Raw genomic sequence first — 57,671 nt, 5'->3', positions numbered from 1 at the left:
GACGTGCGTACGCGCCGTGGAACGGCCGCAACCTCTGCGTGGGCATCGAGCCGGTCGCGAGCGCATTCGAGCTTGGCCGTGCGGCATCGCTCGCGCCCAATCCGATCAATTCCCGCGGGGTCCGGACGGCACTTGCATTGAATCCTGACACGCCAACTGAAATCGCCTATCGATTCGAGGTGCTCGCCGCACGTTAGGCGTGCATCGTGGATCGGACCGATCGCGCTGCAGATCGTCGGCAAGGGGCGCCGGGCCAAGCCCGGCTCCATGAGCGTCAGACGGTCCGGCATTTCATATATGAATAGTTGTACTACGTGACTCGCCCGTAGTTTCGTCCCACATCAATACCGACCAAGGAGACCTTTTCGTCCAGTTTGCCCGGCTGGACATGCCGCAAGCAAAGAACATCTCACTTTCCCTGTTGATACGCGATCCGTTTTTCACGACAGATAATTTCGTTTTCCTTACTTTATTCAATAAAAAACTGACCGGGTCTGTTGTGCCGCAGTCACACGTTTTCTTTCTGACAGGTTTGGAGCCAATTATGAAAAAAGCAATACTCGCCGCCACGTTGATGTCCGCAGGCATCGTCGCCCACGCACAAAGCAGTGTCACGCTCTACGGCCGCCTCGACGCGGGCATCGAGTACCTGAGCGGCATTGCCAACGGCAACGGCGGCACGACGAGCCGCTGGCGTGCCGAGAGCGGCGACTGGGGCACCAGCCTGTGGGGCTTGAAGGGCTCCGAGGATCTCGGCGGTGGAAACAAGGCGGTCTTCCACCTCGAAGGCTCGTTCAATGCGATGAACGGCAGCCTCGGCGGCACCGGGTCCATCTGGGATCGCTGGGCAACGGTCGGTTTTTCCAACGACGCTTACGGCACGCTGCTGCTCGGCCGCGAGCTCTCGATTTCGAACGGGTTGTGGGACTTCGATCCGCTCGGCCAGACGTCCTGGTCGTCCGGTTCGCTCGTACGCGGGCGCAACTGGAACAAGACGAGCAACAACATTTCGTACCAGTCGCCGAGCTTCTACGGTTTCGACGTGTACGGCCAGTATTCGCTGTCGAACGCCACCAGTTGGAATGGTAACGGCACGACCGCACAAGGTCGTGCCGACGGCCTGCAACTGACCTACACGAATCCGTACTTCCAGGTGCGCGGCATCTACGACGAGGCGCGCGACGTCAACGGCAAGTTCTCGGACGTGTTCAACTATTCCCGGGAGTACTTCGCGGGCGTGAACGTATTCCTCGGCCAGTTCAAGCTGCAGGCGGCCTATCAGGCCTCGCACGCGAACGGCGCGCCGACCGCCAACAACGGGATTACGTCGACGCAGCAGGTCTGGGGCGGCATCACGTGGCAGGCGACGCCGGCTGCGGCCTTGACCGGTGCCGTCTATCACGTCAACGCAAACCACGGCGGCGGCAACGCCAACATCTATACGGTTGGCGGCACGTACAACATCTCGAAGCGCACGCTCTTCGACATGCAGATTGCTACCGTTCGCAACAGCAAGAACGCGAACTTCGGCCTGGAGTCGAACGCGGCGGGTGCCGGCGGTCCGATCGCCGGCGGCGGCTACAACGACAATCCGACACCCGGGCATAGCCAGACGGGCGTCTATGCAGGCATCCAGCATTTGTTCTGATTCGATCTCGCTCACGGGCTAGAAGCGGCATGCCATGCCATGCCGCTTCTGGCACCGTGTCCGGGTGCGATGCGCCGTCAGGCCATCGCACCGCACGCATCGACAGAATGCCAGGCCTGGAATCGATCCGAATGCGCGCCGGGCCAGCCGCCCGGACGGATGACGACACCCGCCGTGGCGACGCGGCAATCAGCCAGGCAAGCGAAACGGAATTCACGGGCAGGCCGGGAATGGCATGACGAGGGAAAGCACGTTCACGACGACGTGGTCGGCAGATCGCCCGGCTTGCCGCACACGCGGCTCAGCGAGCACGCATGGCCGAGCCAGAGCACGAGCGAGCCCGTCGACACAGCGTCCGGCACGACGAATGCGGTCGAATAACCGAAGTGCTGCGCGAGCACTTGCACCGGCCAGACGCCCGCCTCGCTCATCAGCATCGCGGCAAGCGCGCCGCGCACCGGCAACACCAGGTAGGAGAGCAGCAGCACGCGCCAGTAACCCTGCGCGCGAATCAGCCGAGGCGCGCGCGAGCAAGCCCGGTCAACTGTTCTGATCGGGCCGGTCGCGAGCCGTGAAGGCGGGTTAATTACCGCGGCCGTCCTCGAAATACAGGTTCTTTTAGGAAATGCCGGCCTCGCGCAAATGCACTTCTACCTAGTGCCGCAATCACCTCCACAGGTCAGTGCCCTGATCCGCGCAAGTCGTGATCTCGATGCATGCATTCGCCGCATCCGCGCACTCCTGCGCCTACCCTTCTTCGTCGTATGTGCAAATCGCTTCGACGGACATCAAGTCCTTTCCGTCGTATTGCGTAACAATCACAAGATCTTCGTACGCAGTGGTCTCCTTTTGTGCTGACGGTGCGAGGCGGCGAATTTACCATGGACCGGCACTGCGACTACCTTTACGAAAGAGCGACGCACCGTGCAATTCTCTATACTGGTGTCGCCGTTTCCGAAGCAAAGATGTCACTCCGCAGGTCGACGTGCACCGAATGATGCGGACTTCTCTGGAATTCATGAGGTTGCACATTGCGAATTAAAGTTTTCACTGACTGCAACCAGGCGAAGACCAGTGCCAACTCCCGTAGTGATAAGGTTCCCTATCCTGCTTGCGCATTCAGCCCAACGTCAGGAGCTGTACGAGACAGCGAATGGCCATTCTGGCGCGCCGCGAACGACTCTGAACGACCCGTTACAGACGGTTGAGGCGTTTATGTGGACGGCAGCTTGCGATGCAATATCGGTCTTTCAACCGTAGAAAGTCAGTCGCCTGTCCTATCGATTTTGCCGTTCATCAGGTGTGTGACGCCCGTCGACAGTCTATCGACTGAGGCGAATGCACTGGCGCGCGCGTCGAATAGAATCTCGTGACTCTGACTAGGATACGCGATCAGCCAGAAGCCACGGCTGGCATTCGGCTTGGCGTGGGCGACCTACAGGCATCGCCGAAGTCCACCGGATGAAGGCGCATTCGCAGATCCAGTTAAATTGGAATGCCTCGCGCGGTTCGAAGGCGAGCGTCACGTAGGCCTTCCCGGGGCTTCAACCGGCTCCTCGTGCCAGCGCTGCATGAACGCGCTGACGAGGCCGGAGCAGCCCCCGTGGCCCTGATCGGGGGATTGCCCCGGTGAACCGCACTGTGTGCCAGTCACGCCCCGGGCGATGGCTCTCCGCGCGCAACCAAACTGTCAGTTGCGCACTCCACTCGTCAATGACGCTCGGGTTGACCCATTCGGGGTACTTGGGTTCGACGGCGTCCGTCTACCAAAGCCAGCTTCGTGACGTGTCTGGGAACACGCCCGCACGCACCGCAATCTCGCGCAGCGGGACTTTCTCGCGGATATACATCTGCGCGACGTCGATTTTCCCACGCCGTTCACCCGCCCGTCCGCGCGGCGACCTCGCCACGGTAGATCGACCGCGAAGCGAAGATACGCGCGGACGGCGTCCCTACTTTTCGCATTCGGGGAACAGCATCAGTCCCGCAAAACTCACGAATCCGCAAGCCAGCACATACCATGCAGGTGCATAGAAACTGCCGCTCATCTTCCAAAGCGCGCTGACGATCAACTGTGCGAAGCCGCCGAATACGGTCACGCCGAGTGCGTAGATGATGCCGAGCGACGTTGCGCGGCCTTCGGGGCGCAATGCTTCGAGCATCAACACGAAACCGGCCGGGCTCGACAGCGACATTATTCCGGTCAGCACGGCGACGACCGCCAGCACGGTACCGATCGAGGGCCACGCGCGAATCACGTAAAACGCCGGCAGCAGCAACAGCAGCGAGACGATCGACAGCGTATAAAGGAAGTTCTTGCGACTGCGCACGCGATCCGCGATCCGCCCGCCAATCGGCGAACCGATCAGTAGCACGGCACCCGCCATGCCGGCGGCGAGCGAAGAAATGGCCGACGGCATCCCGAGCGTCAACGTCAAAAACGACGGCATGAAGAACGCGATCGTGTACATCGACGATGTGCCGCCGACCACCATCATCGTCCCGGCGACGATCTGCCTGACCGGCAGACGCGGGCGTTGCTGCGGCGACGCGGACGGCGCGTGCGCTGCCGTTGCCTGTGCGGCCGGCAACGTATCGTCGAGATGACTGCGCAAATAAAAGCCCAGCGGCCCGATCAGCAACCCGATCAGAAACGGCACACGCCATCCCCACGACAGCAGCGCGTCATGCGACAGCGTCCGCGACAACGTCGTGGCGACGAGTGCCCCCGCGAGCAACGCCCCGCCCTGGCTCGCGATCTGCCAGCTAACGAGCGAGTTGCGCTGCCCCTTCGATGCCGATTCCATCAGCAGCGTCGTCGCGGCGCCGACTTCACCGCCAGCCGAGAAGCCCTGCAGCAAGCGTCCACAGACGATCAGCGCGGGCGCCGCATAGCCGATGCTTGCGTACGTCGGTGCAAGGCCGATCACGCCGGTGCCGAGCGCCATCATCAGGACGGTCAGCACGAGCGCCGGTTTGCGGCCCGCGCGATCGGCATAGGCGCCGATCACGATCCCGCCGAGCGGGCGCACGACGAATCCCACGCCGAACGTGGCGAGCGACAGCATCAACGAGCCGAACTCGCTATCGGTCGGAAAAAACAGTTTTCCGATCAGTGCGGCGAAGAAGCTATAGACGGTGAAGTCGAAGAACTCGAGTCCGTTGCCGAGCGCCGCCGCGACAATGATCGAACGGTCCGTGCGGCTCGATAGCGCGGCAGGTGCGACGGTCCCTGTTTGATTGGTTGCATTCATGATGGAAAGTTGTCAGGTAGTAAGTAGTCAGCCGCAGTTATTCGGTGCCTTTTATGCCGGCCACCACGCGCAGCTTCAGTTTGTTGACGACCGAGGTCACGCCCGGCACGCCTTGTACGATGCTGGTCGAGAGCGCGATTTGGCTGTCGTCCGCGACGACGCCGGTCAGCGTCACCACGCCGCCTTTCGCGCGCACACGGATGTAGCTGGACCGCAGGCCACGGCGACGAGCGCCATGCAGCGCACTGCGCACGGACGCGGCCAGTTGCCGATCTGAAACGACGCCGCTTGCCGTTTGCACAGCGGCACTGGCGGTCGTCGCGACTGCCACGAACGCCGGATTCCCCGTACCGGTGCTTTGCGCGTATCCGTCGATACAGACCACCGTCAGCAGCACTGCGCTCGCCGTCGTGATCGTTTTCGTGATTGTCTTCATGCTGGTTATCCGTATGTTGCGGCAATGTCCGATGCGTGGCGCAGTTCAGAACTTGTGGTACATGCCGACGAGGACAACATGCGGCGACGCGTAGTTTTCAAGCTCGCCATTTGTACCGGTGTAAGAGGTGCTGATGTTGTCAACGGTCGGCTGCACGCTCGGATAGCGGCCGTAGCTTGGGGCCTTTCCAGTGTTCGTGATCAGCGATCCGCGCACATACAGCGCGGTGCGCTGGGACAGGTTGTAGTCGTAGCCGAGCGTCACGCCATACGACCGGTCGTTGACGCCGCACACCGCGCGAAACGCGAGCTCGGCGCGAAAGTCGCTGCGTTGGTATCGGTAAATTCCGCCCAGCGTGTACAGCGAAGCCACTCGGTCCCCCGCGAGACGCGGCGCCAGAAAGCTGTAACCGCCCGACAGCACGTAACGGCCGCCGTCATACACCGCGCCCGCGGCGAAGTTGTCGGTACGCACGTACGACGACGTGGTCAGCGCATTGAGCGCGTAGCTGCCCACATAGCTAAGCGCGCCGAACAGGTGTCCGTCGTAATAGTTCAGTGACATCGCGCGCGTCGTCACTGTCGGCGCGGTGCTGCCCTGGCTTGCAAGCGAGACGGCCAGTTGCGCATTGAACGGACCGAACCACGGTGTCGAGTAACTGATCGCATTCGGCAGGCGCGCCGGCTCGTAGCTCGCCCCGGGCCCGAGGTCATAGACCCACGGCGTCAGAAACGCGACGCCCGACACCGTGCTGACCTGCCCGAAGACATCCACGAACAACGGCACGCCGACATCGTCCTGCAAACCAAACTTCAGTTCTCCAGTCCGGCGCGAACCGATCGCCACCCACGCCTCGCGATTAAACAGCGTAGTGGCCGTGCCAAGTTGACCGTTCGCGGCGTTAAAGCCGTTTTCGAGCGTGAAGCGCAAGCGGAAACCATTGCCGAGATCTTCGACGCCGTACAAGCCGAACTTCGACGTCCACTGACCGCCGCTTTGCTGAACGAATGCAGTTTGCGCGCCTTTGGTGAAGCCCACTGCCTGATCGATGGCGCCATACAACTTAATACCCGGCGTGTAGGCACTGAGACCGACATACGGAATACCGACGAAATAATCGTTGTAGAACGAGTCGGACGCCCACGCCCCCTGAGCGGTTACACCGAGCGCGGCGAGCAGGGTCGTGCGCAATGCAGTTCGTGCGGCGCGGCGGCCGGAACGTTTCGACGATGCAGCGGAACCCCTTAAGAACACGGTCGGCGAGCACGTCTGATTGAATAACGAAAGACTTCTCGTGGCCATTGATTGACTCTTTGCGGATTGGGTCAGAAGAACGCACGGCCCGGATGGGACGCGAGATGTTGTGGGTGTTGCGTCGGCCGGCAGGTGGTTTGGTCTGAATGGGCTTCGTTCAGGCCGCGTGCAGATAGCGCTCAACGAGCGCGACGAAATACGCGGCGCCCCAGATCAGCGCGTCGTCGTTGAAGTCATACGACGGGTTGTGGACCATGCATCCTCCGGTCGAGCCAACACCGTTACCAAGCAGCACATAGCAGCCAGGAAGATGCTCGGTCATCCACGAGAAGTCCTCGCTGCCCATCACGGTATCGGGCATCATCGTCAGCGATTCCTTGCCGGCCAGCGCTTCGATCGTCTCAATGGCGAGGTCGGCGGCTTGCCGGTCGTTGACGAGCGCGCGAGAGATCATCTTGTAATCGATCTCGGCGCTTGCCCCATAGGCCTGCGCCTGCAGCCGGGCAATCTCGCGAATGCGCTGTTCGAGCGTCGTGCGGGTATCGCTGTCGAGCGCGCGAACCGACATTTTCAGCGTGGCCGTCTGCGGGATCACGTTGCCTGCCGAGCCGGCATTGAAGGCGCCGACGGTCACCACGGCCGCTCGGGTCGGATCGATGTTGCGCGAGACGATCGATTGCAGCGCGAGCACGATGCCCGACGCGGCGACGATCGGATCGCAGCCGCGATGCGGCGCCGCGCCGTGCGAGCCCTTTCCGGTGACGGTGATCGTCACCGTGTCGGACGAGGCCATCATGCAGCCGTGGCGCAACGCAAAATGGCCGACCGGCAGGCCGGGCGCGTTATGCAGCGCGAAGACCATGTCGCAAGGAAAGCGTGTGAACAGACCGTCTTCGATCATGCGTAGGGCGCCCCCGAGGCCTTCCTCGGCCGGCTGGAAAATCACGTTCAGCGTGCCTTCGAATGTGGCGCGCGTCGCGAGGTGGTGCGCGGCGGCCAGCAGGATGGCCGTGTGTCCGTCGTGGCCGCACGCGTGCATCGTGCGTTCGACCGTGCTCGCATACGGCAAGCCGGTCTCTTCCTGAATCGGCAATGCGTCCATGTCGGCGCGCAGGCCGATCTTTCGTTCGGACGACCCGCGGCGGATCTGGCCGACCAGGCCAGTGCCGCCGATTCCGGTCGTCACTTCGTAGCCCCAGTCGCGCAGCTGGCGCGCGACGAGGTTGGCGGTCCGCGTTTCCGCGAATCCGAGTTCGGGGTGCGCATGGATGTCGCGTCGGACGGAGATAAATTGTTCTTCCGACTCACGAAGATCCGCGAATAGCCCGGTATATTCCTGCATCATTGATGAACTCCCTGACTCACTGTCATTAACCGTCGGGAGAGAGCGTAGAGATTCCGGCCGGAAAGAAAAACGCACAAATTGTGATCCGTATAACCACGTTGAAAGACGCACCACATTATGAAAATTCACCATCTGCGGGCAATGGTTGCCGTTTCCGCCACTGGGAGCATCAAGGGCGCGTCCGTCTCGTTGCACGTCAGTCAGCCCGCCATCACCAAGGCGATCCGGGAACTGGAAAGTGAGTTCGGCGTGCAATTACTCGAACGCAACCAGTGGGGCGTCGTGCCGACGGCGGAAGGCGCCGCGCTGCTGAACCGGGCACAGACCGTGGTGCGCGAGATCGAACGAGCCGAAGAAGACATGGCGCATTTAAAGGGACGTCGCGACGGCAACCTCGTGATCGGAGTGACGCCGATTACGGGCACCACCGGGCTGACGGCGGCATTCGTTGAGTTCCGCAAGCGCTGGCCTAAAGTCGCGGTGGAGTTTCGCGAGCTGGGTTTCAATCAACTTAGCGAACAACTGCAAAACCGCACGGTCGACCTCGCGTTTAGCGCTTTCGCCGCGCCGCTTCCCGCGTCAGGCGATGCGAAGGAACTGTTCGCGTTCGATACGGTTTTTGTTACCCGGGCAAAGAGCAAATATGCGGGAGCCGATTCGTTGGAGACGTTGCGCGAAGCCGAATGGATCCACACCGATGTGACCGAAAATCAACCCGATTACATTCGCGCCATGTTTCGGCGCGTCAACATAATGCCGCCGGACTGCATTACACGCTGTACCTCGTATGCGCTTTTCTACGGCCTGACCGCGAACACGGACTCGGTGTTCGCATGGACCCAGCATTCGCTTGAAGGAACCGAGCTAGGCCGGACGTTCGTGAAGTTGCCGTTGGCCGAAACGCCGCCGCCATTGCGCCTATTTCTGCTGACGCCATCGGGCTTGCAACTGACGCGACCTGCCGAGTATTTCGTCGATTGCATTTTGCGTGGCGGCGTTTCGCGCGCGACGGACAATGGACGACGAACGGAACCCGAATGGATAAGTTCGACGTGCGCTGACGGCACCCGCCCGCCCGCCGAGGCACAGAATCGATAACATTGTCCGGCTTTCGCGATGGCGGAGGATTCCACCGCCTTTCGATATCGCTGGCGAAACGGCGGTTTTCGCAAACGATAAGGATCCACGGCTGTACCGTCGGCGTATCGATCGGACGATCTGCCCGTTGAACTCATACCCGCCGCCGCGGCTACGGAGATTTGCGCGCGGCACGGTGCCCGCCATCGAGGAGGACGGCGAAACGCATCGCCTCGTGCCCATTGCGTGGCGTGAGCCTGGCGATTGGCGTTTCCACTCGGTTTTTTCTTTACGTGGCTCGCGAACAAGCCCAACGACGAACTCAATGAATGACCGAAACGCGTCGAATTTGAGGCGTACGTCTCGATCGGCCGAGCGACTCTTCGTGGCCGAACGCGTCCGGCCGCCGCCCTGTGACGCACGACCGGCGCAGATCGACCCACTCCGGCCAATCACCTCTGTGCACCCGCAAGGACCGCCGCCGAAGTACAACGGTCGTTTGCGTGTTCGCACGGGGCGCAACCCTCAATCGCTCCCGGCACTTTTTTCGGCCTTGGTTGCAACAGGCCGGAGCATTGCCCGCATGGCCGGTGTCGTCAGCAACTTTTTGTATGCCGCTGAAGACATCGCATTGATCATCAGGCGACCGCTGACGTCGGCCTTGATGTACTCGACGGCCAGCAGTGCGATGACCGGATTCGTGGTTACTGTGGCCTGGTCGGGAGTTTCGTCGCCGAACTCGGCCACCACCGCATCGTCCTCGTCTGCCACCACCACTGCAAGGCGACGGCCAGAAAGACGCAGTCTCGCGCTGGCCCCGCATTCGGCCATGTCATATGTGTGAGGGCCATTCACCGTCTTATTGCCATAGATGGCGACATGGGTGTCGATCCCCCGCCTGCTGGCCGCTTCAAGCAGCGGACCCAATTCGTCAAGCTCCTCGTCCCAGATACCGGCGAACAAACATGTTTGCGCGTTCGAAATCACGCGTGCAAAAGCCTGGACGATCGGCTCCGCGCCGCTAAGCGACCAGACCAACCCGGGTTCCTGTTGAACGGGCAGGCGATCCAGTGCGGAAGCCGCGGATTCAAGGTCGGCATTGAAGCGTGAGCGGAGCTCGGCCAACAGCGACGTGTGGGGAACCGCCGCGTAACGCACAGGTTCGGATCGGTTAACGAGCACGGCGCCCCTCGCTTCGAGACGGGCCAGCGTCTCATATACCTTCGAAGGGGGCATCGATGCTCTGCGGCTCACTTCCGCTCCTGTCAGCGCGGCCTGACCCACCAGGGCCGCGTATGCCTGCGCTTCGTACTGGGTGAATCCCAGCCGCGTCATTGACGCGATCAATTCGGTGTCTGCCGTCATGCGTGACTCGTTTCTGTTTGAAGGTAGTTGACTAACTACTTCAGTAGTATACGATCACACTTAACTACTACCCAAGTAGTTGTTCGTAAACCACGCCCTCAAAGGACGGTCCCCATGCGTCAACTCATCAGCACAGGCTCCTCGTGGGAGCCCAAAGTCGGTTACTCACGGGCAGTGATCGTGAACGATACGATCTACATTTCAGGTACGGCCGGCAAAGGTCCGGATGTCTACACGCAGACCCGGGATGCACTTGCCACTGTCGAGAAAGTGCTCATCGACAATGGTTTTCAGTTGCAGGATGTGGTCCAGAGCCGTTTGGTCGTCGCGGACTTCGAACACTGGGAAGACGCTGCACGCGCGCACGGCGAGGTCTATGGCGACATTCGGCCGGCTTTTTCGCTCGTGCATGCGCTGCCGTTCGTTGATGACGCGATCCTCGCAGAGGTCGAGGCCATTGCCGTCAGGGCCGACAAGTGAAGGCCGGGGCTGAGCAGAACGCGCGGCTGTCGGGCCGCGCGGTAGCGGTGCTTTCGATCGCGGCTGGCGGTGCCATCGCGAACAACTACGCCATACAACCGGCGCTGTCTTTCATCGCCGCCGATTTTGGGGTGCCCGTCGCACCGATTACGGCCGTGGCGTCCGGCGCAATGATCGGCTATCTGCTCGGCCTGGTACTGCTGGTTCCGCTAGTGGACAAGCTGAGTCCGCGCACCTTGATTCCGGCGCAGATGTTCGCGCTTGCATGTGCCTTGGTGCTTGCGGCCTGGGCGCCATGCCCGAACGCGCTCATTGCTTGCTTCGTTCTCGTCGGCGCCACCACGACGGTTGCTGCGCAAAGCAGTGCCGTGGTTGGCAAATGCGCCGATCCACAAAGTCGAGCACGGCGCATGGGGACGATCTCTGCTGGCATATCCGCGGGGATACTGCTGAGTCGATTCGTGGGTGGGGTGCTGGCGCAGAGGTATGGATGGCGAGGCGCACTGTTGGCGTTCGCCGCCTTCGTGACCGTTTCAGCCCTTTGCGTTATTCCGTTACTGCCTGCGGAACGTCCACTCGGGCGCATCGGATACTTTTCAACGTTGCGTTCCATGCCGCCCTTGATACGGGCATCGCGACCGTTACGTTTGCGCATCTACGCCGGGATGTTGTGGTTTTTTGCTTTCAATTTGATCTGGGTCGGCCTTGCGGTGCGCCTCGCCGCGCCGCCGTATAACCTAGATGCGGCGACCATCGGACTTTACAGCCTCGCTGGACTCCTAGGTCTCGTCGTGACGCGTGTCGCGGGACGTTTGGCCGACCGGTTCGGCAGCCGCGCCGTGATAGTTTGCGGCCTCACTCTCGCGGCGTTTTCCGCGTGTGCGCTGACTTTCGCACTCGGCCACCCAGCCGCGACTGCGGCCGCGCTGGCCGTATTCGATGCCGGTTGTTTCGCCGCACAAGTCGCCAATCAGGCCAGCGTCGTTGCTATCCAACCAACGCGCGCAGGCGCATTGAACTCGGCTTATCTGACTTCCTACTACGGCGCAGGCGCGATTGGTACGGCCGTGGCAGGTATGGTCGCAATCAGAGCTGGCTGGGAAGTGCTCGCGCTGTTGGCGACGATCACAACGGCGACCGCGGGCGTTATTTGCGCCCTCGACATTACCCGCGAGCCGGTCGGAACTCGCAGAGGCCTTCAACTCCATAACACGGATACTGAGCAGATTTGATGATGAGGCATTGAACGGCGGCTTCTTGTTCATGAACCGCCTCTTGACCGTCCGTACAAACGATCTGATGGATGTCGCTTAATGGCCGAGAGTCGACGGATGCAGTCGGCCCCGGATACCCGACAACACTGCCCCGACGCTTTCGCGACATCCTGCCTGCGCTACGCAAACCCATACACCTTCGCGGGGTTGGCAACGAATATCAGCCGCTGCCAGTCCGGACGCCCGATCCAGCCGGCGATCACATCCAGCATGCTTGCGTCATCCGGCTTGTCCGTCTTCTGCGTCGGGTGCGGCCAGTCGGTGCCCCACAGCATGCGCTCCGGCGCCATGTCGATCAGCGCCTTCGCGACCGGTGCGACGTCGTCGTAGGCAGGCGCCCCCGTCTTGCTGTCGACGTACGGGCCCGACAACGTGATCCACGTATTGCCCTTTTCAACCAGGCGTTGCGCGCTACGAAACGCGGCCGACGACAGCCCGCCGGGCTGCGGCACATGCGCGATATGGTCGATGACGAGCGGACAAGGCAGCACCGCAAGATGACGCTCCAGCTCCGGCAGCCGCGCGCCCTGCACCACCAGCTCGATATGCCATCCGAGGTTCGCGATACGCGCCGCGAGCGGCGCCAGCATGTCGAGCGTCGTCGCGCCCGGATAGCTCAGGTTGAACCGGATCGCACGGATGCCGCCTTGATCGAGCGCCCGAAGTTCGTCGTCGCTCACGGTGCTGTCGACGACGGCCACGCCGCGCGCGGCGTCGCCGAACTGCGCGAGCGCCATCAGCGTGCAGCGGTTGTCCGTCCCGTACGTCGACGGCGTCACGACCACGTTGCGCTTCACACCGACGCGCATCTGCACGCTCCGGTATTGCGCGACGGTCGCATTCGGCGGTTGCAGCGTCGTGCCCGGCGCGACCGGGAACCGGTCGTCGTAGACGTGCATGTGACAATCGATCGCCCCTTCGGGCAGCCGGAACGCCGGGCGCGCGATGCCGCTCGACCAGGTTTCGTCGGCAGCGGCCGGCCTCGGCAATGCAGCCGAAGCCAGCGTCGCACCGGCGATCCGGAGGAACCCGCGTCTTGCCATCCGCGCCATGATCAGATGGTCCCCGCCTTGCCGACCAGCTTGCCGGACGCATGATTGCGCGTGAGCAGCAGCAGCGTCGCGACGCTCACGAGCGTGAGGATCGCGAGCGGCATCAATGCGAGCGCATAGCTGCCCGTCGCCGCCTTCACCCACCCATACACGTTCACCATCAGCCCGCCGCCGAGCAGGTTCGCGATCGCATTGACCGTCGCGAGCCCGGCCGCCACGGTGCTGTTGGACAGCATGTCGGTCGCGAGCGCCCAGAACGGGCCCTTGAACGAATACGCGCCCACGAGCACCGCGCAGAGCATGCAGATCGTCGGCAGCAGCGATCCGCTGAGCGACGTCGCGAACAGGCCCACGCCGATCAGCAGCATCGGCACGACCGTGTGCCAGCGCCGTTCGCCGACGCGGTCCGAGCGCCGGCCCCAGTAGACCATCAGGACGGAGGCCACCGCGTACGGCACCGAATTCAGCAGGCCGGTCTCCATGACGGTCAAGCCGAACGACTTCAGCAACTGCGGCTGCCACACGGACAGCGTGCTGCCTGCCGCGGACGCACACGTGTCGACGAGCGCGAGGCACAGCACGTAGCGATTGCGGAACAGTTGCGTGAGCGGCAACGACGGCACCTTCTTGTGGGTCTTGTGGCCGGCGGCAAGCGCGCTCGTGAGCCACGCACGCTCATCGTCATCGAGCCACTTCGCGTTTTCCGGCTTATTCGTCAGCATGAACAGGCACGCAATGCCGAGCAGCACGGTCGGAACGCCTTCGAGAATGAACAGCCAGTGCCATCCGCGCAGGCCCCAGAAGCCGTCCATCTGCAACAGCAGCGCGGAGAGCGGCGAGCCGATGAAGCTCGCGGCCGGAATCGCGACCATGAACGTCGCGACGATGCGCCCGCGATACTGCGCGGGAATCCAGTACGACAAATAAAGCAGCACGCCGGGGAAGAAGCCGGCCTCGGCCGCGCCCAGCAGGAAGCGCAGCACGTAGAACGTCGTCGCATTGTGCACGAGCGCGGTCGCCGCCGACACGATGCCCCACGTGATCATGATCCGGGCGATCCAGATCCGCGCGCCGTATTTCTGCAGCGCGAGGTTGCTCGGCACTTCGCAAAAGAAGTATGAAATGAAGAACAGGCTGCTGCCGAAGCCGAAGACCTTCGCGGACATCCCGAGATCCTCGTTCATCTGCAGCGACGCCATCCCCACGTTGCCCCGGTCGATGAAGGCCAGCAGGTAGCAGATCATCAAAAAGGGAATGAGTCGCCAAACGACCTTTCGTATGGTCCGGCGCTCGATCGCGGACGCTTCCATGAAACCCGTTTGCATGTTGTCTCCGTTTATTGTGCGCCTGAGCGCGAACTTGTGAACCGTTGCCACGCGGTGACTGCAATGACGCCGCACGCGAGCACGGCGGCCATGGCGGCGAAGGTGTGTCGCACGCCGAGCGCTTCGGATGCGCTGCCGACGAGCAGGTAACCGAACGGCATCGTGCCGTTGTAGGCCATGCCGTACATCCCGACGAGCCCGCCGCGCACGTGTTCGGGGCACTGGCGCTGAATGGTCGCGTTCGTCGACGTGGCCGCGAACGTGAGGCTGAAGCCGAGTGCATAGAACGCGGGGATCGATCCCGCCGCATCGGTCGTCGCGGCCAGCACGGCCAGCGCGCCGACGGCCGTCCACGGCGCATACGCGATGAAGCGGCGCGATGCGCGCGGCCCGAACGCCGACGACAGCAGCACCGCCGCGCTCAACGAGCCGGCGCCGGCGCACGCGAAGAACACGCCGGTAAAGCGAGCCGCGTCGTGAAAGCCGTGGTCCGCGAGCAGCGGCACGAGCGTCTGGTAGCTGCCGGCGAACAGGCCGATGCACGCGAGAATCGGCAGATAGCGGGCCGAGAACGCATCGGACAGCACATAGCCGACCGCGTCGCGCAGGCCGCTCTCCGCGCGCGACGGTCGCTCCACCGACGCGGTCCGGATCGACCGCACGCACGTCGCCATGAAGCAGAGCGCGAGCGCATAGATCGCAAACGACGTCCTGGGCCCGAGCGTCGGATAGACGAATCCGGCGATGGTCGGGCCGACCATGCGCCCGACGTTGTAGACCATCGTGTTCATCGCGACCGCGTTGGACGTGTGCGTCGCATCCTGCAGGCTCGTCAGCAGCAGCACCTGCCGCGCCGGCGTTTCCACCGCGCTCGACACGCCGATCGCCAGCGCATGCGCGAGGATCAGCTTCACGCCGAGCAGGCCGAGCAGCGACAGCGTGAAGAGGCTGCTGGTCAGCAGCAGCGACGTCGTCAGCACGCAGAGCGTCACGCGGCGCGCATTGGCCGAGCCGATGCGGGAGCCTGCCACCGGCGCGACGATCAGCTGCGGCCCGTACAGCAGGAAGTTGAGCAGCGCGAGGATCGCCGCCGAGCCGGACAGGTGATAGATCAGCAGATTCAGCGTGACGTTCTGCGTCCAGCTGCCGAGCACCGACGCGACCTGCCCGCTCAGATAGCGCCGCAGCGATGCCTCCGACAGCGCGGGAAACAGCCTGCTCACCCACCCCGCTTGCGTCGCCACGTTCATGACAGCGCCTTCCCGCGCGTTTCGGGCGCGAACAGCACGACCACGGCCGCGGCGATGAACGCGACGATCGTCGTCGCGAGTCCGAGCACGAAGCCGCCCGACGTCGACGCCAGCGCACCGATGACCAACGGCGCGATGAAGCCGCCGAGCCGGCCGCCGTTGTACGCGAGGCCCATGAAGAACCCGCGCGATGCCGTGTTGCCGATGACCTCGGCGAGGAACGGGCCGGCACCCGCGAAGATGCCGTTCACGCTGAAGCCGGTCAGAAAGATAGCGCTCATCAGCAGCAACGGATTCGCCGACACGATGTACACGCCGACGGCCATCGCCCCGACCAGCAGGTACGCCAGGAACATCGGCCGCCGGCCGATCCGGTCGACCCATGCGGAGAACAGCAGAAACCCGGTGATCGCGCCGAACTGCAGTGCGAGCACGAACTTCAGGCTATGCACGAAGTCGAGGTGCTTCACCGTGACGAGGAACGTCGGCGTCCACGTGAATACGCCCCAGTACAGGTACTGGAGAAAGAAGATGAAGCAGAAGGCGGTGAGCAGGCCGCGCACGTTCAGCTTCTCGTGCCCTGCCGTGCCGGGCTTGCGGGCTTGCGACTTCGCGTGCCGGCGTTCGAGCCAGATCGGCGATTCCGGCGTCTTGCGCGCGACCCAGAACAGAATGAAGAACGGCGATGCACCGATCAGGAACAGCAGACGCCAGCTGTCGCCGCCCAATCCGCCATGCGCGGCACTGACGACACCCGAGATCGCGATCGCGAGAATCGCGCCGATCGGCAAGCCCATCTGCATCAGCGCGCCGCCCTTGCCGCGCCGGCTCGGGTGCCAGGTTTCCGCAATGAGCGCCGCGCCGGCGGTCCAGGTCCCGCCCATGCCGAGCGCGCCGCAAAAGCGCAACGCGGCAAACCCGTGCGCGTCGGGCGCAAATGCGATCAGGCCGGAGAACAGCGAGTAGATGCCGACGCAGAGCAGCGCGGTGCGCACGCGCCCGATCCGGTCCGACACGAAGCCGAACAGAATGCCGCCGATGATCTGTCCGGCCGCCGTGACGCTCGTGAAAATGCCGAGCTGCGCCTTGCTCAGCCCGAACTGCAGCGCGAGCGTCGGCAGCAGCAGCGAAAGCAGGAACGAGTCGTAGCTCTCGAACGTCCAGCCGAGCCCTGCGAGCGACAGCGAACGCCACTCGATACCGGTCATCCGCGTGGACCCTTTTTTCGCGGCTGCGGACTCCAGGTCCTGCGTCGCCACGGTTGCACTCGTCTTCATGGGTTGTCTCCGGGAATCGCGACGCGGTACGTCGATGCGGCCGTCCGGCTGAACAGCGCGGCCTTTTCGTCGGCCGACATCGCGGACGCGAGTCGTTTGAAGGCGTTCCACAGCACGCGATAGCTGAACATCCCCTTGTCGACGGGGAAATTGCTTTCGAACATGCAGCGATCGACGCCAAAGCATTCGACGCAGGTGTCGAAATACGGCTGCCACGCCGCCGCCAGTTCCTGCGACGACGGCGGCAGGTCGCGCGCGGTGAAGTCGAAGCCGAATACGGTCATGCCCGCGCCGCCGAGCTTCATGCGCGTGTTAGGCAGCGCGGCGAGACGCGCAAGTTGCCGTTTCCATTGCGCATGCACTTCCGAGCGTCGACCGGCATGCGGGCCCACGCCGAGCGGACCGCCGAAATGGTCGATGACGATGGTGACGCCCTCGCATGCGCGCGCGAGTTCGTACAGGTCGTCGAGCTGCGTGTGATAGACCCACGCATCGAGCGACAGCCCGTAGCGGCCGAGCGCCGCCACGCCCTGCCGGAAAGCCGGATCCGACATCCGGTCGCGCGGCGGCGTCACCGGGCTCGATCGCACGTCGGGGCTCGCATGCCACGCGAGCGGATTGCGGATCCCGCGCAATCGCCCGCCGGACACCTGCAGCATCGTGTCGAGCACCGCATCGAGCTCCGCGCCGAGCGACAGATCGGCGCCGCCGACGATGGCCTCGCAGCACCGCGCGGAACCGTATGCGCCGCTGTCGAACATCGCGGCGACGCCGCTCGCGAATTCCACTTCGCCAACCGGCCTGAACGCGTCCGGCCCGCTTGCACGCAACATCGAGCGGCACTGCACGTAGACCGTCGACACGACCCGATGCCCGCTGCGCACGTCCGCGCCGAACTCGTCCGCGAGATAGCGCCCGGTCTGGCGGTCCCACAGGTGGTGATGGGCGTCGACGATCGCAAGCTCGGGTTCGAGCACCGGCTCGTCGCGCAATGCGAGCCACTCGGGCCTGACGGGCAGATGGGGTGCGTGAACGGTCTGCATCGCACTCGCCTTAGAACTTCTGGCGCATGCCGATCACCACGCCCGTCTGGTTGTGATCGGGTGCGACCGTGCCATAGCCGTTCACGCCAAGCGCGGAGCCGCCCTTGTTGCGCGCGAAACCCGCCGTCGCGTAGATATCGGTGCGCTTCGACAGCAGATAGTCCGCACAGAGCACGGCGAGCCACGGGTCCGCACTCGTCGAATGCACGTCCTGGTAATAGGCCGTTGCCGTGACCACGAACGCCGGCGACACCGCGTATTGCGCGCCGGCCCAGTACAGGTTCGCCGCGCTGGCTTCGGAGCCGTTCGCGATACGGATCGGGTTTGCCGGCAGAAACGCGTTAGACGCGTGAAGATAGCGATAACCGGCGAACCCCTTCACCGGTCCGATCGCATACGACGCGGCGGCCGTGGCGCGCCGCTCGGTGCCCGTGTTGGTCGCGACGGTGTTGCTGTTGCGCTGCTCGTACGACACGCTCGCGGCGAACGGTCCTTGCGCGAAAGTCAGCGCCCCGCTGAAGAAGCGGCCGGTGAGTTGCGCGCCCGGCACCTCGGCGCCGTACCCGGTGTCGTAGCGGGTGCTATACATCGCCTGCGCCGTCAGCGGACCGAACACGCCGGTGTACTTCGCGGAATTGTCGATACGCGCGGCCGCCGCGTAGTCGAGCGACAGCACCGAGTATCGCGACGACGCGCCCATCGGGTCGAACGCCACGGCCTGTTCGTAGAAGAGCGAGTTCTGGCGGCCGAAGGTCAGCTGCTGACCTCGGTACGACAGCCCGACCCACGCCTGCCGGCCGAAAATTCGCGACGTCGTGGCGGCGTTCGAGCCGAGGCCCTTCGTCGACTGCGCAGTCGTGCCGTCATTGATGTTGAAGCCGCTTTCCAGCTGGAAAATGGCCTTCATGCCGCCGCCGAGATCCTCGACGCCCTTCAGTCCCCAGCGCGAACCGGACAGATTGCCCGACGCTTCGCGCGTCTGCCCGCCGCCGGTACTCGTATTGTTGATGTGTTCGATGCCGACGTCGGCAATGCCGTACAGCGTGACGCTGCTTTGCGCATGCGCGGCACCGCACCCCAAGGTCGCGCTCGCGACGGTGACGGCGCCGAGCACGAGGCGGGATTTCGGGCGGGCATTCTGGCTGGCCTGATTCAACAACATGGAGTCTCCAAACTGTTTTTTGTGGGTTGACCTGAGGAAGGAAAATTCACGGCTGGCGGGCTGCGCGCGCTTCGCCGGCGCCCGAGCCCGGATCGCCGAGCCATGCGATGGTCAGCGCGCCGAGCAGCAGCACACCCGACACGGCGATGAGCGGCGCGGTGAAGCCGCCGGAAAATTGCTTGAGCGCGCCGATCATCGACGGCCCGACGAAGCCGCCGAGATTGCCGACCGACACGATCAGCGCGAGGCCGCCGGCGGCGGCGCGTCCGGTGAGGAATCCTGACGGGATGGCCCAGTAAGTCGCCTGGAACGCGAGGATCCCGCTCACCGTGACGCACAGTGCGATCAGCTTGAAAACCGGCGCATGAATGAAGGCGCTCGCGCACAACGCGACGGCCGCGACGGCAAGCGCACCGGCAACATACGGAATGCGGTTGGCCGCACGATTGGCGAGACGCGCCCACCAGAGCATCACGCCGGCGCCGATTGCATACGGAATGGCGGTCAGCCAGCCGACCACCGCGTGTTCGACGCCGAACTGCTTGATGATCTGCGGCATCCACAAGCCGACCCCGAGCGAGCCGACGATCCCGCAGAAGTTGATGAACGCGAGCACGAACACGCGCCAGTTCGTCATCGCGTCGCGCAGTTTGCTGCCGTGCTTCGCGCCGATGTCGCGCTGTTCGAACGCGAGGCGCTTCGCGAGCGACGCCTTCTCTTCGTCACTGAGCCATGCGGCTTTCTCGGGACGGTCGGCCAGCACGAACAGGCACGCGATGCCGAGCAGCACCGCCGGTACGCCTTCGATCAGCAGCAGCCACTGCCAGCTGCGCAGCCCATGCAGGCCGCCGAATTCGAGCAGCGCACCGGAAATCGGCGAGCCGATCATGTTCGCGACGGGAATGCCGACGAGGAACGCGGCCGTCACCTTCGCGCGCCACTTGCCGGGAAACCAGTGCGTGAAATACAGATAGATGCCGGGTGTAAACCCCGCCTCGGCGAGCCCGAGCAGAAAGCGCGCAGCCGCGAAGCTCTTCGGTCCGACGACGAACGCTGTCGCCATCGAGAACAGGCCCCACGTGATCATGATTCTCGCGATCCACACGCGCGCCCCGACCCTCTGCATGATCAGGTTGCTCGGAATCTCGAACAGGAAGTAGCCGATGAAGAACAGGCCGGCACCGACACCGAACTGCTCGGCCGTGAGGCCGAGATCCTTGTTCATCGTGAGCGCGGCAAAACCGACGTTGGTCCTGTCGAGATAACTGATCACGTAGCAGACGAAGATGAACGGCAGAATGCGCCGGAACGCCTTGGCGAGCGTGCGCTCGCTGGCCGCGTAATCGTCGCCGGCCAGGCGCTCCGCGGATGGCGCGTCGGCGCGCGGTGCGTCATCGCCGGCATGCAGCGCGTGCGAAATGGTCATGCTTGTCTCCTTCGTCGCGCGGCTGGCGGCGCGATCTTTCGGCATACGGGCGGCAAGCCGGCGAGCGGCTTCCCGGCTCGTGGGTCTCAGTCCTTCCTCGCTGCCTGTTTCGGCAGCGGGCCGGCAATGGCCATGTCCGCTTTCAGGACGGAACCGGACGTCGATTCGGTGATGAAAAGCGTCTTCATGTCCGGGCCGCCGAAGCACACGCTGGTGAGCGATGCCCCTTTCGGTCCGGTCAGGATCTCGACGGGCTCCGCGTAGTGGTTGAGCACCCATACGCGGCCGAGCCCCGGATTCGCGACGAACAGGCGGCCTTCGAGATCGACGGTGAGACCGTCGGGGCCGCTCGGGCCGTATGACGTAAAGAACTGGCTGACCTTGCTGACCGCCCCGTCGGCCTGCAGCGGCATGCGCCAGACGGAATTGCCGCGCGTCATTGCGACGAACAGCACTTTCTCGTCGCGCGACAGAACGAGCCCGTTCGGGCTCGGGCAGGTGCCGAGCAGCATGTCGAGCTTGCCGTCGGGCGACAGCCGATACACGCGGCCGGTCGGATCGTGCAGCCCGGTCTGCCCCTGGTCGGTGAAATAGATGTTGCCGGCCGAGTCGAACGTCAGGTCGTTCACGCCCTTGAAGCGCTCGGTGTTGCGGCGCTCGAGATAGGGGCGAACTTCACCGCGCGCGGTATCGAGCAGCATCAGGCCGTTCCGGTAGTCGGTAATGATCAGGTGCGATGCGTCGAAGCGCTTCATCCCGTTGGGCTCGCCGTCGTATTCGACGACGAGCTCCCAGTCTCCCGACGACGAAATGCGGAAAATGCGCCCATGCGGAATGTCGGTGACGAACAGATAGCCGTCCGGATCCCAGACCGGCCCTTCGAGAAAGGAATCCGTGACCATTCCGCCGCGGTTCGCGCGCGCCCATTCCGTGCGGACGTCCGGCTTGCGAAACTTCTCCGGCATGCGCGTGAATACTTCGGCTTCGCGCACGTCGGGACTCGTCAGATAAAACATGCGTACCTCGATGTTCAGGGTTCAAGCCGCGCTGTGCGCGCGTTCGTCCAGCGCCGCGAGGATGTTGGCCGCCGCGCCCTTCCCCATGTTCACGTACGCGGCATCGCTCACGCCGCCGATATGCGGTGACAGAATCGCGTTGGGGATCTGCTGGAACGGGTGCGGCGCCGTCATCGGTTCCACGTCGAAGCTGTCGAGACCGGCCGCGTGCAAGTGGCCGCTCGCCAGCGCGTCGGCAAGCGAGGCTTCGTCGATCAGGCCGCCGCGTGCGGTATTGACGAGAATCGCGCCGCGCTTGAAACGCGCGAGCGTGTCGCGGTTGAGCATCCGGCGGTTGTCGGCCGTCAACGGGCAATGCAGCGACACGACGTCCGACTCCGCGTACAGCGTGTCGAGCGGCACCAGCTTCACACCGGCGGGCGCTTCCTTCGCGAACGGATCGAACGCGAGCACCTTCATGCCGAACGCCGCGCCGATCGCGGCCACGCGCCGGCCGATCGCGCCGAGTCCGACGAGGCCCAGCGTGCGCCCGTCGAGTTCGACGGACTTGTGCGTCGACTTGTCCCAATGACCTTCGCGCATGCGGATATCGAGCTGCGGAACCGACTTCGCACACGCGAGCAGCAGCGCCCATGCGTGCTCGGCTACGGCGGCCGCATTCGCGCCGACCGCGGCGCGCACCGCGATGCCGCGTGCGGCGGCAGCGTCCTGATCGATCACGTCGATGCCGCTGCCGTGCTTCGAAATCACCTGCAGGTTTTCGGCCGCGTCCATGATGCGGGCGTTGATCTTGCCGTACCGGACGATGATCGCGACCGGCTTGTGCCGAGTGCAGAGCGTGACGATGTCGTCCTCGGTCGGTTGCTTGCCGGCGAACACGACGTCGAACTGCGCAAGCATGTCGAGCGCTTGCGGTGCAAGGTCGGCGGCGGTCACGAGGACCACGGGCTTGTGCGAAGCGGTCTGCATCACAGTGCCTCGCCTTCGGCCAGCATGCCGGCTGCGCGCAGTTCCTTCTCGATCCAGCCCGGACGAAGGTCGCCCTTGTGGATCGCCGCGATACGCGCGGTTTCGAAGTCGAGCTTTTTCTGCGCGAGATCGACGATGCGCGCGACGTCGGCACGCGGAATGACGACGACGCCGTCGGTGTCCCCGACCACCAGGTCGCCCGGATTGACCGTCGTGCCGCCCAGCGAGATCGGCGCATTCACGCGGCCCGCGATGCTTTTCGTCGGGCCGCACGGATTGAGGCCGGCCGAGAAGATCGGATAGTCGCCGTTGGCGAGTTCGTGCGCGTCGCGCACCGCGCCGTCGATGATGATGCCGGCGATGCCGCTCGCCTTCGCCTGCGCCGCCATGATTTCGCCGAGCAGCGCGCACGAGATGTCGCCCTTGCCGTCGACCACGATCACGTCGCCCGGCTTCGCGACGGCGAGCGCCGCATGGATCGCGAGGTTGTCGCCCGCGCGGACTTCGACCGTGACCGCGGGGCCGGCGACCTTCATCTTCGGCGACAACGGCCGCACGCGGCCATGCACCGTGCCGCGGCGGCCGGCGACGTCGGCCAGGATCGCGGCTTGATAGCGCGCGGCGGCCTGAACGAGCTCGGGCGACACGCGCTCGATGTCGCGATTGATCGGGGAAGTGCTGACGGATGGCTTGCTCATGATTCGACCTCAGGTTGATCGTTGTACTCTGTACAACACTGGTGTACGTGGTGAAATCACTATAGCCAGATGACGCGCGCCGTGACACTGGCGTTTACCCTTTTACGTGGTAAACCTGCGTTTTACCCTGTACAATGCCTTGGCAAATGTCGATGGGAGACGAGCAATGGGAAATGAAGGGGTCGTTGCCGTGGAAAAGGCGCTTTCGCTGCTGGACTGCTTCAAGCCCGGCGCCGAATCGCAGTCGCTCGCGATGCTGTCGCAGGCATCCGGCATGCATAAGACGACGGTCTATCGCCTGATGAACTCACTGGAGCGAATGGGCTATGTCGTGCGCGCTCAGTCCGGCAACTATTCGCTTGGGCATCGCGTGCTGTACCTGGGCAAGCTGTACGAGCAGTCGTTCCATCTGTCCGCGGTGGTTGAACCGGCGCTGCATGCGCTCGCCGCGCTGACGAAAGAAAGCGCATCGTACTACGTGCACGACAACGGGCAGCGGCTTTGCCTGTTTCGGGCCGAGCCGTCCGAAGGTCTACGTGAAACGCGGCTTGCGGGGACGATACTGCCGCTCGATGACACGGCCATCAGCCAGGTGATCCGTTTCTGGGGGCTCGGCGAGCCGATCTATGACGCGCCGCCTGCACTGCCCCTCTTCACCGCGGGTGCGCGCGACGTGCACACGGCAGCGTTCGCGGTGCCTGTGTTCGGCGCCGGCGACAAGTTCATGGCGGCGCTGACGCTTTCCGGTCCTGCGTCTCGCCTCAGCGTCGCGCACGAGTCGGGCGAGCTGGATCGGCCGCAGTTGGACGCGGCCGCCGATCTATCCCGGAAGCTGGGCGCGAGTGTCGCGCTCTGCGAGAACATCTACGGCACCTGATCGCCGCTTTGACAAAGGCAGGATTCAGGTCGACGAGCCGTTCGTCGCCCGGCTGCGGACGCCTTCGTACAACGCCACGCCAAACGGAGGAGTTCCGCCTGCTTAAAATTTAACTGCCCAACCGTTCACGGAAACGGGTCAACCTCAGATTCCACCGCCCCCCCCACGGAACACCCCAGATATCACGATTCATTTAACTTTCCGTGAGGACTTCGACACCGCCCGCCACCTACTCTGTGCGCATGTTTTCAGGACCTGCTTCCAGGAGCCCATCATGCCCACCCGCAGACATCTGCTGTTCGCCGGCGCGACCGGCCTTGCGGCACTCGCGGCGCTGTCGTCGACGGGCCGCCGTGCGCTGGTCGGCCGTGCGTTCGCCGCGCCGCCCGCCGCCGGACCGACGGCCGCCCCGTTCGAGATCACCCGCAGCGACGCCGAATGGCACCGCCGCCTCACGCCCGCCCAATACACGGTGCTGCGCGACGCCGGCACCGAGCCGCCGTACAGCAGCCCGCTGAACGGAGAGCACCGCCACGGCACGTTCGCGTGCGCCGGCTGCGACCTCGCGCTGTTCTCGTCGGACACCAAGTTCGACAGCCACACCGGCTGGCCGAGCTTCTGGAAGCCGCTCGACCACGCGGTCGCGACCGCGCTCGATCCGTCGTACGGGATGTCGCGCACCGAAGTGCACTGCCGCCGCTGCGGCGGCCATCTCGGCCACGTGTTCGACGACGGCCCGCCGCCCACCGGCCTGCGCTACTGCATGAACGGGCTCGCGCTCGCCTTCCACCCGGCCGCCGCCTGACGGGCCGCCGCCTTCCTGAACGACCGGAGACCGCTCCATGCTGCTCATCGTCCTCGCCTATCTCGGCGGCGTGCTCACGATCCTGAGCCCGTGCATCCTGCCCGTGCTGCCGTTCGTGTTCGCGCGCGCCGACCAGCCGTTCGTGCGTACCGGCCTGCCGCTGCTGATCGGCATGGCGCTCACGTTCGCCGTCGTCGCGACGCTCGCCGCCGTCGGCGGCGGCTGGGTCGCGCAGGCCAACCAGGCCGGCCGCTGGCTCGCCATCGTGCTCCTCGCGGTGTTCGGCCTGACGCTGCTGCTGCCGCGCTTCGCCGAGCACCTGACGCGCCCGCTCGTCGCGGCCGGCAACCGCCTCACCGGGTTCGCGCAGCGTGACGGCCGCCCGGCCGGCCCCGCGTCGTCGCTGCTGCTCGGCGTCGCAACCGGCCTGCTGTGGGCACCGTGCGCGGGTCCGATCCTCGGGCTCGTGCTGACCGGCGCCGCGCTGCGCGGCGCGAGCGTCGGCACGACGCTGCTGCTGGTTGCGTATGCGGCCGGCGCGGCGACGTCGCTCGGCGTCGCGCTCGTGATCGGCGGCAAGGTGTTCGCCGCGATGAAGCGCTCGCTCGGCGCCGGCGAATGGATCAAGCGCGGGATCGGCGCGGCGCTGCTGGCCGGCGTCGGCGCGATCGCGCTCGGCCTCGACACGGGGGCGCTCGCGCAGTTGTCGACCGTCACGACGGGCGGCCTCGAGACGAAGCTCGTCGACCGGCTCGGCGGCCGCTCGCATGGCGCGCCGGCGGCGACGTCCGCGACCAGCGATACCGCCGGCGGCAACGGTGCCGCGCCCGCCAGCGCAATGATGGCCGCGACGTCCGGTGATGCACCGGCGGCCGGCGCCGCGATGATGCGCACCGCCGGCACGACCCCGGCGCCGCAGGCACCGGCCGCGCTGCCCGTCGAAGGCACACTGCCGTCGCTCGACGGCGCCGTGCAGTGGCTGAATTCGCCGCCGCTGAGCGCGGCCGGCCTGCGCGGCAAGGTCGTGCTCGTCGATTTCTGGACGTATTCGTGCATCAACTGCCTGCGCACGCTGCCGTACACGACCGCCTGGGCGCGCAAGTACGCGCCGTACGGCCTCGTCGTGATCGGCGTGCACGCACCGGAGTTCGCGTTCGAGCGCGACATCGGCAACGTGAAGAAGGCCGTGCACGACCTGGGCATCGACTACCCGGTCGCGATCGACAACGGCTATGCGATCTGGCGCGCGTTCGGCAACGAATACTGGCCCGCGCACTACTTCGTCGACGCGCAAGGGCGGATCCGCCACCACCACTTCGGCGAAGGCGAATACGCGCAGTCGGAACGCGCGATCCAGTCGCTGCTCGCCGAAGCAGGTCACCCGGAAGCGCTGAACGTGCCGCTCGGGCTCGCCGGCGCACCCGCGAAGGGCGCGCTCGCGGCGGCCGACAGCGCGGACGTCCGCTCGCCCGAAACCTACGTCGGCTATGCGCGCGCGGACGACTTCACGTCGCCGGGCGGTGTCGTGCGCGACGCGGCACACCGTTACGACGCGCCCGCGCATCCCGACCTGAACGACTGGGGCCTCGCCGGCACATGGCAAGTCGGCGCCGAGCGCGCGACGCTCGCCGCACCGGTCGGCCGGATCGTCTACCGCTTCCATGCGCGCGACCTGCACCTCGTGCTCGGCCCGGGCGCGAACGGCAGGCCGGTGCGCTTTCGCGTGACGCTCGACGGCGCGGCGCCCGGCGCGGCACACGGCACGGACGTCGACGCGCAGGGCTACGGCACCGTCACCGGCCAGCGCCTGTACCAGCTCGTCCGGCAACCGGGCGCGATCGCCGACCGCACGTTCTCGATCGAGTTTCTCGATGCCGGCGTCGATGCCTATGCGTTTACGTTCGGCTGAACGCGCACGCAGTGGCGGACGCCGTCACGCGCGCCGCCTGCCGTCCACCTCATTCCGTCCCGCATTTCGAAGGAGCAACTCATGATTCCGACATCCACTCGCGATTCCGCACCGCGGCGGCGGGCGGCCATGCTGCGCCGCATCGGCGCGATCGCCATCGCGGCCGCCGCCGTGTTCGGCTACCAGCGCGTCGTCAGTTCCGCGGAACCGATGCGCTCCGTGCCCGCGCCGACGCTCGACGAAACCCCGGGCGCCTCCCACGAGGAAACGGCCGTGCTCGCCGGCGGCTGCTTCTGGGGCGTGCAGGGCGTGTTCGAGCACGTGAAGGGCGTGAAGCAGGTCACGGCCGGCTACGCGGGCGGCGCCTCCGAAACCGCGCACTACGCGCTGGTCGGCAGCGGGCTGACGGGCCATGCGGAATCGGTGCGCATCGTCTACGACCCGACGCAGGTCACCTACGGCCGGTTGCTGCAGGTGTTCTTCTCGGTCGCGCACGACCCGACCGAACTCAACCGTCAGGGGCCCGACGAAGGGCCGCAATACCGCTCCGCGATCTTCCCGACCACCGCGCAGCAGCGCGCGGTCGCGACCGCCTACATCGCGCAGCTGGGCACCGCGCACACGTTCCCGGCGCCCGTCGTCACGCGCGTCGAGCCGTACAAGGGCTTCTATCCGGCGGAGGCGTATCACCAGAACTACCTCGAGCTGCATCCCGACGCGCCGTACATCGCGTTCAACGACCTGCCGAAGGTCGCCGGGCTGAAGCAGCGCTTTCCGGCGCTGTACCGCGCCGACGCGGTGCTGTGGCGCGACGCCGGCCTGTGAGGGACCGCCGGCGCCGCGGCGGCCGGTGTACGCGCTGACCCGGCCGGCCCGCGCCGCCGCCCGCGTTTGCGCTGCGTCAACGAAACGCATGCTGTCCGGGCCGGGCAAACCCGCATCGGGTCAGCTTCGCGGGCAAACTTCGCGTAGACTTCTCCAGATCAGTCCCCCGCCGCGCACCGCGCGGCGCTCGGAACTCTCCAGCCAGCCAGGAGGCGTCACGCATGCGCGCAGTGCCTTTGTCTGACAGCAGTGCTCTCGAAGAACCGTCCAGTGGCTCGGTCGTGCGCGACCTGCGCCGCGTGCCCATCCATCCCGATCACTGGTATCCGCTCGCGTGGTCGCGCGAACTCAAGCGCGGCAAGACGCTCGGCGTGCGCTTCGCCGGCGATCCGATCGTGCTCGTGCGCACCGAATCCGGCGCCGTCTACGCGCTCGAAGATCGTTGCGCGCACCGCCAGGTGCCGCTGCATGCGGGCGTCGTGAGCGGCGAAACGCTGCGCTGCTGCTACCACGGCTGGACCTACGCGTGCGACAGCGGCCGCTGTGTCGACGTGCCGTACCTCGGCCGCGAGCGCCTGCCCAACGGCGTGCGCGCGTATCCGTGCCGCGAGGCGCACGGGCTGATCTTCGTGTTCCCCGGCGACGCGACGCTCGCGGACGAACGCCCGTTCCCCGCGCTGGAATCGGCGGACGATCCCGCGTACAAGACGCGCCGCTTCGGTCGCGAGGTCAAGTGCCACTACTCGTTCATGCACGAGAACCTGATGGACATGAACCATCAGTTCCTGCATCGCAAGCAGATGGGACAGATGCGCGCACGCAGCGTCGGCCGCCGGCGCGGCGACGACTGGGTCGAGGTCGACTACACGTTCGCACGCATGGAAGGCAAGCAGCCGGTCGGCGAGGCGCTCGTGTTCGGCGCCAGCAAGAAACCGACCGACCAGGCCGACAAGAGCGTGATGACGGTGCGCACGGGCTACCCGTACCAGACGCTGCAGATCCGCTCGAGCGAAGGCACGCTCGTGATGGACCTGTGGATCGTCTACGTGCCGCTCGACGCGGAACAGCGCACCAACCGCACGTTCGGACTGCTGTCGATCCACAAGCCGGGCATTCCGTTCGCGCTCGATCTCGCGTGGCCGCTGCTCGTGTGGTTCACCGAGCGGATCTTCCGCGAGGATCGCTGGATCGTCGAGCGCGAGCAGGAAGCGCACGACCGGCAAGGCGCCGACTGGAACCACGAGGTGTTTCCGGTCATCAACGAACTGCGTGACCTGCTGCGCCAGTGCGGCGCGCGCACCGTGATTCCGATCCGCGAGGCAAACACGGGCGACGCGCGCTGACTGCGCAGCGCGCGTGCCCGTTTCGAACCCGTTGCGAACCGGCCTCGCGCCGGTTTCGTGCGCGTTCAGCCGGCGCGCTCGACCGGATGCGGCTCGCGCAGCCGGTTCGCGATGCGCGCGGCCTCGTAGTAGCCGGCCGCGGGCGGCCGCTTCAGGTAACGGCCCGCACCGCGCACCGCACGCAGCTCGCCGTCGGCCCACGCGAGCGCGCCGCGCGTGAGCGTGTGGGTCGCGACGCCCTGCACCGTCATCCCTTCGAACACGTTGAAGTCGACCTGCTGGTGATGGGTCTTCACCGAGATCGTCTTCGTCGCGGCCGGGTCCCATACGACCAGGTCGGCATCGGCGCCGACCTGCACCGCCCCCTTGCGCGGATACAGGTTGAAGATCTGCGCGGCGTTCGTCGACGTGATCCGCACGAACTCGTTCGGCGTGATGCGGCCTTGATTCACGCCGTGATGCCACAGCACCGACATGCGGTCCTCGACGCCGCCGCAGCCGTTCGGGATCTTCGTGAAGTCCTCGCGGCCCATCGCCTTCTGCGACGCGCAGAACACGCAGTGATCGGTCGCCGTCGTCTGCAGCTGCCCGGCCTGCAGCCCGCGCCACAGCGCTTCGCGATGCGCGGCCGAGCGGAACGGCGGGCTCATCACGTGCGCGGCCGCACGCGTCCAGTCCGGGTCGCGATACACGGCCTCGTCGATCACCAGATGGCCCGGCAGCACTTCGCCGAACACGCGCAGCCCCTCGCTGCGCGCGCGCGTGATCGCATCGACCGCGTCCTTCGACGACACGTGCACGATGTACACCGGCACGCCGAGCACCTGCGCGATGCGGATCGCACGGTTCGCGGCCTCGCCTTCGACCTCCGGCGGGCGCGACAGCGGATGCGCCTCCGGCCCCGTCATCCCGCGCGCGAGCAGCGCCTTCTGCAACTGGAACACGAGCTCGCCGTTCTCCGCGTGCACGGTCGGCAGCGCACCGAGTTCGAGCGAGCGCGAGAAGCTGTTCACGAGCACCTCGTCGTCGGCCATGATCGCGTTCTTGTACGCCATGAAGTGCTTGAAGCTCGACACGCCGTGCTCGCGCACGAGCGTGCCCATGTCGCGGTGCACCGATTCGTCCCACCACGTGACGGCCACGTGGAAGCCGTAGTCGGCGGCCGCCTTCTCGGCCCAGCCGCGCCATTCGTGAAACGCGTCCATCAGCGGCTGCTTCGGGCTCGGGATCACGAAGTCGATGATGCTCGTCGTGCCGCCCGAGAGCCCCGCGGCCGTACCCGAATAGAAATCGTCGCTGGCCGTCGTGCCCATGAACGGCAGTTCCATGTGCGTATGCGGATCGATGCCGCCCGGCATCACGTACTGGTCGTGCGCATCGACCACCGTCGCGCCGGCCGGCGCGTCGATCGTCTCGGCGATCTGCAGGATCGTGCCGCCGTCCTGCGGGTCGGCACACAGTACGTCCGCGCGATAGGTGCGGTCCGCATCGACCACGGTGCCGCCGCGAATCAGGATTGCCATGTCGTTGCCTCCTCGTTGACTGTCGGGTGCCGCATGCGTTCGCGCATCACGCGTTCGCGATCTGCGCGCGCTGCGCCGCACGCCACTTCATCCAGGTGCCGTACACGCCGGACGCCAGCACGAGGCCGACGAACCACGCATACGTGTAAAGCGTGTTGAAGAACGCCGGCACGTTCGGAAACGACGCCGGGAACGCGGTGTGCAGGAAGCCGGGCAGGTTCGGCAGCACGCCGACGGCGAGCGCCGCCAGTGCGGCCGGGTTCCAGCCGCGTGCATAGCTGAAGTCGCCGCGCTCGTCGAACAGCGCGCGCGTGTCGAGCCTCGTGCCGCGAATCAGGAAGTAGTCGACCATCAGGATGCCCGCGACCGGCCCGAGCAGCGCCGAATAGCCGACGAGCCAGGTGAAGATATAGCCGTCCGTCGTCGCGAGGATCTTCCACGGCATCATCACGATCGCGATCGTCGCGGTGATCATGCCGCCGGCGCGATACGAGATCGCCTTCGGCCACAGGCTCGAGAAATCGTATGCGGGGCCGACGAGGTTCGCCGCGAGGTTGCAGCACATCGTGTCGAGCGTGAGGATCACGAGCGCGATGCCCACGCCGATGCCGGTCATCCGGCTCGTCAGGTCGATCGGATCCCAGATCGCGTTGCCGTAGATCACGACGGTGGCCGACGTCACGACGACCGACACCACCGACAGCAGCGCCATCGGCAGCGGCAGCCCGATCGACTGCCCGATCATCTGGTCGCGCTGCGAATGCGCGAAGCGCGTGAAGTCGGGAATGTTCAACGCGAGCGTCGCCCAGAAGCCGACCATCGCGGTCAGGCCCGGCCAGAACGTCGCCCAGAACAGCCCGGCCTTCTTGCCGCCCGCGACGAACTGCGACGGCGCCGACAGCATCGAGCCGACGCCGCCCGCCTGCGACGTCGCCCACCACACGAGCGCGACGCACATCACGACCTTGATCGGCGCGGACCAGCTTTCGAGCCAGCGGATCGAATCGGTGCCGTGCAGGATGAAGTACAGCTGCAGCGCCCAGAACACAAGGAAGCACGCGAGCTGCCCGAGCGAGATGCCGACGAGCGGCAGCGCGGCGCCGTGCAGCGCGTTGCCGGTCAGGATGTTCAGCAGCGTGTAGATCGCGCTGCCGCCGAGCCAGGTCTGGATGCCGTACCAGCCGCACGCGACGATCGCGCGCAACAGCGCGGGCAGCTTCGCGCCCTGCGTGCCGAACGACGCACGCACGAGCACCGCGTACGGAATCCCGTGCTTCGCGCCCGCATGACCGATCAACAGCATCGGCACGAGCACGATCAGGTTGCCGAGCAACACCGTCAGCACCGCCTGCCACGGCGACATGCCTTCCTGGATCAGCCCGGCCGCGAGCATGTACGACGCGATGTTCATCACCATCCCGACCCACAGCGCCGCGAAGTGATACCAGCGCCACGTGCGCTGCGCCGCCGTCGTCGGCGCGAGGTCGTCGTTGTACAGGCTGCCGGCCGGCGCCGCGGCGCTGTCGGGTTCGGCGGGAATCGCTGCTGGTTTCATCGAATGCGCTCCACGTAAACGTCGACGCCGGCATCGTGCGATGCCGGCAGAACAGGACACAAGCGGCAGCGCGGGCGATACCGCGCCGCCGGACGTCGGTCAGGCCGCCTTCGCGTGCTTCTCGTGTTTCGCGGGTTCCGCCGGGCTCGCACCCGCATCAGCCCGCGCCGGGTTGTTCGGATGCGTGGTCCAGTTCGCGTAGTCGCCCGCATCGACCCGCTCCATCGTGATGCATTGCTCGACCGGACACACATGCATGCAAAGATTGCATCCGACGCACGCCGCGTCCACCACTTCGAAATGCCGAACGCCGTCCTTCAATGCGGTGATCGCCTGGTGCGACGTGTCCTCACATGCGATATGGCACAGCCCGCACTGGATGCAGCGGTCCTGGTCGATGCGCGCCTTGATGTCGTACTTCAGGTTCAGGTATTTCCAGTCGGTGACGTTCGGTACCGCGCGGCCGCGTATGTCGTCGAGCGTCGCGTAGCCCTTCTCGTCCATCCAGTTCGACAGCCCGTCGACGAGATCCGACACGATCCGGAATCCGTAATGCATCGCGGCGGTGCACACCTGCACGCTGCCGGCGCCGAGCACCATGAACTCGGCCGCGTCGCGCCACGACGAAATCCCGCCGATGCCGCAGATCGGCAGGTTGGGCGTCTCCGGGTCGCGCGCGATCTCGGCGACCATGTTCAGCGCGATCGGCTTGACCGCCGGGCCGCAATAGCCGCCATGCGTGCCCTTGCCGTCGACGGTCGGCATCGGCGCCATCTGGTCGAGGTCCACCGCGACGATCGAGTTGATCGTGTTGATCAGCGACACGCCGTCCGCGCCGCCCTTGTACGCGGCGCGCGAGCCCATCCGGATGTCGCTGATGTTCGGCGTGAGCTTCACGAGACACGGCAGCTTTGTGCCTTCCTTGACCCAGCGCGTGACCATCTCGACGTATTCCGGCACCTGGCCGACCGCCGCGCCCATCCCGCGCTCGCTCATCCCGTGCGGGCAGCCGAAGTTCAGCTCGACCGCATCGGCGCCCGTATCCTCGACGAGCGGCAGGATCCATTTCCAGTCGCGCTCGTTGCACGGCACCATCAGCGACACGATCAGCGCGCGGTCGGGCCAGTCGCGCTTCACCTGCGCGATCTCCTTCAGGTTCACGTCGAGCGGCCGGTCGGTGATCAGCTCGATGTTGTTCAGCCCGGCGATCCGCTGGCCGTTCCACTGCACCGCGCCGTAGCGCGAGCTGACGTTGACGACGTGCGGATCGAGCCCGAGCGTCTTCCACACGACGCCGCCCCAGCCCGCCTCGAATGCGCGGTTGACGTTGTATGCCTTGTCGGTCGGCGGCGCGGAGGCCAGCCAGAACGGATTCGGCGAAGTGATGCCTGCGATGGTGCAGCGAAGGTCGGCCATGTTCGGCTCCGTGTCGGTGAGAGCGTTTATCGTGGTGCGCGCGAGGTCCGCGGTGCAGGTGCGTATCGCGCGCTCACGCGGCCCGGGCGTCGCGCTGCGCGAGCGCCGCGTCGATCGCCGCCGCCGCGCGCTTGCCGTCCTGCACGGCCTGCACCGTCAGGTCGATGCCGCCCGTCGCCGCGCAATCGCCGCCGGCCCACACGTCGTGCAAGGCCGTGCGCCCGTCCGCGTCGACCGCGATGCGCGACCCGTCCTCGGTCAGCAGCGTGGCCGCGACACCGTCCGGCACCAGCGTCTGGCCGATCGCCTTCAGCACCATGTCCGCGTCGACGGTGAAGCGCTCACCCGACGCGGCCTCGAATTCGACGCCCGTCACGTGCCCGTTCGCGCCCGCGATGCGCACCGGTTTTGCGTGCGTGACGAGCGTGACGCCGCACTTCTGCGCGAATTCGCGTTCGGCCCAGGTCGCGCTCATCGCGTCCACGCCGCGCCGGTACACCATCGTCACGCGCTGCGCGCCGAGCTTGCGGCTCTGCACGGACGCGTCGATCGCCGTATTGCCGCCGCCGATCACGACCACGCGCCGCCCGACCGGCACGTTCTCCAGCGCGTCGGCCTGGCGCACCTGCTCGATGAAGTCAACCGCGTTCATCACGCCGGTCAATTGCTCGCCGTCGATCGCGAGCGTGCGCACGCCGCCGAGGCCCATCGCGAGAAACACCGCGTCGTGCCGCTCGCGCAGTGCGTCGAGCGTCACGTCGCGGCCGAGCGCGACGCCCGTCTCCAGCGCGATGCCGCCGACCGACAGCAACCACTCGACTTCGCGCTGCGCGAAATCGTCGACGGTCTTGTACGCGGCGATCCCGTATTCGTTCAGGCCGCCCGCCTTCGGTCGCGCATCGAACAGCGTGACGCGATGCCCGGCGAGCGCGAGCCGGTGCGCGCACGCGAGCCCGGCCGGCCCCGCGCCGACCACCGCGACGTGCCGCCCCGTATCGGGCGCACGCGTGAAGCGCACCGCGCCGCTCGCCATCGCCCAGTCGGTCGCGTGGCGCTGCAGCGCGCCGATCGCGACCGGCTGCGCATCCTGGTGATTGCGCACGCACGCGCCTTCGCACAGGATCTCGGTCGGGCACACGCGTGCGCACATCCCGCCGAGCGGATTCGCGGACAGGATGTCGGTCGCGGCGCCCTTCAGGTTGCCGTTGCCGATCTTGCGGATGAAGCCCGGGATGTCGATCTGCGTCGGGCAGGCCTGCACGCACGGCGCGTCGTAGCAGTAGTGGCAGCGGCTCGCGGCGGCCGCGGCGGCAGTCGGATCGAGCAGCGGCGCGATATCGGCGAATTCGCACGAGAGTTGCGTGGACGACAGGCGATGCGCGGCGATATCGCCGGTTGGCTGGGTGGTCATACGCGTTCCTTCGACTGGGTGGAGACAAAGCCGTCCCCGCCGGCTGCGAATGCACAGTCGGGGCGGTCATGCTTTGGAATGCCAATGTCACGCAGTGCGCAGCCTGCCGGCCGCGCTATATCCCGTCCGTCATGAAGCCGGCTCGCAGGCACGCGACAGCATCGCGTGCAGCAGCACGTTCGCGCCGGCCTCGATCCACGCAGGCGTCGCGTCCTCGATCTCGTTGTGGCTGATGCCGTCGACGCAGGGTACGAACACCATCGACGTCGGCGCCACCTGCGCCAGGTAGCACGCATCGTGCCCCGCACCCGACACGATGTCGCGATGCGAGTAGCCGAAGCGCTCGGCCGCGTCGCGCACGGCCGCCACGCAGGCCGGATCGAACGCGACGGGCTCGTAGTAGAAAATCTGCTCGAGCTCGGTTTCGAGCCCGATCTCGCCCGCGATGCGCGCGACGCCGTCGCGCAGCGCGGCGTCCATCTTCGCGAGCACGGCGTCGTCCGGATGACGGAAATCGACGGTGAAGAACACGCGGCCCGGAATCACGTTGCGCGAGTTCGGGTGAACCTGCATCATCCCGACCGTCGCGCAGCCGAACGGCGCGTGATCGAGGCCGATCCGGTTGACGAGATCCACCACGCGCGACGCCCCGAGCAGCGCGTCGCGGCGGCGCGGCATCGGCGTCGGCCCCGCGTGCGCTTCCTGGCCTGTGAACGTGATCTCGTACCAGCGCTGCCCCTGCGCGTCCGTCACGACGCCGATCGTCTTGCACTCGGCCTCGAGAATCGGCCCCTGCTCGATATGCAGCTCGAACGCCGCGTGCAGCTTGCGGCCGCCGCACGGCACGTCGCCCGCGTAGCCGATGCGCGCGAGTTCCTCGCCGATCGTCTTGCCGTCGACGTCCTTGCGCGACAGCCCGTACTCGAGCGTAAACACGCCGGCGAACACGCCCGACGCCACCATCGCCGGCGCGAAGCGCGAGCCTTCCTCGTTGGTCCAGATCACGACCTCGACCGGGTGTTCGGTCTCGATGCCGCGATCGTTCAGAGTGCGAATCACTTCGAGACCGCCGAGCACGCCGTAGATGCCGTCGAAGCGGCCGCCCGTCGGCTGCGAGTCCGCGTGCGACCCGGTGACGACCGGCGCCGCGTCGGCCACGCGGCCCGCGCGGCGCATGAACACGTTGCCCATCGTATCGACCGTCACCGCGCAGCCGGCGGCTTTCGCCCAGCCGACGATCAGGTCGCGGCCGGCCTTGTCGAGATCGGTCAGCGCGAGGCGGCAGACGCCGCCTTTCGGCGTGGCGCCGATCTTCGCGACCTCCATCAAGCTGTCCCACAACCGCCTGCCGTCGACCTTGATCGACGTGTCGAATCCTGCCCGCTTCACTGTTTCCGATACCGTGTCCATTCGTATCGCTCCTGTGGGGTCGGTCATGCCGTCATCCCGGCCGATGCCGGTGCGCGCATTGCAGCCGTCGGGGCAAACCCGCACCTGCGAGGTGCAGATGCGCATCGTTCGCGCGATTCGTCCGATCAAACGGCGTCAGGGTTGGCACTACGTTCCGCCGCTCGTCGAATCCTGTCCGATTGGACAGGTTTTAGACGATCAAAATGCGCAGCGCAATGTCTTTCTTGCGTGAATCGATCGAGCGAGAAGCGTGCCACCGCATCGCAGCACCGCGCGCACGCCGATGTGTTCGCGCGTGCGTTCGATGCGAACCAGCGGCTAGAATGAAGCCCAACGCGGCATGCATGCCGCGCGAGGGCAACGATGAGACATGACCAGGCGGCCGCCGACACCATCGGCGACGACGAAACGGGCACGCCTTTGCGGCGACGCAAGGCACACATCCGCGAGTCCAACGAAGCGCATCTGCTGGCGTGCGCGGAAGCCGTGTTCGCGGAGCGCGGGCTCGACGGCGCGAGCACCGCGATGATCGCGGAGCGCGCGGGCCTGCCGAAGGCGAACCTGCATTACTACTTCCCGACGAAGCTTGCGCTGTACCGCCGTGTGCTCGACGACCTGTTCGAAGACTGGCACCGCGCGGCCGGATCGTTCGAGACCGGCGACGATCCGGTCGAAGCGATCGCCAGCTACGTGCGCGCGAAGATGGATCTGTCGCGACGGCGCCCGCTCGGCTCGAAGGTCTGGGCGAACGAGATCATCCACGGCGCCGCTCACATGCAGGACATCCTGTCGGAGCGCGTGAAGCCGTGGTTCGACACGCGCGTGAAGGTGATCGAAGGCTGGATCGCGCGCGGCCTGCTCGCGCCGATCGATCCGCACGCGTTGATGTACCTGATCTGGGCGACCACGCAGCACTACGCGGATTTCGATGCGCAGATCCGCGCGCTGAGCGGCAAGCGTGCGCTCACGCAGAAGGCCTTCGCCGAGACGACCGAAGAGGTCGTGCAGCTCGTGATCCGCGCGTGCGGCGCGGTGTCGCCGGAGGCGGCGCGCGATCGGTGACGTGACCGCCGAACGCGCGCCGCCGTGCACCGCGCTTAAGCGGCCACCTTGCGCTTGGGAACGCCCGTGCGCTGCTGCGCTTCCCAGTTCTCGACGAAGCCGACCGACGCATCGGACGGCGCGAGCGTCTTCCGCCCGCGCACCAGATCGGCCGCCCGCTCGGCCAGCATGATGGTCGGCGCGTTCAGGTTCCCGTTCGGCTCGGTCGGAAACACCGACGAATCGATGACGCGCAGGCCCTGAACGCCGCGCACGCGCAATTCCGAATCCACCACGGCCATCGCGTCCTCGCCCATCCGGCACGAGCCGCACGGATGCATCGTGCTTTCCATGTTGGCACGCACGAACGCATCGATCTCGTCGTCCGTCGTCACGTCCGGGCCGGGTGCCAGCTCCACGCCGCGGAAGCGATCCATGGCCGGCTGCCCGACGATCTCGCGCGTGAGGCGCACGCAGCGACGGAACCCCTCGCGATCTTCCTCGCGGTCGAGATAGTTGAACCGGATCTCCGGATGCTCGTACGGATCGGCGGAGCGAACCCGAACGTGCCCGCGGCTCTTGGGCTTGTTCGGCCCCGTGAGCACCATGAAGCCGTGCCCCTTGTACGGCTTGTCGCCGTCGTAACGCATCGCCGCCGGCAGGAAGTGGAACTGGATGTCGGGCCAGCGCAGCCCTGCTTCGGAACGGATGAACCCGCCTGCCTCGAAATGGTTGCTGGCACCCAACCCGTCCTTGAACAGCAGCCAGCGCAGGCCGATCATCGCCTTGCCGAGCAGCCCCATCTTGCCGTTGAGCGACACCGGCTCCTTGCACTCGTACTGAATGTAGATTTCCGAGTGATCCTGAAGATTCTCGCCGACGCCCGGCAGGTCGTGCACGACCTCGATCCCTGCCTTGCTCAACACGTCGGCCGGCCCGATCCCCGAGCGCTGCAGCAGATGCGGCGAGCCGATCGGCCCCGACGACACCAGCACTTCGCGCGTGCAGCGTACCGTGTGCTGGACGCCGCCCTGCTCGTAGACCACGCCGACCGCGCGCTTGCCTTCCATCACGATCCGGCGCGTCATCGCATGGGTGAGAACGGTCAGGTTGGGTCGCTGCATCGCCGGGCGCAGGTACGCGTTCGCGGTCGACCACCGAACGCCGTTCTTGACCGTCATGTGCATCGCGCCGAACCCTTCCTGCATGTAGCCGTTGCAATCGTCGGTCTTGATGTAGCCGGCCTCGGCCCCCGCTTCCACCCATGCGCCGTACAGCGGGTTCTGCATGTTGTTGCCGTTGTTGGTGCTCAGCGGGCCGTCCGCGCCGCGATATTCGTCGCCGCCGAACTTGTAGCTCTCGGCCTTGCGGAAATACGGCAGGCAGTTGCGGTATCCCCAGTCGCGCGCGCCGAGCGATTCCCATTCGTCGAAATCGCACGCATGCCCGCGAATGTAGACCAGCCCGTTGATCGACGACGAGCCGCCGAGCACCTTGCCGCGCGGGCAATGCAGGCGGCGTCCGTCCAGGTTCCGTTCCGGCGCCGTCTCGTAGTGCCAGTTGAACCGCTTCGTGTTCATCGGCATCGAGAACGCGCTCGGCATCTGGATGATCACGCTGCGATCGCTTCCGCCGTACTCCAGAACCAGCACGCTGACGTTCGAATCCTCGGTCAGGCGGTTCGCCAGCACGCATCCCGCCGACCCGGCGCCCACAATGATGTAGTCGTAGTATTTAGTCATCTTGATTATCCTGCTCGATGAATGATCCTGGCGTGCCGGGTCAGCCGCGCTTTTTCTCGCCGGTGGTGAACTCCGGCATGTGCGCTTCGATGTGCGCGATTTCCGCTTCCTCGCGCCGCAGGTCGAGCGACCGGCACAGCACGTAGTACGCGAGCGCCGAGACGATCAGCCCCACCAGCCAGGCCAGGTCGACACTGCCCATCGCCTTCGCGAGCGGGCCGACATAGACCTCGCGGTCGCCGTCGAAGATGCAGAAGAACGGCACCATCGACACGAACCCGATCAGGTACGAAAGCAGGCCGCGTCCGCCCCAGTTCCCGTACAGGCTGTCGCGCGGGCGAAAGAAATGCGGCACCGCGTAACGCCCCTTGCGCACGAAGAAGTAGTCGGTCAGGTTGACTGCCGTCCACGGCACCAGGAAATACAGCATCACCACCAGATAGATGTTGAGCACCGACAGGCCGGAACCGGACGCGTAGATGCGCATCGCGACGCCGAACTGCAGCAGCACGACGAAGACGATCGCCGCGATCCGTGCCTTCGCGGTCGTCTCCACCTTCCGGAACGAGTCCACGCTGGTGATGGCCGTCAGCTTCGCGCTGTAGATGTTCATCGCGATCACCGGCAGGAACGCGACGATCGTGATGGCCACGACCGCCGTGCCCAGCTGCGGCGCGATTCCGGCACCCACGCCGTGGAGCGCGACGAGCACATCGGTCGCATGCAGGTGCGCACCGAGCCATCCGCCCACCGCGATCATCCACGCGCCGGACAGCGATGCCCCGACGAACACCGCGGCGATCAGCCTCCCGCTCGGCGTGTTCTTCGGCAGGTAGCGCGAATAGTCCGACACGTACGGCGCATACGCGATGTTGTAGCTGGCCGCCGCCGCGAACTGCGCGATGAAGCCGGTCCAGTTGAAGCCCAGCTTCGCGACCGGCGCACCGGCCGCCGCCGGCGCGTCATGGATCCAGCCGGCCAGCACCGCCAGCGTCACGAGGCCGTAAAGCGGCAGCGAAAGATACAACGACCATTTGAACGTCCGGTGCATCCAGTCGTGTCCGAGGATCGCGAGGATCGTGGCCGGCACCGTCACGACCAGCGCGACCTGCAGCGGATCCCAATGGAACAGCGTCCTGAGGCCCTGCATCATCAATACCAGGTTGACGATGTTGAAGCCCGCGAAGACGAACAACGTCGCCAGCAGCACGAGCACGACGCCGCGATAACCGAACTGCGCGCGCGACTGGATCATCTGCGGCAAGCCGAGATGCGGTCCCTGCGAGCCGTGGAACGCCATGAACAGCGTGCCGAACATGATGCCGAGCGTGCCCGAGACGGTGGTCCAGAACGAATCGAGACCGACGCTCGGCCCGACGAAGCCGATCGTCATCGTGAAGAACGTGAAGTTCCCGACGAACCAGAACGGCCCCTGGCTGGCCAGCCGGTCGGTACGCTCGCTTTCCGGGACGAAGTCGATCGAGTGCGCCTCGATGGCACCGTGGTCGCCGCGCGGCGCCTTCAATACGTTTGTTTCTGCCTGCATGTCGTACCCCATGATCGCAAAGGGCTAAGCAGAGCGAATTCCCCGGACCGGTCCGGACGAACGGGTCGAGAAGATTTCGCAGCGGGATCAGGCCGCCTTCGGCCGGCTGCAGGCTTTTGCCGTGCATGCCGGCGGCAGGCGGCACATCACGTGCAACCGGTCAGGGAAGCGTGATGCAGACTGACTTGGTCTCCATCAGATAGTCGAGCTGCTCCGGCCCGAGGTCCTTGCCGAACCCGGACGTCTTGAACCCGCCGAACGGCAGCGCCGGATCGATGGTGCTGTGCGCATTCACATAGACCGTGCCCGCCTGCAACCGCGGAATCAGGCCGTGCACGCGGCCCAGGTCGTTCGAGTAGATCGCGGCGGCCAGGCCGAACGACGAATCGTTCGCGAGCGCCACGGCCTCGTCGAGCGTGTCGAACGGCGCGGTCACGAGCACCGGGCCGAAGATTTCCTCGCGGACGATCCGCATGTCGGGACGGCAATGCGCGAAGATCGTCGGTTCGACGAAGTGCCCCGGGCCCGCATGGGCGCGGCCGCCGTAGTAGCATTCGGCGCCTTCCCGGATGCCGGATTCGATGTACGACATGACCGTGTCCTTTTGCCTGGCCGACACGAGCGGGCTGATGAAGCAATCGCGATCCAGCCCGGGGGCGATCTTCAACGTCGCCGTGTAGTCGGCGAGCGCCGCGAGGAAACGGTCATGGATGTCGCGGTGGATGTAGGCCCGCGTGCCCGCGTCGCACACCTGGCCGGAGTTGAAGAACACGCCGTTGGCCACGGCCTGCGCGGCGGCATCGATATCGGCGTCGTCCAGCACGATGACCGGGGATTTCCCGCCGAGTTCGAGCGTCACGCGCTTGATGTGCCGCACCGCGTTCTGCCCGACGTCGCGCCCGACCGGCGTCGAACCCGTGAAGGTCAGCTTGTCGATGCCCGGGTGGCTCGCCATCGCGGCGCCGATCACACTGCCGCGACCGGTCACGATGTTGACCACCCCGTCCGGAATGCCGGCTTCCTGCACCAGTTCGGCAAAGCGCAGCGTCGACAGCGACGTGAGTTCGGCCGGCTTCACGACCGTCGTGCAGCCGACCGCCAGCGCGGCCGCCAGCTTCCAGGCCATGGTCTGCAGCGGATAGTTCCACGGCACGATCGCGCCCACGACACCGATCGGCTCCTTGCGCGTATAAGCCAGATAGTTGCCCGGCAGCGACGGCTCGACCGTGCGGCCGTGCAGCTTGGATGCCCAGCCGGCGAAATAGCGGAACGTATCGACCGTGCCCTGGATATCGATCGCGCGGGCCTGCGCGACGGACTTGCCCATGTCGATCGACTCGATCTCCGCGAGTTCGTCCGCGTGCACCTCGATCAGGTCGGCCAGCCGGTGCAGCAGCCGCTCGCGCTCCAGCGGCTTGAGGCGGCGCCATTCGCCGTGATCGAACTGGTGGCGGGCGGCGGCGACGGCACGGTCGAGATCGGCCGGCGTCGCGAACGGAATCTGCGTGATGACGCCCTCGGTCGACGGCTCGGTGACGGCGCTGAACTGGCCGTCGCTGCCGTCCACCCACGCGCCGCCGATGAACATCTTCATCGGCCTGGCGAGAAAGTTGCGGGTCGCCTGGGAAACATCGTGACGATCGAGATATTGCGCGACTACGGCATCCATGTTGATCTTCCTTGATAGCCTGCCCGGCGCCTCTCGGCGAGGTCCCCCGGGCCGTACGGTAGTGACTTCGGGCGTCCCGCGAGACGTCGCGCCCGATTCCTGATATGAATGTCTCAGCGGGCGCGGGCCAGGCTGCGCGCGTGGAAAATGAAACCGATGCTGTTCATCAGCAGTTGCGCGGCCAGGATCGACGTCGTGCCGGTCGGATCGTAAGCCGGCGCCACTTCCACCAGGTCCATGCCGACGATGCTTCCGTGGCTGCGCTTCGCGAGCGCCTGGATGATCTCGAGCACTTCGTAGTACTGGAAACCGCCGTGGCTCGGCGTGCCGGTTCCCGGCGCGATCGACGGATCGAAGCCGTCGATGTCGATCGTGATGTAGTAGGCGCCGCGCTGCGGAATCTGCTCGAGCACGCCGTCGGTGCCGAGGCGCCGGACATCGCGCACGGACAGGATGTTGGAACCCGCGGCGCGGGCCGCGTCATAGTCGCTGCGGTTGGATGACGAGACGTTGCGGATGCCGAGCTGCGTCATGCCGGCGATATGGTCCATCTCGGAGGCCCGGCGCAACGGGTTGCCGTGTCCGTATCGCACGCCGTGGCGTTCGTCGACGAAGTCGAGGTGCGCATCGAAATGCACGATGTGAATCGGCCCGCGGCCTTCGAACGCCTTGATCACCGGCGCATGCACCGAATGATCGCCGCCGAGCACTACCGGCATCGCCCCGCCGGCGAGAATCTTGCGCACGGCCAGTTCGATGTTCGCGTTGCTCGTGGCCATGTCGGTGTGCACGATGTCCGCATCGCCGACGTCCACCATGCGAACCTGGTCCTCGGTCAGGTAGAGCACGTCGTCTTCGTGATCGTAGGCGCCCGCGTGCCCGAACGAAAACAGCGTCGACGCCTCGCGAATGCCGCGCGGGCCGAAGCGCGCGCCCGAGCGCCACTGGGTGCCCATGTCGTTGGGCGCACCCAGGATCGCGACGTCCGCGTCGATGTTCTCCCAGTCGAGACACACCGGCGCCTTCGCAAAGGTGCAGTGACCGACGAACGGCAGGTTGAGCCTGCCCTTTTCATAGCTGTTGTTCTGCATTGTCTCCGTCTCCATCTGTATGCGGATTCGTCTTCGGCGCACGGCCGTCCATGCGCTTGCCTTTGCGGTCACTATGGGCAAAAATTTTTTCCGGAAAAATAGCAGGCATCAGATGTCCATATCGGATATTCCGATGTGACGGACGGAGGAGAACGGAACGTGAAACAGCTGCAGGACATCGACCTGAAACTGCTCAGGATTTTCATGACCATCGTGAAATGCGGCGGTTTCTCCGCCGCGCAGGCCGCGCTGAACGTAAGCCAGTCGACCATCAGCGAGCAGATGACCAGCCTCGAAACGCGCCTCGGCGTCAAATTGTGCGAACGCGGCCGCAGTGGCTTTCGTCTGACGGAACACGGCGTCGCGACCTACGAATCCGCGCAGCGCCTCGCGCTCGCGGTGGAAGCGTTCTGCATGGACACACACGCGCTCAAGCAGCGCATCTCGGGCCGGCTTCATCTCGGCATCATCGACAACACGGTCACCGACACCGACAGCATCCTGCCGCTCGCGCTGCGCCGGTTCGTCTCGCGCGGTCACGACGTCCAGCTCGACATCTACATCGGCACGCCGGCCGAGCTCGAGGAGCGCGTGCTCGACGGGCGGCTGCACCTCGCGATCGGCCACTTCCCGCTCACCGTCGCCGGCCTGTCCTACACGCAGCTGTACGAGGAGCCCGACGGCCTCTACTGCAGCCGCTACCATCCGCTGTTCTCGACCGACGCCACCGGCGACGCGCTGATCGAGCGCGTCCGGCAAAGCCAGGTGGTCGCGCGCGCGTTCCTGCAGCAGCGCGACCTGCAATTGCTCGAGAGCGGCAGCGCGGCCGCGACCGTCGACAATGTCGAGGCACAGGCGATCCTGATCCTGACGGGCGCTTACATCGGCTTTCTGCCGCGGCACTACGCGAGACAGTGGGTCGACGCCGGCCAGATGCGCCAGCTCGCCGCGGAACAGCTCACGTCCGCGTGGCCGTTCTCGTCGATCACGCGCCGCGGCGCCGCGCAGCCGACCGTGCTTCGCGCGTTCCTCGACGACCTGATGGCCCAGTCGGGCAACCGCCCCCCGCCGGCGGACAGATAGTCGATATCGGATATTCATTTCGGTCTCCACCGAAGTATCGACCGGCCGCGATCGCGGCGCGGCCTTGCTCCGCCATGCCGCGCGCCGTTTTCGGCGCGCCTGCGCCGTGCCGCGGCATCTGCCTCGCCGCATGGGCGGTCGAACGGGGTGTTGACACCGCCGCGGGCGTGCGACTAGATTGTCGCCAGCTATCGGGATGTGTCAGGAGAGACCGCCGTCCGGCGGCGCCGAAGGGGAATCGCCCCAGAAACTCTCAGGCAAAAGGACTGACGCATCGATTAGCGCTCTGGAGAGTAGGCCTCTGGTCGTCGACCAAGCCTCGCCGAAGGAGAAGCGCCCCGCGGGGCGCGCAATCTCTCAGGCAAACGGACAGAGGGGGCATCAGGCACGCAGCCTGGAATGCCCCGGTCTCGTCCGGATGCCGACTCGTCGGTCATCCTCCCGCCCGTGCACTTCCGGCTTGCGTGTGCCGCATCACTCAACGCAACCCTGTCAGGAAGAGAGCACATGAGCGAGGTCCGATACACCGAATCCCATGAATGGCTGCGCGTCGAAGACGACGGCAGCGCCACCGTCGGCATTACCGACCACGCGCAATCGCAGCTGGGCGATCTGGTTTATGTCGCACTGCCAAACGAAGGCGACGCCTTTGCCCAGTACGACGAGGCCGCCACCGTCGAATCGGTCAAGGCCGCCGGCGAGGTCAAGATGCCGGTCTCCGGCACCGTGCTGGAAGCGAACGCCGCCCTGGGCGACACGCCGAGCCTCGTCAACGATTCGGCGGAATGCGACGGCTGGTTCTTCAGGATGCGCATCGACAGCCCGGAGCAGCTGACCGGGTTGATGGATGCCGCCGCGTATCGCGCCTATATCGGCGAATGACGGAGACGGCCATGAACGCATTCGATTCCGTCGCGCAGCGCGCGTCGTTCGTCCGCCGCCACATCGGCCCCGATGCCGACGAACAGGCCGCGATGCTGGCCGTGCTCTGCGTGGACTCCGTCGACGAGCTGGTGAAACAGGTCGTCCCCGCGGCGATCCGCAGCGATGCCCCGCTCGCCCTGCCTCCCGGCTGCACCGAAGCCGACGCGCTGGACCGGCTGGCTGCACTGGCAGGCCGCAACCAGGTGTTCCGCTCGTTCATCGGCATGGGATACCACGACACCCACACGCCACCGGTCATTCAGCGCAACGTGCTGGAAAATCCGGCCTGGTACACGGCCTACACGCCGTACCAGCCGGAAATCTCGCAAGGCCGCCTGGAGGCGCTGCTCAACTTCCAGACCATGATCGCCGACCTGACCGGCCTCGAGATCGCCAACGCGTCGATGCTCGACGAAGGCACCGCGGCCGCAGAGGCGATGACGTTCTGCCGGCGCCTCGCCCGGTCGGACAGCCGGATCTTCTTCGTCGCACATGATTGCCATCCGCAGACGATCGAGATCGTTCGCACGCGCGCGGAGCCGCTCGGCATCGAGATCGTCGTCGGAGATCCGCGCCGCGATCTGTCCGCCACCGGCTGTTTCGCCGCGCTGCTGCAATATCCGGGCACCTTCGGCGACATCCATGATTACCGCGACGTGGTCGGCACCCTGCATGCGAACGGCGCGCTGGCCGTGGTCGCCGCCGACCTGCTCGCGCTGACCCTGCTCGCGCCGCCGGGCGAATTCGGCGCCGACGTGGCGGTCGGCACCACGCAGCGCTTCGGCGTGCCGCTGGGTTACGGCGGCCCGCACGCCGGTTATTTCGCGACGCGCGACACGTTCAGGCGCACGATGCCGGGACGACTGGTCGGCATGTCGATCGACGCGCACGGCCGCCCGGCGCTGCGCCTCGCGATGCAGACGCGCGAACAGCACATCCGGCGCGAGAAGGCCACCAGCAACATCTGCACCGCGCAAGTACTGCTCGCCAATATCGCCGGCTTCTACGCGGCCTATCACGGCCCGCACGGACTGACCGCGATCGCGCGCCGCATCCACCGCCTCACCGCGATCCTGGCCGCTGGCCTGCGCCGGCTCGGCCATGCCGTGCCAACCGAATACTGCTTCGACACCATCGCCGTCGACAGCGGCATTCGCACCGATGCCGTGCACGCGGCGGCACGGGCCCGCCGGGTCAACCTGCGCGCCATCGACGCGCGCCGGATCGGCATCTCGCTCGACGAGACGACCACGTCCGACGATATCGTCATGCTCTGGTCGATCTTCTCCGAAGGGCGCGCCGTTCCCGACTTCGCGGCCGTCGACGCCGCCACCGCCGATGCGTTGCCTGCCCCCCTGCTGCGCCGGAGCGCCTTCCTCACGCACCCGGCGTTCAACAGCCACCATTCGGAAACGCAAATGCTGCGCTACCTGCGCCGGCTCGCCGACCAGGATCTCGCGCTCGACCGCACGATGATTCCACTCGGCAGCTGCACGATGAAGCTGAACGCCACCGTGGAAATGATGCCGATCACGTGGCCGGCGTTCGCCCGGCTGCATCCGTTCGCACCGGCCGAACAGGCCGACGGCTATCGCGTGCTGGCGCGGGAACTCGAGGCAATGCTGTGCACGATCACCGGATACGACGCGGTGTCGCTGCAGCCGAATGCGGGCTCGCAAGGCGAATACGCGGGCCTGCTCGCGATCCGCGCGTATCACGCGAGCCGCGGCGAGGCACGGCGCGACATCTGCCTGATTCCGTCGTCGGCGCACGGCACGAACCCGGCATCCGCACAGATGGCCGGCATGCAGGTCGTCGTCGTCGACTGCGACGACGACGGCAACGTCGACATCGAGGACCTCGCCGCCAAGGCCGCCCGGTACGACAGCCGGCTGGCCGCGATCATGATCACCTATCCGTCGACCCACGGCGTGTTCGAGGCCCGCGTACGCGACGCCTGCGACATCGTCCATGCGCACGGCGGCCAGGTCTACATCGACGGCGCCAACATGAACGCGCTGGTCGGCCTCGCCCGGCCGGGCGCGTTTGGCGGCGACGTGTCCCACCTGAACCTGCACAAGACCTTCTGCATCCCGCACGGCGGCGGCGGCCCCGGCGTCGGCCCGATCGGCGTCAAGGCGCATCTCGCGCCGTTCCTGCCCGGGCATCGGGAGGGCAGCGTGCCGGGGATCGGTGCGGTGTCCGCGGCGCCGCTCGGCAGCGCGAGCATCCTGCCGATCACGTGGACCTACATCACGTTGATGGGGTCGCGCGGGTTGCAGCGTGCAACCGAGGTGGCGATCCTCAACGCCAACTACATCGCCGCGCGCCTCTCGCCACACTACCCGATTCTCTATACGGGGCCGAACGGCCGCGTCGCGCACGAATGCATCATCGACCTGCGGCCGTTGAAGGACAGCAGCGGCATCAGCGTCGACGACGTCGCCAAGCGCCTGATCGATTTCGGCTTCCACGCGCCGACGATGAGCTTCCCGGTCGCCGGCACGCTGATGATCGAGCCGACCGAATCGGAATCGACGGCCGAACTCGACCGGTTCATCGACGCGATGATCGCGATCCGCGCCGAAATCGCAGCCGTGGAAGCGGGCACGCTGGATGCCGAAGACAATCCGCTCAAGCACGCGCCGCACACGGCGGCCGAACTCGTGGGCGACTGGCCTCACGCGTATTCGCGCGAACAGGCCGTCTATCCGCTCGGCGTCGCGGCGACGGCAGGCGGCAAGTACTGGCCGCCGGTTTCGCGGGTCGACAACGTCTACGGCGACCGCAACCTCGTGTGCTCGTGTCCGCCGATGGAAGCGTATCGATCGTGACGCGCCGGCCGACCCACTCGTAACGACACTCAACCCTGCTTGAGCGGCCGCGCACCCGACGTGCGCGCCGCACCGACACCAGGAGAAGGAAAAATGTTCAGCAAAGACATGCGGATCGAAGGCTTCGATGACGAACTGTGGACGGCGATGGAACGCGAGCGCATTCGTCAGGAAGACCATATCGAGCTCATCGCTTCGGAAAACTACACGAGCCCGCGCGTGCTGCAGGCGCAAGGCTCGGTGCTGACCAACAAGTATGCCGAGGGCTATCCGGGCAAGCGCTACTACGGCGGCTGTGAATTCGTCGACGTTGTCGAACAGCTGGCGATCGATCGCGCAAAGGCGCTGTTCGGTGCCGACTACGCGAACGTGCAGCCTCATTCCGGCAGCCAGGCCAACGCCGCCGTCTACATGGCACTGCTCGAGCCGCACGACACGATACTCGGCATGAGCCTCGCGCACGGCGGTCACCTGACGCATGGCGCGCATGTGAATTTCTCGGGCAAGCTCTATCGTGCGGTGCAGTACGGCCTGAACGCGAAAACCGGCGAGATCGATTACGACCAGGTCGAGGCGCTGGCGACCGCGCACCGGCCGAAACTGATCACGGCCGGCTTCTCCGCCTATTCCCGCGTGGTGGACTGGGCGCGCTTCCGGCGGATCGCCGACGCCATCGGCGCATACCTGTTCGTCGACATGGCCCACGTCGCGGGCCTGGTGGCGGCCGGCGCGTACCCGAATCCGCTGCCGCACGCGGACGTCGTCACCACGACGACCCACAAGACGTTGCGCGGCCCGCGCGGGGGCCTGATTCTCGCCCGGACGAACCCGGAGATCGAGAAGAAGCTCAATTCCGTCGTGTTCCCCGGCATCCAGGGCGGCCCGCTGATGCATGTCATCGCCGCCAAGGCCGTTGCGTTCAAGGAAGCGCTGTCGCCCGGGTTCCGGATCCATCAGCAGCAGGTGGTCGCCAACGCCCGGGCCATGGCCGATACGTTCGTCAAACGCGGCTTCGACATCGTCTCCGGCGGAACGGACAATCACCTGTTCCTCGTCAGCCTGATCCGCCAGGGGCTGACCGGCAAGGCGGCCGATGCGGCGCTGGGCCGCGCGCACATCACCGTGAACAAGAACGCGGTGCCCGACGACCCGCAGAGCCCGTTCGTCACCAGCGGCATTCGCATCGGCACGCCTGCCGTGACGAGCCGCGGTTTCAGGGAAGCGGAAGCGCGCGCGGTGGCCGGCTGGATCTGCGACATCCTGGCCGATATCGAGAACCCGTCGGTCATCGACCGCGTTCGGCGACACGTCGCCGAACTGTGCGGCGCATTCCCGGTATACGGCAAGTAACGGCCGCTCGGGCCATTTCCCGACCGTTCTTCGGGAGCGACTTCGACGTCGCTCCGGAGAACGGGACACGCCTCCGGATACGGGATCGTTCCAGTCGTTCATTCCGTACTCCGAAGCTGTGCCGCGCGCGATCTCCTAAAATCCTGTTGATCCGGAATAACGATGACGATCCCACTTTCCCGTACTCCACTTCACGACCTTCACGTCGAGCTCGGCGCGAAGATGGTTCCGTTCGCCGGGTACGAAATGCCCGTCCAGTACCCGCTCGGCATCCTCAAAGAGCATCTTCATACGCGCGAGCAGGCCGGGCTGTTCGATGTCTCGCACATGGGACAGGTGCTGCTGTCGGGCCCGGATGCCGCCGCCGCGCTCGAAACGCTGGTGCCGGTCGACGTGATCGACCTCCCGCCGGGCATGCAGCGCTACGCGTTGTTCACGAACGAGCAAGGCGGCATTCTCGACGACCTGATGATCACCCGCCTCGGCGACGCCGAGCTGATCGCGGTCGTCAACGCCGCGTGCAAGGACCGCGACCTCCGCCATCTGAGGGAACGGATCGGCCACCGCTGTAACGTCGTCGAACTGGCCGACCGCGCGCTGCTCGCCCTGCAAGGGCCGGCCGCCGCGTCGATTCTGGCGCGCCTGGCGCCCCGCCTGGCCGAACTGGTCTTCATGCAAAGCACGCGTGTCGAGCTGGCCGGCGCGGCGTGCATGGTCAGCCGCTCCGGCTACACCGGCGAGGACGGCTACGAGATCTCCGTGCCGGCCGATCGGGCGGAAGCGCTAGCACGCCTGCTGCTGGCCGACCCTGCCGTCGAGCCGATTGGTCTCGGCGCGCGCGATTCGCTGCGTCTCGAAGCCGGCCTGTGCCTGTACGGCCACGACATCGACACCGGCACCACGCCGATCGAAGGCGGGCTGCTGTGGGCCCTCTCGAAAGTGCGACGCCCTGGCGGTGCACGCGCCGGCGGCTATCCCGGCGCGGATGTCGTCGCGCGGCAGATCGCCGAGGGCGTGAAAAGAAGACGCGTCGGCTTCGTCGTGAAAGACCGGGTGCCGGTGCGCGAGGGCGCCGACATCGTCGACGCCGACGGGCGCTCGATCGGCACGGTGACGAGCGGCGGCTTCGGTCCGACGTACGGCGGCCCGGTGGCCATCGGCCATGTCGCGGCCGAATTCGCGACACCGGGCACGGCACTGCATGCGATCGTCCGCGGCAAACCGGTTCCGATGGAAGTCGCGAGAACCCCGTTCGTCGCGCAACGCTACTACCGCGGGTAAGCCATGGCGAACACGAATATCCGCAACACGCCGATGGCCGCCGGAACCCGGCTCTCCGCCGCCGAAAAAATGGCTCGCATCCCCGTGAGGATCGTCGCGACCGAACCGGCCGACATGCCGCGCAAGCCTGAATGGATTCGTGCCGCCTTTCCCGGCTCGCGCGAGGTGATGGCGCTCAAGAAGGTCCTGCGCGAGCAGAAGCTGCATACGGTATGCGAGGAAGCCGGTTGCCCGAATCTCGGCGAGTGCTTCGCTCACGGCACGGCGACCTTCATGATCATGGGCGCCATCTGTACACGGCGTTGTCCGTTCTGCGATGTCGGGCACGGCCGCCCGCTTCCGCTCGATCCGGACGAGCCGGCACGACTCGCCGAAACGATCGCAGCGATGAGGCTCAAGTACGTGGTGATCACGTCGGTCGATCGCGACGACCTGCGCGACGGCGGCGCCGCACACTTTGCGGCCTGCATCGGCGCCGCACGCGGGATCGACCCGGCACTCCGGATCGAGGCGCTGACGCCGGATTTTCGCGGCAGGCACGAGGTCGCGCTGAACCTGCTCGCGGCATCCCCGCCGGACGTGTTCAACCATAATCTGGAAACCGTGCCGCGCTTGTATCGCGAGGCGCGGCCGGGCGCCGACTACCGGCACTCGCTGGGCCTGCTGCAGGCATTCAGGTCCGCGGCGCCGAACGTGCCGACCAAGTCGGGCCTGATGCTGGGCCTCGGCGAAGAGATCGACGAGGTCGAACAGGTGATGCGCGACTTGCGCGCGCATGGTGTCGACATGCTGACCCTCGGCCAGTATCTGCAGCCGACCCGCCACCACCTGCCCGTGAAGCGCTTCGTTCCACCCGCGGAATTCGCGCAGTTGCGGCAGCGCGCGCTTGCGCTCGGGTTCAGCCAGGTCGCATCGGGGCCGATGGTGCGCTCGTCCTATCACGCCGACCTGCAGGCGAAAGGCGAAACGGTCGAATGACGGCGGGTTCGGCGAAGCGCGCGTGACGCGCTTCGCCGATGCGGCGGTATGGCCCCGGACCAGACCGCCTGCGTCCTTCCGGCGCACGTTACGCGACGCGCTCGATCGCGATCGCCGTCGCCTCGCCGCCGCCGATGCACAGCGACGCGACGCCGCGCTTGAGCCCATACGCTTCGAGCGCGGCCAGCAGCGTCACCATCACGCGTGCGCCCGATGCGCCGATCGGATGGCCGAGCGCGCACGCGCCGCCGTGCACGTTCACCTTGTCGTGCGACAGGTCGAGATCGCGCATCGCGGCCATCGCAACCACCGCGAACGCTTCGTTGATCTCGAACAGGTCGACGTCGCGCAGGTTCCAGCCGGTTTTCTCCGACAGCTTGCGGATCGCGCCGATCGGCGCCGTCGCGAACAGGCCCGGCTTGTTCGCGTAGGTCGAATGCCCGACGATCACCGCCTTCGGCGCGAGGCCGAGCCGGTCTGCTTCCGAGCGGCGCATCATCACGAGCGCGGCCGCACCGTCGGAAATCGACGACGAATTGGCGGCCGTCACCGTGCCGCCTTCGCGGAACGCCGGCTTGAGCGTCGGAATCTTGTCGAGCTTCGCTTTGCCCGGCTGCTCGTCGATCGACACGACGGCTTCCGTCTTGCCGGCCTTCACCGTCACCGGCGCGATCTCCGACACGAAGCGCCCTTCCGCGATCGCGCGTTGCGCGCGCGTCAGCGACGCGATCGCGAACGCGTCCTGCTCCTCGCGCGTGAACTGGTAGGCCTGCGCGCAATCCTCCGCGAACGTGCCCATCAGCCGGCCCTTGTCGTACGCATCCTCGAGACCGTCGAGGAACATGTGGTCGAGCACCTGGCCGTGCCCCATGCGCATTCCCGCGCGCGCCTTCGGCAGCAGGTACGGCGCATTCGTCATGCTCTCCATCCCGCCCGCGACCGCCACGTCCGCCGATCCGGCCAGCAGCAGGTCGTGCGCGAACATCGCGGCCTTCATCCCGGAGCCGCACATCTTGTTGACCGTGGTCGCGCCGGTACCCAGCGGCAAGCCGGCCTTCAGCGCGGCCTGCCGCGCCGGCGCCTGACCCTGGCCGGCCGGCAGCACGCAGCCGAACACGATTTCATCGATGCGCTCCGCGGGCACGTTCGCGCGCTCGAGCGCCGCGCGGATCGCCACCGCGCCGAGCTCGCTCGCGCTGGCCGCGGCCAGGTCGCCCTGAAAACCACCCATCGGCGTGCGTGCCGCGCCGACGATTACGATCGGATCCTGTGTCGTCATGATTGCATTCCTCCAGTGTCAGCGCGGTGCCATGCGCAGTGCGCCATCGAGACGGATGACTTCGCCGTTCAGCATCGTATTCTCGGCGACGTGGCGCACCAGCGCCGCGAATTCGTCGGGGCGGCCGAGCCGCGGCGGGAAGGGCACGCTCTTGCCGAGCGCGTCCTGCACGTCCTGCGGCATGCCGGCCATCATCGGCGTCGCGAAGATGCCCGGCGCGATCGTCACCACGCGAATGCCGAACCGCGCGAGCTCGCGCGCGATCGGCAGCGTCATGCCCACCACGCCGCTCTTCGATGCCGCATACGCGGCCTGCCCGATCTGTCCGTCGAACGCCGCGACCGACGCGGTGTTGACGATCACGCCACGCTCGCCTTCCGCGTCGGCGTCCTGTTTCGACATCGCATCCGCCGCCAGCCGGATCATATTGAACGTGCCGACCAGGTTGATCGATACCGCACGCGCGAAGCGCTCGAGCGAATGCGGGCCTTCGCGGCCGACCACCTTCTCGCCCGGTGCGACGCCCGCGCAATTCACGAGCGCATCGATGCGGCCGAACGCAGCGCGCGCGGCGGCAACGGCGGCCTGCCCGTCGGCTTCGCTCGTCACGTCGGTCTTCACGAAGCGTGCGGATGTGCCGAGTTCGTGCGCGAGGCTCGCGCCGGCGTCTTCATTGACGTCCAGCAGCACGGCGTTGCCGCCTTCGGCGACCACCATGCGCGCCACCGCGGCACCGAGGCCCGAACCGGCGCCCGTAATCAGAAAAACGCGATCCTTGATGTTCATTCGCAGTCCGTAGTCAGTATTCGATAGTCAGGATTGAGCGACCTTCTCGGCTTCCATCTTGCGCAGCACGAAGCGCTGGATCTTGCCGCTCGGGGTTTTCGGCAGCGCGTCGACGAACTCGATCGCGCGCGGATAGGCGTGGGCCGACAACCGCCGCTTCACGTGCTGGCTGAGTTCGTCGGCCAGCGCCGGCGTGCCGTCGAAGCCCTTCGACAGCACGACGAACGCCTTGACGATCTCCGTGCGCTCCGGGTCCGGCACGCCGATCACCGCGGCCTCGCTGACGGCCGGATGCTCGATCAACGCGCTTTCCACGTCGAACGGGCCGATCCGGTAGCCGGACGACGTGATCACGTCGTCCGCGCGGCCGATGAAGCTCACGGTGCCGTCCGGCTCGAGCTCGACGTTGTCGCCGGTCCGGTAGTAGCCGCCCGCGATGGCCGGCGTGTCCTGCTGCCAGTAGCCGGAGAACCACAGCAGCGGCGAGCGAGCGATGTCGATCGCGAGGTTGCCGGGCTCGCCGGGGCCGAGTTCGCGACCGGTGTCGTCAAGCACCGCGACGCGATAGCCGGGCATCGCGAGGCCGGCCGAACCGGTATGGACGACGTGCGCGAGCCCGTGATGATTGTTCACGACCATGCCGAGTTCGGTCTGGCCGTAGTGATCGTAGATCGGCGCGCCGAGCGCCGCGTGGAACCAGCGCACGACTTCCGGATTCAGCGGTTCGCCCGCGCTGCTGACGACCCGCAGCTGCCCTTTCAGGCGCGATGCTGCTTCCGTGCCGGCCGCCATCAGCATCCGGTACGCGGTCGGCGAACCGGCGAGGCTCGTGATACCGAGCCGTTCGATCACGTCGTAGGTGCTGTCGACCGTGAAGCCGCCCTCGTACAGCGTCGTGGCGTGGCCGAGCAGCAGCGGGCCCGTGATCGCGTAGTAGAGGCCGTATGCCCAGCCCGGATCGGCGATGTTCCAGAAACGATCGCCGGCGCGCAGGTCCACCGCGTCGCGCATGTATGCGCCGAACGCGAGCAGCGCGCGCAGCGGCACCGGCACGCCCTTCGGCAGGCCCGTCGTGCCCGACGTCGACATCATCATGAACAGGTCGGTGCCCTTGCGCGGCACCGGTTCGAATAGCGCGGACTGTGCGTCGAGCGCCGCACGGAAATCGATGTCGCGCGCCGGCAGCGCGTCGCCCGCCTCGCGCACCGTCGCGACCCGCGGGCAATCCACGATCTCGTCGAGCTTCGCGCGATTCGCGATGTTGGTGACGACCAGACGCGCATCGCTCATGCGCAGCCGGTGCTCGATCGCCTTCGGTCCGAACGCGGTGAAGAGCGGCTGATAGACGGCGCCTGCGCGCCACGTGCCGAGGATCGTCGCGACGAGTTCGGGCGTGCGCGGCAACAGGCCGGCGACCACGTCGCCCGGCTTCACGCCCTCCTCGACCAGCAGGTTCGCGACCCGCGCCGACAGCGCCTGCATCTGCGCGAACGTGAAGCTGCGGTGCCGGCCGCCGACGTCGATCCAGTCGAGCGCGATCGCATCCGGATCCGCCGCCGCATGCCGGTCGCAGCATTCCACGCAGGCGTTCAGGCCCTGCTCCAGGTCGCCGTGCAGCTGTGCGGCGGCAGTCTCGATACGGAAGCCGGCCACGGCGTCGGCGTAGGCCGGCACCACCCGGGCGGTTGCTCCATCACGCATGCGTGTCTCCTGTTCGTTATGACCGCCGGCGAACCGGGGGTATATCGATGATGGTAGACAGCCGTCACATTGCAATCAATGACAAACAGGATCTAGAATCGTGATCGCTTTTGCCATGTCTGGAGGGCATGAAAAAATGGGGCCGCAGATGATCTCGCCGGGTTTCGTCGAGGATGCGCTCGAGAGCCTGCGCCGGCGGCGGATGTCGACCGAGGCCGTGCTGCGTGCCGCCGGCCTGCCGGCCGCCGTGCGCGAGCCCGTCACGCCGCAGCAGTACGGCCGGTTGTGGCTGGCGATCGCCAGCGCGATCGATGACGAATTCTTCGGGCTCGCGGCCCGCCCGATGCGGCGCGGCAGCTTCACGCTGCTGTGCCATGCCGTGCTGCACGCGGGCACGCTCGAGAAGGCGCTGCGGCGTGCGCTGCAGTTCCTGCGTGTCGTGCTCGACGAACCGCACGGCGAACTCGTGGTCGCCGACGGCCAGGCGCAGATCGTCCTCACGCAGGCAGGCGCACCGTATTCGGCGTTCGCTTACCGGACGTTCTGGCTGATCCTGCTCGGCGTCGCCTGCTGGCTGATCGGCCGGCGCATTCCGCTGCAGCGCATCGATTTCGCGTGCCCGAGCCCCGACCAGCGCGCTGACTACCACCAGTTCTTCGGTGTGCCCGTGCATTTCGACCGTCCCGACAGCCGGCTCGCGTTCAACGCCACGTACCTCGCGCTGCCGACGATCCGCTCCGCGCAGGCGCTGAAGACCTTCCTGCGCGGCGCGCCCGGCAACCTGCTCGTGCGCTATCGACACGACACCGGCTGGGTGGCGAAGACGCGCGCACGCCTGAAGGCGCTGCCGGCCAGCGAGTGGCCGGACTTCGACACGCTGGCCGCGCGCCTCGGCACGACGCCCGCGACGCTGCGGCGACGCCTGCGCAGCGAGGGGCAGAGCTTCGCGTCGATCAAGGACGAACTGCGCGGCGCGCTGGCCCAGTCGCTGCTGCGCGGACACACGCTCAGCGTCGCGGAAATCGCGGCGGAACTCGGTTTTACCGAGCCCAGCGCGTTTCATCGTGCGTTCCGGAAATGGACGGGGACGAGCCCGGGGGCGTTTCGGCGGGAAGTCAACGGGGCGCAGGCGGAGCATTGAATTGGGGCGCGGGCGCCACGCTCGGTGCGAGCGCGCTGACGGGTGCGGCCGTCATGCAAGGTATGGAAGAACCGTGTTCCTCTGCTTGAGGCGGCGATTGTTGCTCGTTCGACGGCCATGCAGTCGATTCGGCTGCGAACCCGCAACCACCGTACCGTTTGTCGGCACCGCGGCACGCCCGCCGACCATCCGTGGAATCCTGATCCTTCGAGCTGATGCGAGGCCCCGATATGGATACCGTTCGTGCAGTCATCGAACCCTATGAAACCGCACTTCGAGCGGCAATGCTCGCCAACGACGTCGACGAACTGGACACGTTGCTGGATGACGAACTGGTCTTCACCGTTCCGAGCGGACAGGTCATCTCGAAGCACGACGATCTGTCCGCTCATCGCGCGAAACTGCTGCGTCTCGACGCACTCGATATTCGGGAAACGCAGGCAAAAGCGATCGGCGAGATGATCCTCACCACGACGAAGGCCATGCTTGCCGGTTGTTTCGACGGCACCGCATTCAACGGCACGTTCGCCTACACGCGCCTGTGGCGCCGATCGGGCAGCGGCTGGCGTGTCGTCGCAGGACATGGATCGCAGATCGGTTGAACTGCGACATGCCTGCAAATCGGCAAACTGCAGGACTCCGGGATCCGATCTGATCGATCGGCCGTCCTGACATTCGCTGAGATCGCGCATTTCTGCGCTGCAAATGCAAAAACCCCCGCCTTTTCGGGCGGGGGTTTCTGGCTTAGGGAGCCTGACGATTACCTACTTTCACACGGGAATCCGCACTATCATCGGCGT

General features: G+C 66.2%; 49 protein-coding genes and 1 riboswitch (1 of these 50 running past the window's edge). Of the genes, 20 read left to right on the top strand and 29 right to left on the bottom strand.

Annotated features, from left to right (window positions below):
* Both DID98_RS31550 and DID98_RS31545 read left to right on the top strand, forming a co-directional pair.
* On the top strand, nt 1-197 hold the 3' portion of the coding sequence (locus tag DID98_RS31550; protein ID WP_124571992.1) for a hypothetical protein. The gene continues 835 nt to the left of window position 1, outside the view; 197 of the gene's 1,032 nt are visible here — the last part of the coding sequence; the start codon falls outside the window, past its left edge; its stop codon occupies nt 195-197.
* 347 nt (nt 198-544) lie between these two features.
* Nucleotides 545-1,648 (top strand): porin, encoded by a 1,104-nt coding sequence (locus DID98_RS31545; RefSeq protein WP_124571991.1) that lies wholly within the window; start codon nt 545-547, stop codon nt 1,646-1,648.
* 254 nt (nt 1,649-1,902) lie between these two features.
* On the opposite strand, the gene DID98_RS31540 is transcribed toward DID98_RS31545, so the two are convergent.
* The 5 genes from DID98_RS31540 to DID98_RS31520 form a co-directional block, all read right to left on the bottom strand.
* Complete coding sequence (locus DID98_RS31540; protein ID WP_409362347.1) at nt 1,903-2,136, bottom strand: hypothetical protein; 234 nt, start codon at nt 2,134-2,136, stop codon at nt 1,903-1,905.
* Nucleotides 2,137-3,600: 1,464 nt separating this feature from the next.
* Nucleotides 3,601-4,902: an MFS transporter gene (locus DID98_RS31535; RefSeq protein ID WP_124571990.1), complete on the bottom strand. Its 1,302-nt coding sequence runs from the start codon at nt 4,900-4,902 to the stop codon at nt 3,601-3,603.
* 37 nt (nt 4,903-4,939) lie between these two features.
* Complete coding sequence (locus tag DID98_RS31530; protein ID WP_124571989.1) at nt 4,940-5,338, bottom strand: BON domain-containing protein; 399 nt, start codon at nt 5,336-5,338, stop codon at nt 4,940-4,942.
* Nucleotides 5,339-5,383: 45 nt separating this feature from the next.
* Nucleotides 5,384-6,529 (bottom strand): porin, encoded by a 1,146-nt coding sequence (locus DID98_RS31525; protein WP_185640909.1) that lies wholly within the window; start codon nt 6,527-6,529, stop codon nt 5,384-5,386.
* Between the two features lie 220 nt (nt 6,530-6,749).
* A complete protein-coding gene (locus DID98_RS31520; RefSeq protein WP_260428126.1) occupies nt 6,750-7,937 on the bottom strand; it encodes a M20 aminoacylase family protein in 1,188 nt (395 codons plus the stop codon).
* A 117-nt stretch (nt 7,938-8,054) separates the two neighbouring features.
* On the opposite strand from DID98_RS31520, the gene DID98_RS31515 reads away from it, so the two are divergent.
* Nucleotides 8,055-9,035, top strand: a complete 981-nt coding sequence (locus tag DID98_RS31515; RefSeq protein ID WP_124571987.1) for a LysR family transcriptional regulator — start codon at nt 8,055-8,057, stop codon at nt 9,033-9,035.
* A 504-nt stretch (nt 9,036-9,539) separates the two neighbouring features.
* Here DID98_RS31515 and DID98_RS31510 read toward each other — a convergent pair.
* Nucleotides 9,540-10,379, bottom strand: coding sequence for a TrmB family transcriptional regulator (locus DID98_RS31510; protein ID WP_124571986.1), 840 nt, complete (start codon nt 10,377-10,379; stop codon nt 9,540-9,542).
* Nucleotides 10,380-10,493: 114 nt separating this feature from the next.
* Between DID98_RS31510 and DID98_RS31505 the strand changes: the two genes are divergently transcribed.
* Nucleotides 10,494-10,859 (top strand): RidA family protein, encoded by a 366-nt coding sequence (locus tag DID98_RS31505; protein WP_124571985.1) that lies wholly within the window; start codon nt 10,494-10,496, stop codon nt 10,857-10,859.
* Nucleotides 10,856-12,091 (top strand): MFS transporter, encoded by a 1,236-nt coding sequence (locus tag DID98_RS31500; protein WP_124571984.1) that lies wholly within the window; start codon nt 10,856-10,858, stop codon nt 12,089-12,091. Before DID98_RS31505 ends, DID98_RS31500 begins: the two co-directional genes overlap by 4 nt.
* Nucleotides 12,092-12,252: 161 nt before the next feature.
* Here DID98_RS31500 and DID98_RS31495 read toward each other — a convergent pair whose 3' ends face one another.
* The 10 genes from DID98_RS31495 to DID98_RS31450 all read right to left on the bottom strand — a co-directional run bounded on the left by DID98_RS31495 (nt 12,253) and on the right by DID98_RS31450 (nt 23,351).
* Nucleotides 12,253-13,185, bottom strand: coding sequence for an amidohydrolase (locus DID98_RS31495; RefSeq protein WP_124571983.1), 933 nt, complete (start codon nt 13,183-13,185; stop codon nt 12,253-12,255).
* A 2-nt stretch (nt 13,186-13,187) separates the two neighbouring features.
* Nucleotides 13,188-14,510 carry an MFS transporter gene (locus tag DID98_RS31490; RefSeq protein ID WP_124571982.1) on the bottom strand — a complete coding sequence of 441 codons (1,323 nt, stop codon included), beginning with the start codon at nt 14,508-14,510 and terminating at the stop codon, nt 13,188-13,190.
* An 11-nt stretch (nt 14,511-14,521) separates the two neighbouring features.
* Complete coding sequence (locus tag DID98_RS31485) at nt 14,522-15,760, bottom strand: MFS transporter (RefSeq protein ID WP_124571981.1); 1,239 nt, start codon at nt 15,758-15,760, stop codon at nt 14,522-14,524.
* Nucleotides 15,757-17,037 carry an MFS transporter gene (locus DID98_RS31480; RefSeq protein ID WP_124571980.1) on the bottom strand — a complete coding sequence of 427 codons (1,281 nt, stop codon included), beginning with the start codon at nt 17,035-17,037 and terminating at the stop codon, nt 15,757-15,759. The genes DID98_RS31485 and DID98_RS31480 overlap by 4 nt, the downstream gene beginning before the upstream one ends.
* Entirely contained in the window at nt 17,034-18,080 is a 1,047-nt protein-coding gene (locus DID98_RS31475) for an amidohydrolase (RefSeq protein WP_124571979.1), read from the bottom strand. Before DID98_RS31475 ends, DID98_RS31480 begins: the two co-directional genes overlap by 4 nt.
* A gap of 10 nt (nt 18,081-18,090) precedes the next feature.
* Complete coding sequence (locus DID98_RS31470; protein WP_059482873.1) at nt 18,091-19,242, bottom strand: porin; 1,152 nt, start codon at nt 19,240-19,242, stop codon at nt 18,091-18,093.
* 46 nt (nt 19,243-19,288) lie between these two features.
* Nucleotides 19,289-20,668, bottom strand: coding sequence for an MFS transporter (locus tag DID98_RS31465; protein WP_124571978.1), 1,380 nt, complete (start codon nt 20,666-20,668; stop codon nt 19,289-19,291).
* Between the two features lie 86 nt (nt 20,669-20,754).
* On the bottom strand, nt 20,755-21,684 hold the full coding sequence (locus DID98_RS31460) for an SMP-30/gluconolactonase/LRE family protein (RefSeq protein ID WP_124571977.1): 930 nt from the start codon (nt 21,682-21,684) through the stop codon (nt 20,755-20,757).
* 21 nt (nt 21,685-21,705) lie between these two features.
* Nucleotides 21,706-22,653 (bottom strand): hydroxyacid dehydrogenase, encoded by a 948-nt coding sequence (locus DID98_RS31455; RefSeq protein ID WP_124571976.1) that lies wholly within the window; start codon nt 22,651-22,653, stop codon nt 21,706-21,708.
* Nucleotides 22,653-23,351 carry an RraA family protein gene (locus tag DID98_RS31450; RefSeq protein ID WP_124571975.1) on the bottom strand — a complete coding sequence of 233 codons (699 nt, stop codon included), beginning with the start codon at nt 23,349-23,351 and terminating at the stop codon, nt 22,653-22,655. Before DID98_RS31450 ends, DID98_RS31455 begins: the two co-directional genes overlap by 1 nt.
* 166 nt (nt 23,352-23,517) lie before the next feature.
* Between DID98_RS31450 and DID98_RS31445 the strand changes: the two genes are divergently transcribed.
* The 5 genes from DID98_RS31445 (at nt 23,518) to DID98_RS31425 (ending at nt 29,110) form a co-directional block, all read left to right on the top strand.
* The gene (locus DID98_RS31445) at nt 23,518-24,228 is read left to right on the top strand and encodes an IclR family transcriptional regulator (RefSeq protein WP_124571974.1); all 711 of its coding nucleotides are present in this window, start codon (nt 23,518-23,520) and stop codon (nt 24,226-24,228) included.
* Nucleotides 24,229-24,502: 274 nt separating this feature from the next.
* Nucleotides 24,503-25,033 carry a peptide-methionine (R)-S-oxide reductase MsrB gene (gene msrB, locus DID98_RS31440; protein WP_124523624.1) on the top strand — a complete coding sequence of 177 codons (531 nt, stop codon included), beginning with the start codon at nt 24,503-24,505 and terminating at the stop codon, nt 25,031-25,033.
* Between the two features lie 37 nt (nt 25,034-25,070).
* A complete protein-coding gene (locus DID98_RS31435) occupies nt 25,071-26,942 on the top strand; it encodes a cytochrome c biogenesis protein DipZ (protein WP_124571973.1) in 1,872 nt (623 codons plus the stop codon).
* Between the two features lie 81 nt (nt 26,943-27,023).
* Nucleotides 27,024-27,767, top strand: coding sequence for a peptide-methionine (S)-S-oxide reductase MsrA (gene msrA / locus DID98_RS31430; RefSeq protein ID WP_124523620.1), 744 nt, complete (start codon nt 27,024-27,026; stop codon nt 27,765-27,767).
* A gap of 221 nt (nt 27,768-27,988) precedes the next feature.
* Entirely contained in the window at nt 27,989-29,110 is a 1,122-nt protein-coding gene (locus tag DID98_RS31425) for an aromatic ring-hydroxylating dioxygenase subunit alpha (RefSeq protein ID WP_124523193.1), read from the top strand.
* 65 nt (nt 29,111-29,175) lie between these two features.
* Here the strand turns inward: DID98_RS31425 and hydA are convergent, their stop codons facing one another.
* From hydA to DID98_RS31400, 5 genes are all read right to left on the bottom strand, one after another.
* On the bottom strand, nt 29,176-30,633 hold the full coding sequence (hydA, locus tag DID98_RS31420; RefSeq protein ID WP_124488511.1) for a dihydropyrimidinase: 1,458 nt from the start codon (nt 30,631-30,633) through the stop codon (nt 29,176-29,178).
* 46 nt (nt 30,634-30,679) lie between these two features.
* Nucleotides 30,680-32,188 (bottom strand): NCS1 family nucleobase:cation symporter-1, encoded by a 1,509-nt coding sequence (locus DID98_RS31415; protein ID WP_124571972.1) that lies wholly within the window; start codon nt 32,186-32,188, stop codon nt 30,680-30,682.
* A 99-nt stretch (nt 32,189-32,287) separates the two neighbouring features.
* Nucleotides 32,288-33,604 carry an NAD-dependent dihydropyrimidine dehydrogenase subunit PreA gene (gene preA, locus DID98_RS31410; protein ID WP_124571971.1) on the bottom strand — a complete coding sequence of 439 codons (1,317 nt, stop codon included), beginning with the start codon at nt 33,602-33,604 and terminating at the stop codon, nt 32,288-32,290.
* Between the two features lie 73 nt (nt 33,605-33,677).
* Nucleotides 33,678-35,015 (bottom strand): NAD(P)-dependent oxidoreductase, encoded by a 1,338-nt coding sequence (locus tag DID98_RS31405; RefSeq protein ID WP_124571970.1) that lies wholly within the window; start codon nt 35,013-35,015, stop codon nt 33,678-33,680.
* Between the two features lie 129 nt (nt 35,016-35,144).
* Nucleotides 35,145-36,425: a Zn-dependent hydrolase gene (locus tag DID98_RS31400; protein WP_044847208.1), complete on the bottom strand. Its 1,281-nt coding sequence runs from the start codon at nt 36,423-36,425 to the stop codon at nt 35,145-35,147.
* Nucleotides 36,426-36,450: 25 nt separating this feature from the next.
* Between DID98_RS31400 and DID98_RS35985 the strand changes: the two genes are divergently transcribed.
* Both DID98_RS35985 and DID98_RS31390 read left to right on the top strand, forming a co-directional pair.
* Nucleotides 36,451-36,657: a hypothetical protein gene (locus DID98_RS35985; protein ID WP_185640908.1), complete on the top strand. Its 207-nt coding sequence runs from the start codon at nt 36,451-36,453 to the stop codon at nt 36,655-36,657.
* A 131-nt stretch (nt 36,658-36,788) separates the two neighbouring features.
* Complete coding sequence (locus tag DID98_RS31390; protein WP_124488508.1) at nt 36,789-37,487, top strand: TetR/AcrR family transcriptional regulator; 699 nt, start codon at nt 36,789-36,791, stop codon at nt 37,485-37,487.
* A gap of 35 nt (nt 37,488-37,522) precedes the next feature.
* Here DID98_RS31390 and betA read toward each other — a convergent pair whose 3' ends face one another.
* The 5 genes from betA to DID98_RS36425 all read right to left on the bottom strand — a co-directional run bounded on the left by betA (nt 37,523) and on the right by DID98_RS36425 (nt 43,623).
* A complete protein-coding gene (gene betA, locus DID98_RS31385) occupies nt 37,523-39,208 on the bottom strand; it encodes a choline dehydrogenase (RefSeq protein WP_124571969.1) in 1,686 nt (561 codons plus the stop codon).
* Between the two features lie 40 nt (nt 39,209-39,248).
* Nucleotides 39,249-40,754 carry a cytosine permease gene (locus DID98_RS31380; protein ID WP_221622541.1) on the bottom strand — a complete coding sequence of 502 codons (1,506 nt, stop codon included), beginning with the start codon at nt 40,752-40,754 and terminating at the stop codon, nt 39,249-39,251.
* A 160-nt stretch (nt 40,755-40,914) separates the two neighbouring features.
* Nucleotides 40,915-42,423, bottom strand: coding sequence for an aldehyde dehydrogenase (locus DID98_RS31375; protein WP_124571967.1), 1,509 nt, complete (start codon nt 42,421-42,423; stop codon nt 40,915-40,917).
* 113 nt (nt 42,424-42,536) lie between these two features.
* The gene (gene speB, locus DID98_RS31370; RefSeq protein ID WP_124488504.1) at nt 42,537-43,514 is read right to left on the bottom strand and encodes an agmatinase; all 978 of its coding nucleotides are present in this window, start codon (nt 43,512-43,514) and stop codon (nt 42,537-42,539) included.
* Complete coding sequence (locus DID98_RS36425; protein ID WP_260427325.1) at nt 43,495-43,623, bottom strand: hypothetical protein; 129 nt, start codon at nt 43,621-43,623, stop codon at nt 43,495-43,497. The genes speB and DID98_RS36425 overlap by 20 nt, the downstream gene beginning before the upstream one ends.
* 50 nt (nt 43,624-43,673) lie before the next feature.
* On the opposite strand from DID98_RS36425, the gene DID98_RS31365 reads away from it, so the two are divergent.
* The 6 genes from DID98_RS31365 to lipA all read left to right on the top strand — a co-directional run bounded on the left by DID98_RS31365 (nt 43,674) and on the right by lipA (nt 51,964).
* A complete protein-coding gene (locus DID98_RS31365; protein ID WP_059534474.1) occupies nt 43,674-44,597 on the top strand; it encodes a LysR family transcriptional regulator in 924 nt (307 codons plus the stop codon).
* A 192-nt stretch (nt 44,598-44,789) separates the two neighbouring features.
* A riboswitch (glycine riboswitch) is annotated at nt 44,790-44,876 on the top strand.
* A gap of 228 nt (nt 44,877-45,104) precedes the next feature.
* Entirely contained in the window at nt 45,105-45,479 is a 375-nt protein-coding gene (gcvH, locus tag DID98_RS31360) for a glycine cleavage system protein GcvH (RefSeq protein ID WP_124488503.1), read from the top strand.
* Nucleotides 45,476-48,355, top strand: a complete 2,880-nt coding sequence (gene gcvP, locus DID98_RS31355) for an aminomethyl-transferring glycine dehydrogenase (RefSeq protein WP_221622540.1) — start codon at nt 45,476-45,478, stop codon at nt 48,353-48,355. Before gcvH ends, gcvP begins: the two co-directional genes overlap by 4 nt.
* A gap of 93 nt (nt 48,356-48,448) precedes the next feature.
* Nucleotides 48,449-49,705 carry a serine hydroxymethyltransferase gene (gene glyA, locus DID98_RS31350; protein WP_124571965.1) on the top strand — a complete coding sequence of 419 codons (1,257 nt, stop codon included), beginning with the start codon at nt 48,449-48,451 and terminating at the stop codon, nt 49,703-49,705.
* Between the two features lie 162 nt (nt 49,706-49,867).
* Nucleotides 49,868-50,986: a glycine cleavage system aminomethyltransferase GcvT gene (gcvT, locus tag DID98_RS31345; RefSeq protein ID WP_124523610.1), complete on the top strand. Its 1,119-nt coding sequence runs from the start codon at nt 49,868-49,870 to the stop codon at nt 50,984-50,986.
* A gap of 3 nt (nt 50,987-50,989) precedes the next feature.
* Nucleotides 50,990-51,964 (top strand): lipoyl synthase, encoded by a 975-nt coding sequence (gene lipA / locus DID98_RS31340; protein ID WP_124488499.1) that lies wholly within the window; start codon nt 50,990-50,992, stop codon nt 51,962-51,964.
* Nucleotides 51,965-52,052: 88 nt separating this feature from the next.
* Here the strand turns inward: lipA and DID98_RS31335 are convergent, their stop codons facing one another.
* From DID98_RS31335 to DID98_RS31325, 3 genes are read right to left on the bottom strand one after another with little or no spacing between them, the layout of a single operon-like run.
* Nucleotides 52,053-53,243 carry an acetyl-CoA C-acetyltransferase gene (locus tag DID98_RS31335; RefSeq protein ID WP_124523171.1) on the bottom strand — a complete coding sequence of 397 codons (1,191 nt, stop codon included), beginning with the start codon at nt 53,241-53,243 and terminating at the stop codon, nt 52,053-52,055.
* Between the two features lie 18 nt (nt 53,244-53,261).
* Nucleotides 53,262-54,029: a 3-hydroxyacyl-CoA dehydrogenase gene (locus DID98_RS31330; protein ID WP_124488497.1), complete on the bottom strand. Its 768-nt coding sequence runs from the start codon at nt 54,027-54,029 to the stop codon at nt 53,262-53,264.
* A 27-nt stretch (nt 54,030-54,056) separates the two neighbouring features.
* The gene (locus tag DID98_RS31325; RefSeq protein ID WP_124488496.1) at nt 54,057-55,730 is read right to left on the bottom strand and encodes an acyl-CoA synthetase; all 1,674 of its coding nucleotides are present in this window, start codon (nt 55,728-55,730) and stop codon (nt 54,057-54,059) included.
* Between the two features lie 136 nt (nt 55,731-55,866).
* Between DID98_RS31325 and DID98_RS31315 the strand changes: the two genes are divergently transcribed.
* A complete protein-coding gene (locus tag DID98_RS31315; RefSeq protein WP_124488495.1) occupies nt 55,867-56,871 on the top strand; it encodes an AraC family transcriptional regulator in 1,005 nt (334 codons plus the stop codon).
* 230 nt (nt 56,872-57,101) lie between these two features.
* Nucleotides 57,102-57,473, top strand: a complete 372-nt coding sequence (locus DID98_RS31310; RefSeq protein ID WP_124488494.1) for a nuclear transport factor 2 family protein — start codon at nt 57,102-57,104, stop codon at nt 57,471-57,473.
* Nucleotides 57,474-57,671: the final 198 nt, after the last annotated feature.

The sequence above is a fragment of the Burkholderia sp. Bp8984 genome, assembly GCF_003853755.1.
In the GTDB taxonomy this organism is placed as follows: Bacteria; Pseudomonadota; Gammaproteobacteria; order Burkholderiales; family Burkholderiaceae; genus Burkholderia.
The sequence above is the reverse complement of the archived record's forward strand: the minus strand, read 5'-3'. Positions and strand labels throughout refer to the sequence as shown.

Excerpts from the sequence above, each read along its gene's own strand:
- DID98_RS31545 (WP_124571991.1), top strand. The coding sequence starts at position 545 with ATGAAAAAAGCAATACTCGCCGCCACGTTGATGTCCGCAGGCATCGTC.
- gcvH (WP_124488503.1), top strand. The coding sequence starts at position 45,105 with ATGAGCGAGGTCCGATACACCGAATCCCATGAATGGCTGCGCGTCGAA.
- DID98_RS31455 (WP_124571976.1), bottom strand. The coding sequence starts at position 22,653 with ATGCAGACCGCTTCGCACAAGCCCGTGGTCCTCGTGACCGCCGCCGAC.
- gcvP (WP_221622540.1), top strand. The coding sequence starts at position 45,476 with ATGACGGAGACGGCCATGAACGCATTCGATTCCGTCGCGCAGCGCGCG.
- DID98_RS31380 (WP_221622541.1), bottom strand. The coding sequence starts at position 40,754 with ATGCAGGCAGAAACAAACGTATTGAAGGCGCCGCGCGGCGACCACGGT.
- DID98_RS31495 (WP_124571983.1), bottom strand. The coding sequence starts at position 13,185 with ATGGCGCGGATGGCAAGACGCGGGTTCCTCCGGATCGCCGGTGCGACG.
- DID98_RS31460 (WP_124571977.1), bottom strand. The coding sequence starts at position 21,684 with ATGTTTTATCTGACGAGTCCCGACGTGCGCGAAGCCGAAGTATTCACG.
- preA (WP_124571971.1), bottom strand. The coding sequence starts at position 33,604 with ATGGCCGACCTTCGCTGCACCATCGCAGGCATCACTTCGCCGAATCCG.
- DID98_RS31400 (WP_044847208.1), bottom strand. The coding sequence starts at position 36,425 with ATGGACACGGTATCGGAAACAGTGAAGCGGGCAGGATTCGACACGTCG.
- hydA (WP_124488511.1), bottom strand. The coding sequence starts at position 30,633 with ATGGCAATCCTGATTCGCGGCGGCACCGTGGTCGATGCGGACCGCACC.
- DID98_RS31315 (WP_124488495.1), top strand. The coding sequence starts at position 55,867 with ATGGGGCCGCAGATGATCTCGCCGGGTTTCGTCGAGGATGCGCTCGAG.
- msrA (WP_124523620.1), top strand. The coding sequence starts at position 27,024 with ATGATTCCGACATCCACTCGCGATTCCGCACCGCGGCGGCGGGCGGCC.
- lipA (WP_124488499.1), top strand. The coding sequence starts at position 50,990 with ATGGCGAACACGAATATCCGCAACACGCCGATGGCCGCCGGAACCCGG.
- betA (WP_124571969.1), bottom strand. The coding sequence starts at position 39,208 with ATGACTAAATACTACGACTACATCATTGTGGGCGCCGGGTCGGCGGGA.
- DID98_RS31325 (WP_124488496.1), bottom strand. The coding sequence starts at position 55,730 with ATGCGTGATGGAGCAACCGCCCGGGTGGTGCCGGCCTACGCCGACGCC.
- DID98_RS31450 (WP_124571975.1), bottom strand. The coding sequence starts at position 23,351 with ATGAGCAAGCCATCCGTCAGCACTTCCCCGATCAATCGCGACATCGAG.
- DID98_RS35985 (WP_185640908.1), top strand. The coding sequence starts at position 36,451 with ATGCCGTCATCCCGGCCGATGCCGGTGCGCGCATTGCAGCCGTCGGGG.
- DID98_RS31480 (WP_124571980.1), bottom strand. The coding sequence starts at position 17,037 with ATGAAGACGAGTGCAACCGTGGCGACGCAGGACCTGGAGTCCGCAGCC.
- DID98_RS31470 (WP_059482873.1), bottom strand. The coding sequence starts at position 19,242 with ATGTTGTTGAATCAGGCCAGCCAGAATGCCCGCCCGAAATCCCGCCTC.
- DID98_RS31535 (WP_124571990.1), bottom strand. The coding sequence starts at position 4,902 with ATGAATGCAACCAATCAAACAGGGACCGTCGCACCTGCCGCGCTATCG.
- gcvT (WP_124523610.1), top strand. The coding sequence starts at position 49,868 with ATGACGATCCCACTTTCCCGTACTCCACTTCACGACCTTCACGTCGAG.
- DID98_RS36425 (WP_260427325.1), bottom strand. The coding sequence starts at position 43,623 with ATGCCTGCTATTTTTCCGGAAAAAATTTTTGCCCATAGTGACCGCAAA.
- DID98_RS31530 (WP_124571989.1), bottom strand. The coding sequence starts at position 5,338 with ATGAAGACAATCACGAAAACGATCACGACGGCGAGCGCAGTGCTGCTG.
- DID98_RS31505 (WP_124571985.1), top strand. The coding sequence starts at position 10,494 with ATGCGTCAACTCATCAGCACAGGCTCCTCGTGGGAGCCCAAAGTCGGT.
- msrB (WP_124523624.1), top strand. The coding sequence starts at position 24,503 with ATGCCCACCCGCAGACATCTGCTGTTCGCCGGCGCGACCGGCCTTGCG.
- speB (WP_124488504.1), bottom strand. The coding sequence starts at position 43,514 with ATGCAGAACAACAGCTATGAAAAGGGCAGGCTCAACCTGCCGTTCGTC.
- DID98_RS31485 (WP_124571981.1), bottom strand. The coding sequence starts at position 15,760 with ATGAACGTGGCGACGCAAGCGGGGTGGGTGAGCAGGCTGTTTCCCGCG.
- DID98_RS31405 (WP_124571970.1), bottom strand. The coding sequence starts at position 35,015 with ATGACCACCCAGCCAACCGGCGATATCGCCGCGCATCGCCTGTCGTCC.
- DID98_RS31520 (WP_260428126.1), bottom strand. The coding sequence starts at position 7,937 with ATGATGCAGGAATATACCGGGCTATTCGCGGATCTTCGTGAGTCGGAA.
- DID98_RS31375 (WP_124571967.1), bottom strand. The coding sequence starts at position 42,423 with ATGGATGCCGTAGTCGCGCAATATCTCGATCGTCACGATGTTTCCCAG.
- DID98_RS31390 (WP_124488508.1), top strand. The coding sequence starts at position 36,789 with ATGAGACATGACCAGGCGGCCGCCGACACCATCGGCGACGACGAAACG.
- DID98_RS31335 (WP_124523171.1), bottom strand. The coding sequence starts at position 53,243 with ATGACGACACAGGATCCGATCGTAATCGTCGGCGCGGCACGCACGCCG.
- DID98_RS31330 (WP_124488497.1), bottom strand. The coding sequence starts at position 54,029 with ATGAACATCAAGGATCGCGTTTTTCTGATTACGGGCGCCGGTTCGGGC.
- DID98_RS31415 (WP_124571972.1), bottom strand. The coding sequence starts at position 32,188 with ATGAAACCAGCAGCGATTCCCGCCGAACCCGACAGCGCCGCGGCGCCG.
- DID98_RS31310 (WP_124488494.1), top strand. The coding sequence starts at position 57,102 with ATGGATACCGTTCGTGCAGTCATCGAACCCTATGAAACCGCACTTCGA.
- glyA (WP_124571965.1), top strand. The coding sequence starts at position 48,449 with ATGTTCAGCAAAGACATGCGGATCGAAGGCTTCGATGACGAACTGTGG.
- DID98_RS31515 (WP_124571987.1), top strand. The coding sequence starts at position 8,055 with ATGAAAATTCACCATCTGCGGGCAATGGTTGCCGTTTCCGCCACTGGG.
- DID98_RS31475 (WP_124571979.1), bottom strand. The coding sequence starts at position 18,080 with ATGCAGACCGTTCACGCACCCCATCTGCCCGTCAGGCCCGAGTGGCTC.
- DID98_RS31445 (WP_124571974.1), top strand. The coding sequence starts at position 23,518 with ATGGGAAATGAAGGGGTCGTTGCCGTGGAAAAGGCGCTTTCGCTGCTG.
- DID98_RS31490 (WP_124571982.1), bottom strand. The coding sequence starts at position 14,510 with ATGCAAACGGGTTTCATGGAAGCGTCCGCGATCGAGCGCCGGACCATA.
- DID98_RS31425 (WP_124523193.1), top strand. The coding sequence starts at position 27,989 with ATGCGCGCAGTGCCTTTGTCTGACAGCAGTGCTCTCGAAGAACCGTCC.
- DID98_RS31465 (WP_124571978.1), bottom strand. The coding sequence starts at position 20,668 with ATGACCATTTCGCACGCGCTGCATGCCGGCGATGACGCACCGCGCGCC.
- DID98_RS31435 (WP_124571973.1), top strand. The coding sequence starts at position 25,071 with ATGCTGCTCATCGTCCTCGCCTATCTCGGCGGCGTGCTCACGATCCTG.
- DID98_RS31510 (WP_124571986.1), bottom strand. The coding sequence starts at position 10,379 with ATGACGGCAGACACCGAATTGATCGCGTCAATGACGCGGCTGGGATTC.